The organism is Streptomyces sp. NBC_01450, assembly GCF_036227505.1.
In the GTDB taxonomy this organism is placed as follows: Bacteria; Actinomycetota; Actinomycetes; order Streptomycetales; family Streptomycetaceae; genus Streptomyces.
The window spans coordinates 339,897-397,567 of sequence record NZ_CP109481.1 but is presented as its reverse complement, the minus strand read 5'-3'; the positions used below and the strand labels follow the sequence as shown (position 1 = coordinate 397,567).

Annotated in this window: 36 protein-coding genes, 1 tRNA gene and 9 pseudogenes (2 of these 46 cut by a window edge); 20 read left to right on the top strand and 26 right to left on the bottom strand. The window is 69.8% G+C overall.

What is annotated here, in order from left to right; genetic code table 11:
* From OG568_RS50045 to OG568_RS50030, 4 genes and pseudogenes are all read right to left on the bottom strand, one after another.
* On the bottom strand, positions 1-442 hold the 5' portion of the coding sequence (locus OG568_RS50045; protein ID WP_329536788.1) for a hypothetical protein. Its footprint begins 356 nt before the window's first position; the window shows 442 of its 798 coding nt (coding positions 1-442); it begins with the start codon at positions 440-442; its stop codon lies off the left edge, out of view.
* Between the two features lie 41 nt (positions 443-483).
* Positions 484-1,170, bottom strand: a pseudogene (locus OG568_RS50040) (transposase); the annotation flags it as partial.
* Between the two features lie 90 nt (positions 1,171-1,260).
* Positions 1,261-2,241 carry an RNA polymerase sigma factor SigF gene (locus OG568_RS50035; RefSeq protein ID WP_329536785.1) on the bottom strand — a complete coding sequence of 327 codons (981 nt, stop codon included), beginning with the start codon at positions 2,239-2,241 and terminating at the stop codon, positions 1,261-1,263.
* Positions 2,241-2,792, bottom strand: a complete 552-nt coding sequence (locus tag OG568_RS50030; protein WP_329536784.1) for an RNA polymerase sigma factor — start codon at positions 2,790-2,792, stop codon at positions 2,241-2,243. The genes OG568_RS50035 and OG568_RS50030 overlap by 1 nt, the downstream gene beginning before the upstream one ends.
* Positions 2,793-3,789: 997 nt before the next feature.
* Between OG568_RS50030 and OG568_RS50025 the strand changes: the two genes are divergently transcribed.
* Entirely contained in the window at positions 3,790-4,242 is a 453-nt protein-coding gene (locus tag OG568_RS50025) for a hypothetical protein (RefSeq protein ID WP_329536783.1), read from the top strand.
* Complete coding sequence (locus OG568_RS50020; protein WP_329536782.1) at positions 4,239-4,364, top strand: hypothetical protein; 126 nt, start codon at positions 4,239-4,241, stop codon at positions 4,362-4,364. Before OG568_RS50025 ends, OG568_RS50020 begins: the two co-directional genes overlap by 4 nt.
* A gap of 23 nt (positions 4,365-4,387) precedes the next feature.
* Here OG568_RS50020 and OG568_RS50015 read toward each other — a convergent pair.
* Positions 4,388-5,796, bottom strand: a pseudogene (locus OG568_RS50015) (IS701 family transposase).
* Between the two features lie 511 nt (positions 5,797-6,307).
* On the opposite strand from OG568_RS50015, the gene OG568_RS50010 reads away from it, so the two are divergent.
* Positions 6,308-6,922, top strand: a complete 615-nt coding sequence (locus OG568_RS50010; RefSeq protein ID WP_329536780.1) for a GNAT family N-acetyltransferase — start codon at positions 6,308-6,310, stop codon at positions 6,920-6,922.
* 1,088 nt (positions 6,923-8,010) lie between these two features.
* Entirely contained in the window at positions 8,011-8,244 is a 234-nt protein-coding gene (locus OG568_RS50005; protein WP_329536779.1) for a hypothetical protein, read from the top strand.
* A 144-nt stretch (positions 8,245-8,388) separates the two neighbouring features.
* Here the strand turns inward: OG568_RS50005 and OG568_RS50000 are convergent, their stop codons facing one another.
* Positions 8,389-9,030, bottom strand: a complete 642-nt coding sequence (locus OG568_RS50000; protein WP_329536778.1) for a DUF6417 family protein — start codon at positions 9,028-9,030, stop codon at positions 8,389-8,391.
* Between the two features lie 268 nt (positions 9,031-9,298).
* On the opposite strand from OG568_RS50000, the gene OG568_RS49995 reads away from it, so the two are divergent.
* Positions 9,299-9,372 (top strand) — tRNA-Met (locus tag OG568_RS49995).
* Positions 9,373-9,529: 157 nt separating this feature from the next.
* Here OG568_RS49995 and OG568_RS49990 read toward each other — a convergent pair.
* The gene (locus tag OG568_RS49990; protein ID WP_329536777.1) at positions 9,530-9,781 is read right to left on the bottom strand and encodes a hypothetical protein; all 252 of its coding nucleotides are present in this window, start codon (positions 9,779-9,781) and stop codon (positions 9,530-9,532) included.
* 113 nt (positions 9,782-9,894) lie between these two features.
* Positions 9,895-10,305 carry a winged helix-turn-helix transcriptional regulator gene (locus OG568_RS49985; protein WP_266435441.1) on the bottom strand — a complete coding sequence of 137 codons (411 nt, stop codon included), beginning with the start codon at positions 10,303-10,305 and terminating at the stop codon, positions 9,895-9,897.
* Positions 10,306-10,405: 100 nt separating this feature from the next.
* Here OG568_RS49985 and OG568_RS49980 point away from each other — a divergent pair, with 100 nt between their 5' ends.
* Positions 10,406-11,287 (top strand): alpha/beta fold hydrolase, encoded by an 882-nt coding sequence (locus tag OG568_RS49980; RefSeq protein WP_329536776.1) that lies wholly within the window; start codon positions 10,406-10,408, stop codon positions 11,285-11,287.
* A gap of 19 nt (positions 11,288-11,306) precedes the next feature.
* Here OG568_RS49980 and OG568_RS49975 read toward each other — a convergent pair.
* A pseudogene (locus tag OG568_RS49975) lies at positions 11,307-11,804 on the bottom strand (transposase); the annotation flags it as partial.
* Positions 11,805-11,898: 94 nt separating this feature from the next.
* Here OG568_RS49975 and OG568_RS49970 point away from each other — a divergent pair.
* Positions 11,899-12,981 (top strand): annotated as a pseudogene (locus OG568_RS49970) (integrase core domain-containing protein).
* Between the two features lie 240 nt (positions 12,982-13,221).
* On the opposite strand, the gene OG568_RS49960 reads toward OG568_RS49970, so the two are convergent.
* From OG568_RS49960 to OG568_RS61755, 4 genes and pseudogenes are all read right to left on the bottom strand, one after another.
* On the bottom strand, positions 13,222-15,090 hold the full coding sequence (locus OG568_RS49960) for a DUF2207 domain-containing protein (RefSeq protein WP_329536775.1): 1,869 nt from the start codon (positions 15,088-15,090) through the stop codon (positions 13,222-13,224).
* Between the two features lie 181 nt (positions 15,091-15,271).
* A pseudogene (locus OG568_RS61760) lies at positions 15,272-15,316 on the bottom strand (hypothetical protein); the annotation flags it as partial.
* Positions 15,316-15,543: a hypothetical protein gene (locus tag OG568_RS49955; protein ID WP_329536774.1), complete on the bottom strand. Its 228-nt coding sequence runs from the start codon at positions 15,541-15,543 to the stop codon at positions 15,316-15,318. The pseudogene OG568_RS61760 and the gene OG568_RS49955, both read right to left, overlap by 1 nt.
* A 142-nt stretch (positions 15,544-15,685) precedes the next feature.
* Positions 15,686-16,339, bottom strand: a pseudogene (locus OG568_RS61755) (transposase); the annotation flags it as partial.
* A 467-nt stretch (positions 16,340-16,806) separates the two neighbouring features.
* On the opposite strand from OG568_RS61755, the pseudogene OG568_RS49950 reads away from it, so the two are divergent.
* Positions 16,807-17,281, top strand: a pseudogene (locus tag OG568_RS49950) (hypothetical protein).
* 168 nt (positions 17,282-17,449) lie between these two features.
* Here OG568_RS49950 and OG568_RS49945 read toward each other — a convergent pair.
* A complete protein-coding gene (locus OG568_RS49945) occupies positions 17,450-17,923 on the bottom strand; it encodes a DUF6368 family protein (RefSeq protein ID WP_329538240.1) in 474 nt (157 codons plus the stop codon).
* On the opposite strand from OG568_RS49945, the gene OG568_RS49940 reads away from it, so the two are divergent.
* A complete protein-coding gene (locus OG568_RS49940; protein WP_329538329.1) occupies positions 17,886-18,578 on the top strand; it encodes a hypothetical protein in 693 nt (230 codons plus the stop codon). The two genes, OG568_RS49945 and OG568_RS49940, sit on opposite strands and share 38 nt — an antisense overlap.
* Positions 18,575-19,495, top strand: a complete 921-nt coding sequence (locus OG568_RS49935; protein WP_329536773.1) for a hypothetical protein — start codon at positions 18,575-18,577, stop codon at positions 19,493-19,495. Before OG568_RS49940 ends, OG568_RS49935 begins: the two co-directional genes overlap by 4 nt.
* Here OG568_RS49935 and OG568_RS49930 read toward each other — a convergent pair.
* Positions 19,432-19,959, bottom strand: a complete 528-nt coding sequence (locus tag OG568_RS49930) for an AAA family ATPase (protein ID WP_329536772.1) — start codon at positions 19,957-19,959, stop codon at positions 19,432-19,434. The two genes, OG568_RS49935 and OG568_RS49930, sit on opposite strands and share 64 nt — an antisense overlap.
* Positions 19,960-20,064: 105 nt before the next feature.
* Here OG568_RS49930 and OG568_RS49925 point away from each other — a divergent pair, with 105 nt between their 5' ends.
* Positions 20,065-20,727, top strand: a complete 663-nt coding sequence (locus OG568_RS49925; RefSeq protein ID WP_329536771.1) for an FkbM family methyltransferase — start codon at positions 20,065-20,067, stop codon at positions 20,725-20,727.
* A 110-nt stretch (positions 20,728-20,837) separates the two neighbouring features.
* On the opposite strand, the gene OG568_RS49920 is transcribed toward OG568_RS49925, so the two are convergent.
* A protein-coding gene (locus OG568_RS49920; RefSeq protein WP_329536770.1) for an IS3 family transposase occupies positions 20,838-22,009 on the bottom strand; the annotation gives its coding sequence in 2 pieces (ribosomal slippage) (positions 20,838-21,748 and positions 21,748-22,009; 1,173 coding nt in all).
* A gap of 57 nt (positions 22,010-22,066) precedes the next feature.
* Between OG568_RS49920 and OG568_RS49915 the strand changes: the two are divergent.
* The 3 genes and pseudogenes from OG568_RS49915 to OG568_RS49905 form a co-directional block, all read left to right on the top strand.
* Positions 22,067-22,609, top strand: a pseudogene (locus OG568_RS49915) (DNA polymerase III subunit alpha); the annotation flags it as partial.
* 348 nt (positions 22,610-22,957) lie between these two features.
* On the top strand, positions 22,958-23,788 hold the full coding sequence (locus OG568_RS49910; RefSeq protein ID WP_329529970.1) for an IS5 family transposase: 831 nt from the start codon (positions 22,958-22,960) through the stop codon (positions 23,786-23,788).
* Positions 23,785-24,207, top strand: coding sequence for a hypothetical protein (locus tag OG568_RS49905; RefSeq protein ID WP_329529971.1), 423 nt, complete (start codon positions 23,785-23,787; stop codon positions 24,205-24,207). Before OG568_RS49910 ends, OG568_RS49905 begins: the two co-directional genes overlap by 4 nt.
* Positions 24,208-24,360: 153 nt before the next feature.
* Here the strand turns inward: OG568_RS49905 and OG568_RS49900 are convergent, their stop codons facing one another.
* Positions 24,361-25,683, bottom strand: a complete 1,323-nt coding sequence (locus OG568_RS49900; protein ID WP_329536769.1) for an ATP-binding SpoIIE family protein phosphatase — start codon at positions 25,681-25,683, stop codon at positions 24,361-24,363.
* 632 nt (positions 25,684-26,315) lie between these two features.
* Here OG568_RS49900 and OG568_RS49895 point away from each other — a divergent pair.
* Together OG568_RS49895 and OG568_RS49890 are read left to right on the top strand one after the other, a co-directional pair.
* Positions 26,316-26,741: a lamin tail domain-containing protein gene (locus tag OG568_RS49895; RefSeq protein WP_329538238.1), complete on the top strand. Its 426-nt coding sequence runs from the start codon at positions 26,316-26,318 to the stop codon at positions 26,739-26,741.
* A 408-nt stretch (positions 26,742-27,149) separates the two neighbouring features.
* Positions 27,150-27,632 (top strand): GmrSD restriction endonuclease domain-containing protein, encoded by a 483-nt coding sequence (locus OG568_RS49890; protein ID WP_329536768.1) that lies wholly within the window; start codon positions 27,150-27,152, stop codon positions 27,630-27,632.
* 381 nt (positions 27,633-28,013) lie between these two features.
* On the opposite strand, the gene OG568_RS49885 is transcribed toward OG568_RS49890, so the two are convergent.
* Positions 28,014-29,534: a S8 family serine peptidase gene (locus tag OG568_RS49885; protein WP_329536767.1), complete on the bottom strand. Its 1,521-nt coding sequence runs from the start codon at positions 29,532-29,534 to the stop codon at positions 28,014-28,016.
* Positions 29,535-29,821: 287 nt separating this feature from the next.
* Between OG568_RS49885 and OG568_RS49880 the strand changes: the two are divergent.
* Positions 29,822-29,977 (top strand): annotated as a pseudogene (locus OG568_RS49880) (DUF485 domain-containing protein); the annotation flags it as partial.
* Between the two features lie 130 nt (positions 29,978-30,107).
* Here the strand turns inward: OG568_RS49880 and OG568_RS49875 are convergent.
* The 8 genes from OG568_RS49875 to OG568_RS49840 form a co-directional block, all read right to left on the bottom strand.
* On the bottom strand, positions 30,108-31,091 hold the full coding sequence (locus tag OG568_RS49875; RefSeq protein ID WP_329536766.1) for a TauD/TfdA family dioxygenase: 984 nt from the start codon (positions 31,089-31,091) through the stop codon (positions 30,108-30,110).
* Positions 31,092-31,213: 122 nt separating this feature from the next.
* Positions 31,214-37,675: a non-ribosomal peptide synthetase gene (locus OG568_RS49870; protein ID WP_329536765.1), complete on the bottom strand. Its 6,462-nt coding sequence runs from the start codon at positions 37,673-37,675 to the stop codon at positions 31,214-31,216.
* Positions 37,676-37,680: 5 nt separating this feature from the next.
* On the bottom strand, positions 37,681-39,171 hold the full coding sequence (locus OG568_RS49865; protein WP_329536764.1) for a hypothetical protein: 1,491 nt from the start codon (positions 39,169-39,171) through the stop codon (positions 37,681-37,683).
* Positions 39,168-39,986, bottom strand: a complete 819-nt coding sequence (locus OG568_RS49860) for a thioesterase II family protein (RefSeq protein WP_329536763.1) — start codon at positions 39,984-39,986, stop codon at positions 39,168-39,170. The genes OG568_RS49865 and OG568_RS49860 overlap by 4 nt, the downstream gene beginning before the upstream one ends.
* Entirely contained in the window at positions 39,983-43,144 is a 3,162-nt protein-coding gene (locus tag OG568_RS49855) for an amino acid adenylation domain-containing protein (protein ID WP_329536762.1), read from the bottom strand. The genes OG568_RS49860 and OG568_RS49855 overlap by 4 nt, the downstream gene beginning before the upstream one ends.
* Positions 43,141-44,922, bottom strand: coding sequence for a non-ribosomal peptide synthetase (locus tag OG568_RS49850; protein WP_329536761.1), 1,782 nt, complete (start codon positions 44,920-44,922; stop codon positions 43,141-43,143). The genes OG568_RS49855 and OG568_RS49850 overlap by 4 nt, the downstream gene beginning before the upstream one ends.
* Before the next feature lie 199 nt (positions 44,923-45,121).
* The gene (locus OG568_RS49845; protein ID WP_329536760.1) at positions 45,122-45,892 is read right to left on the bottom strand and encodes a hypothetical protein; all 771 of its coding nucleotides are present in this window, start codon (positions 45,890-45,892) and stop codon (positions 45,122-45,124) included.
* Positions 45,873-51,371 carry a condensation domain-containing protein gene (locus tag OG568_RS49840; RefSeq protein ID WP_329536759.1) on the bottom strand — a complete coding sequence of 1,833 codons (5,499 nt, stop codon included), beginning with the start codon at positions 51,369-51,371 and terminating at the stop codon, positions 45,873-45,875. The genes OG568_RS49845 and OG568_RS49840 overlap by 20 nt, the downstream gene beginning before the upstream one ends.
* Before the next feature lie 741 nt (positions 51,372-52,112).
* Between OG568_RS49840 and OG568_RS49835 the strand changes: the two genes are divergently transcribed.
* The 3 genes in view from OG568_RS49835 to OG568_RS49825 are tightly spaced (at most 49 nt apart) and all read left to right on the top strand, a layout consistent with a single transcriptional unit that may run on beyond the window.
* Positions 52,113-53,348, top strand: a complete 1,236-nt coding sequence (locus tag OG568_RS49835) for an ATP-grasp domain-containing protein (RefSeq protein ID WP_329536758.1) — start codon at positions 52,113-52,115, stop codon at positions 53,346-53,348.
* On the top strand, positions 53,345-54,595 hold the full coding sequence (locus OG568_RS49830; RefSeq protein WP_329536757.1) for an MFS transporter: 1,251 nt from the start codon (positions 53,345-53,347) through the stop codon (positions 54,593-54,595). The genes OG568_RS49835 and OG568_RS49830 overlap by 4 nt, the downstream gene beginning before the upstream one ends.
* Positions 54,596-54,644: 49 nt before the next feature.
* A protein-coding gene (locus tag OG568_RS49825) for an amino acid adenylation domain-containing protein (RefSeq protein WP_329536756.1) crosses the window boundary here: on the top strand, positions 54,645-57,671 show its 5' portion. 168 nt of this gene lie beyond the right edge of the window; only the first 3,027 of its 3,195 coding nucleotides appear in the window; its start codon is at positions 54,645-54,647; the stop codon falls past the right edge of the window.

Genomic DNA, 57,671 nt, shown 5'->3' with positions numbered 1-57,671 from the left:
CGGGGCATGCGTCGAGGAAGCCTTCACCGAAATGGCGTTCGCCCATGGCGACACGCTCGTCGTCGGCGTCGTAGGCAGTGGAACCGAGCCAGTCCAGTAGCGTCTCGCGGGTGGGGTGGCGCAGTTGGAAGTCGGCCTCGTGGGCGTGTTCACCTGCCGCGGTAGCCGGGTGGTTCAGGATGGCCGCCACGTAGAGAGCTACGGGCACGGTGGCTTCGTAGATGGAGTTCTGGTGGGTCACCTCGTTCAGTGCGTCACTGGCGGCCGCCGCTCTGATGGACGGGCTGGGATCGAGGAGACGTGCAAGCGCGGCCGGCAGGGATTCGCCGGTCCCGTACGGAGTGGCGAGCGACGCCCAGCCTGTCCCGTCCAAGAGCTCCTGAAAGTGAGGGAGCTCGGGATGAGGGTTGTTCTCCGTCGTTCGGCTGCCGCTGTTGGTCACAGGCCGAGGCTATAGCGTGGGCGAGCCTGCGCTGCGCGTGGTCATCCATAGAGAAGGACGCGCTTTCGTAGGAGATTGAACCCGGCTCGGCCGAACATCTGGCGCTTGAGCATCTTGATCCGGTTGACATGTCCTCCGACCACTCCGGAGCTCCAGGGCAGGGTGAGGCCGGCGATGACCGCATTGCGGTCACGGTCGATACCTGCGGCGAGGGTATGGAGGCCGGGGAGGTTGTCTTGCCGGACGGCATCGAGCCACTGCGGTAGCTGTTCACCCTGGCGCTCTGTGAGCATCTGGCCGAAAGAGCGGACGTGGCCGGCGAGGGCTTCGAGTTCAGGGCAGTGGACCAGAATAGCCTTGAGCCGAAGGTGCTCCGTCTCGGTGAGGGTCTCCGGCCGGCGGAGGATCCATCCGGCGACGACTCGGGGAGACGGTGGCCGAGCCGTGACGGGGCCCGGCGAGAGCCGCTTCTCCCGGAAATAGGCGCGAACCCGCTGGTAGCTGCCCTGATAGCCGAGCGGCACGATCTCCTCCCACGCCCTCCAGACGTTCGTGCAGCCTTGGTTCCAGCGGTCATCCAGGTAGGGCTTGAAAGCGTCGAGTTTGGATGGTCGGCCCTGCCATTGCCCCTGGAACAGGTCCTCCGGGGTAGCTGCGTCTGCGAGGAGCTTGACGGTGCGGGAGATCATCCGGAGTTGGCGGCCGATCGCCCTCCGACTGAGCCCGGCGGCCGGCACTCAAAAGCGCCCAAGGACACGGCAACTGGTGTGGCCGCCCCTCCATACTCGGATGTGACGGCCCGCGATCTCCTGCGTCGCCTATTCCTCCTCGACGAGGAGTTTCTCTCGCAGTTGAGCCATGGTGCGGGCCAGGAGACGGGAGACGTGCATCTGGGAGATGCCGACCTCCTGGGCGATCTGCGACTGCGTCATGTTGCCGAAGAAACGAAGGAGCATGATCCGCTTCTCCCGCGGCGGAAGGTCCTCCAGCAGCGGCTTCAGCGACTCTCGGTAGTCGACACCCTCCAGGGCCTCGTCCTCGGCGCCGAGCGTGTCGGCGACCACCGGGGACCCATCGTCCACGTCGGGAACATCCAAGGACAGCGTGGAGTACGCATTCGCGGACTCCAGACCCTCCAAGACTTCTTCCTCCGCGATGACCAGCTTCTCGGCGAGCTCATGGACCGTGGGCGAACGGCCGTACTGCTGCGAGAGTTCCGCGGTCGCCGTGGTAAGCGCGAGGCGCAGTTCCTGGAGGCGGCGCGGCACGCGGACCGCCCACCCCTTGTCCCGGAAGTACCGCTTGATCTCGCCGACGACCGTCGGAGTCGCGTACGTCGAGAACTCGACGCCGCGCTCCGGATCGAACCGGTCGACCGACTTGATCAGGCCGATAGTGGCGACCTGGATCAGGTCGTCCAGCGGCTCGCCGCGATTGCGGAAGCGGCGTGCGAGGTGCTCGACGAGCGGGAGGTGCATGCGGACCAGCTGATTGCGCAGCTCCGCGTACTCCGCGCTGCCGTCCTGCAGCTTGCGCAGCTCGATGAACATCGCCCGTGCCCCGCTGCGGTCCTGCGGAGCATGCTGGATGTGTTCAACTGTCATCGAACTGTGCCGGTTTCGCCGGACGCTCGCCGAACGGTGCTCGATCGCAGGCTGCCGCTTCACGCGTTGCTTGAGTCTGGCCAGCGCCGACTCGACGTCCTGCGTCGTGGCCAGTGCCGATCCCACTTCCTCTTCGCAGGCCATCAGGGTCTCGCTGAGTGCGGCAGCGTTGTCCTCGTCCTTGCGGTCGTCCATTACTGCCTCCCCTCGCTCGGGTCGATGACGCCGAGTTCTCGCAGTTGCTCGCGTACGCCTTCCAGGGCCTGGCGTGCCCGGTAAAGGTGCACACGGGCGGTGGCCTCCTGAATGCGCATCTCCTTGGCGGCATCCCCCAGTGACTGTCCAGCAATCGCGCAGCGCCCCATCACTTCGCGCTGTTTGTCGCTGAGCAGGACTATGCGTTCGAGCACCATGCGGTAGGCGCCGCGGGCATCCATCCAGGACGCCAGGTCGATCTCCGGGCCGGCGTGGTCATGCGCGTCGGTGTCGAAGCCGACCGAGCCGACTTCCTTCTGCAGTCGCAGTACTTCGCGGACCACGGTGGTGCGCAGCCAGGCAGGCCAGGCCCGTACCGGTTCCAGGTGCGGGGCGTGCCAGCGCTGCCAGCACTGCAGGAAGGCCTCCTGGACGGCGTCGTCGGCCACGGTGCGGCGCCCGCCGGAGACGAACATGGCCTGTGCCAGCAGTGGCCGGTACCACTGGCGGAACAAGGTGTCGAAGGCGTCCTCGGTGGGTGGTGACGTCATTGAGGCTCCTGAGCATCCAGGCGGACGCTCCAAGTGTTGCCGTCCTCATCACTCACCTCGACCTGGCCCCCTCGCGCGGAGAGCTCACGCACCATGACAGTCATCGTCCGGGAACGGATGTGTTCTCTCAGCAGGTAGGCGGATATCCGCACGAGGACGCCCGCAGCCGCACCTGCCTCTGTGCCTACTATCAGCCAACTCCACGGCGATGTCACGTCGTTGACCTCCTGGGGATTCGGCAGTGCGGTTACCAGGAAGAGGGAATCGGTGCCGAAAACGTGTACACGCCGCCGCACGCCACCGTCGGCGCGAGATACAGCCGGGCGCTTGCGAGACAGGTGTGCTTCCTGTGCAAAGTGAGGCGTCGCCTGTCTGCGTCCCGGTGCCCGAGGCACGCGGACGTGCAAGGGACGGGCCCCGGGAAGAGATCGTGCCTGTTCAGGCTTACGGGAAGCACGCGGTTGCCGTCTCAGCCCTCTCCCGCGGGCAGAGGACGGGGCCACCTGCCTCGGAGGCGCCGCGTGGTGGGAGGCCGCAGTCAGTTGGTCGATTTCGGTCTCGCGCTCACCGGGACAGGCCGGCTGCCGCCATCGGCCATGCCGTGGAGCAGCCGGCCGAGGCCCCGCTCGGGGCAGACATGACTGCCGCTACTGCAGATCTGGGAAGCCGCCAGTCAGAGGTCCGGCGCCAGAACACGCGCCCAGGCGATTTCCCCTGAGCGCTGCGGCGGCGAGCAGCCCCAGGATGAGCTGATGGCTTCGACGATATGCAGTCCTCGGCCCGATTCGCTGAGGCGTTCTGGCTGCTGCGGTTCGGGAGCGCAAGGACTCGGATCCGCCACGGCGCATATGACGGCCTACTGTCTGCGGACAAGCCCCAGCCAGGCGGTGGCGGCACTGCCGTCGCGGTTTTCTGGTTCGAGGGCGTGCCTGGCGGCGTTGGCGATCAGTTCACCGACCACGATCATCAGAGATGACCTCACACCAGGAGATGCCCAGTGACGTATATAGACCCCGAGAGTCGAGCCAAGGCTAAGGCGCACGGTCACCCGTATGCTTCGGAGGAAATCATCGCCGCTGGGTACGACCTGGCAGGCCGGGTCTGCCAAGAACTCCAACTCGCCGGTCTCCCCGCTTATGTCGAGCGTCCGGGAGTGCCGAAACAGCCCGGCGTCTGGGTGGAAGTCGACAGCCAGGGTGAGTACGCCGGAGGCCTCTACGTCCGCTGGAACGCCCCAGAACTGGGAGAGGCCGGTATGCGGGCAGTGGCAGAACGGCAGGACCCGGCGGCGCCGGAGTGGAAGCGCTACGCCGAGGTCGTTCTACTCATGCAGACAGCATTGATCGGGATCCTGCGACTGGCCGGCTTCTCCGTCGTGCAGGCCGAGGAGGTCGACGACCTCGCCGAGGGTGATGCGTACGTTCACGCCGATACGCCCTCGCCTTCGTGAGCACCCTCATGATCCAGGACATGCTCGCCGACCCCGAATGGGCCGACATCCTTACCGACGAGGACAAACGCGCCCTTAACCCCACCGACAAGCCCGCCAAGCCCCCGGGCCGCTACCGGTAGTTCGTTAAATCCGGCGGTAGAGGTCAATGCCGTGTCCGGTGGTGACCGCGTCGATCAGGGCCTGAAGGTCGGGGGGTGGCTCTGTGTCCGTCCAGGCTCGCCACCATCGGTTGAGGGTGACGGCGGGGATGAGCCAGGAACGGATGGCGGGTAAGGCCGCGGGCCAGCAAGGCAGTTGGGGCCGGTGGGACAAGGTCGGTCCCCCTCTCTGGCGCCTCGTCGGGGCAGGGGTCCGGCGCGGTGGCATCCAGGGGTCCGGGTGGGGCGAACCACTGGTCCCAGCAGAAGGAGAAGGCGCAGTTGACCAGGGTCTGGTGGCGGCGGATGGCGCGGTCGGAGCGGACTTGGAAGTCGGCCCAGCCGAGTTCGTCCTTGACCTGCTTGTAGCTCTGCTCGATCCACGGCCGCAGTCCGTAGAGGCGCACGATCTCGGCGAGGTCGGCCGGCGGGTGCGGGCTGGTGAGGGCGTGGGGGGCGTCGGGGTGGGGCAGGTTGGTGGCCAGGTACCAGGTGGCCTTCCCCGGCAGGCCGGCCGGGTCGGTGGTGGCCACGACCAGCCGGCAGGGTGAGTCGGGTCCGTAGCCGCCCAGGCGGGCATCAGCGGCCCACCAGGTTTCGGTGTGCCCGTCGCGGAAGTGACGCTCCACGGGTGTCCAGCCGCCCGGACGCTTGGCATCCTTCCAGGTCAGGACGTGGGCAGCTTCGATAGGGGTGTGTGGCTGGTGGGCCGGAGCCCAGGTGCCGCGGTGCGGCTTGAGCGCGACCACGTAGGCCAGGCCGGCCTCGCGCAGTGCGAGGTACCAGTCGTCACTGACGGAGTAGGCGCAGTCGGTGACCACCGCCCGGCAGTCGAAGCCCGCCTCCTTCCCGCGGGCCGCGAGGGCTGCGGCCAGCTGCGGTTTCGTGCGGAAGGCCGGATCGGACCGGCCGCGGGCGAAGTGACGGGCAGGGGTGTAGGGAGTCGCGTGCAGCGGGTAGTACACGCGGCCGTCGGTCCACACCGTGGTCACCGTGACGATGCCGTTGTCCGTCTTGCCCAGCCGGCCCAGCCACTGCCTGCCCACATGCGCGGTCGCCGTGCCGTCCTTGCGGTCCCCGGAATCGTCGATCACGAGGACCCCACCGTGGTGCGGAGCCGTCGCCGACTGCTCGCGCAACAGCTCGAGCCGCCGGTCGTTGACCTGCTCGGCCTCCCAGGGGGACTCGGACAGGAAGAACTGCAGCCGCTGCACCCCTGGCATCCCCGCACCCGTCACCGGCTCCGCCCCTGCCAGACAGGTGATCGTCTTGTTCCGCTCCCGCGGCGCCAGCAACCCGGTCAGGTACTCACGAAACCCCGCCGCTGTGCCAGGCTGAAGAAGAGGTCGTCGAACCGGGCCGCATACTCCTCCAACGGCCCCGGCACAGGCGGACACGGACGGCGAGCGGCCATCTTCCGCCCCCAGAAAGGCAGTTGACTCCTACCACCGGCCTACGACCAACCCGACCTGCCGTCAACCCGTGCGACCTCCGGATTTAACGAACTACCAGTAACCCCCTGGTTCGTCATCAATCCAGACCTTCGCACAACCCAATTGGCTCCCGCAGCCGCTCTCGACGACTCCGCTCTGCGATGCGACGACGAGACACTGGAAGCTGGCTGCGCCGGTTGCGCTCTCTCACTCGACCCAGCCCTTCACGATCGAACATCGACGTGACGCTCTGCGACGACTCCCCAAGATCTGCGCCAGAACCGACTTTTGATGTCACTCGGATGCTGCGGGGCCGCCCGCTTGATCATGATGAGGGCAGGAATATCCCGTCAAGGGCGCTTCCATCTCTTGGCTGGGCTGATCACTCGATCACCGCAGGGCGCTACGTGGGGCATTGCTTCGCTGCAGGCATGATTGCACTAGAGCAAAATTAAGTTGTTCCTAGCGCGACACCCCTATATCTTCCGGTCCATGCCTGCTCAGACCCCGCTGCCCATTACGCTCACCGGCCGCCAAGTACGCCTGGAGCCGCTCGCGGTGAAGCATCTCGGCGAACTCTTCGAGGCGGGAGGCGGTGACGAGGAGTTGTGGCGGTGGCAGGGTGGGCCGGCGCCGAAGACACAGGCGGAACTGGGTGGCAAGCTTGCCACGCTGCTTAAGGCCGCCGAGCAGGGCGTATACGTTCCCTTTGCGGTCATCCACCGTGCCACCGACCAGGCCATCGGCTGGACCACGTACATGGACATCAACGTGGCCGACGAATGGTTGGAGATCGGCTGGACGTGGTACGGGCGCGCGTACTGGCGCACCGCCGTCAATGCCGAGGCGAAGCTGCTCCTGCTCAGCCACGCCTTCGAAGACCTGGGCATGGGACGCGTGCAATTGAAGACCGATCATCTCAATCACCGCTCACAGGCTGCGATCGCACGTATTGGGGCGCGCCGCGAAGGCGTACTCCGACGCCACCGCCGACGCCCGGACGGTACCTGGCGGGACACGGTGTACTTCTCGATCCTCGCCGACGAGTGGCCTGCGGCCAAGGAACGCCTGGCTGCTCGCCTGGGAGAAATCGGCCATGCAGGATAGAGCCTGGCCCTCGACCAGACAGTCATAGATCCGCTGGGCGGTGTGCCGCTGCTTGGGCGGAGCATCCAGGTCAGCCAGCAGCATCCCGTCGATCAGCGGCTTGTAGGGATCGAGCCGGGACTCCTTGCGTCGCTGCTTTTTCCGCGGCTCGGACCACTGACCATCCAGAGCCCGCCGGACCGTCCTCCAGGTCACGTTGTGCGTGCGCTGAAGCCCCCGCAACGACATGCCCATCCGGTGATCCCGGCGGATCGCCGCGTACAACTCGATCTTCGACTGCGAGTTACCCATGAGGCCCCCAGCGGGAAAAGCACACCTCACAGTCCCACCGCAAGCCCCCAAGTGACGTCAAAGCAAACTGACATCGCAAACTCGGTCAGATGATGACTCCCACAGTCACATCGAAACGGCTCCCGCAGTCACGCACATAACCAGCAGGGATCGGCCGATCCCGAACACGAGCGAGTCGGCCCTCTCCCTCACCTACTTGTCGAACTTCGTCTGCGCCATGCCGTCCAACGCCCTCGTGCCAAGTGTGCGTGGGCGCCACGGTGCCGCCAGAAGCCAACCCGCACACCGGGCGAAGAAGGCTGTTGAGTCCTTCGCCGCGGCCACGCTCTTCGGCTCAAGTCCCAAGCGAAACTGCGGCCTTGAGCAAGGCTCACCCACGCCCTGGTATAGAGAAGGTGCAGGTCACCAGATGTTCACCACCTGCGTCTACCCGCATAGACCCGGCGGGTGCTGTCATACCGTCAGCCGCCTGGAACACGATCTCCAGGCCGAGACGGGAGACCCCACATGCGACCTCTGCACCGCGTCACCGCCACCACCACCGCCCTCGGCATAGCCGCCGCAGGCCTCATCATCACGGTGAGCGGCACCGCGCACGCCTCCGCCTGTTCCCAGTCCTACCTGCCGCTGCCCGACTCGTCCTGCACACCCGGCTCCTACAACCCCGACGTCACCCAGTCGAACATTGGCAGCACCATCTGCGTGTCCGGCTGGACCGCCACCGTCCGGCCCCCCACCTCTACACCAACCCCCTCAAGGCGCAGGGCATCACCGACTACGGATACTCCGACACCAACATGTCGGACTACGAGGAGGACCACCTCGTACCACTGGAACTCGGCGGTGCACCCCGCGACCCCGGCAACCTGTGGCCCGAACCGCACTACGGCACAAAGACCGCCTACACCAAAGACGGCACCGAAACGAAACTGAAGAACGCCGTCTGCAACGGCACCATCACCCTGTCCGCCGCGCGCAGCGCCTTCAAGAACAACTGGACCACCGCACTCCAGGTCACCGGCATCGGCTGACCTCCAGCGAGGCCGTAGACCGCGCCACGCAATGGGATCCAGAGGAGACCGGCCCCGCCCATGCGGCGCGGGAGCCCCGCAGTTCTGCCCCACAAGCGCGGCGCGAACGGCCAGAGTCTGCAGAAAGCCGCGCGCCCATCACCGTCACCCTCGCCCGCTGCCCCCCGTACCGCCCCGCGCGGCCCCTCCGGCAGCCGACGGATTATCCGAGGCCCGTGCCGGGCTGTACACGACGCCGTACTCACGGCCGAAGCGGTTCGCTTCCGCCGCGGAGCCCGTCATCCGGTGCAGCCACAACCCGTACGCCACCGAAACCATCTGCTCCTGTGTCAGATACAGCCGCCACGGCTTGATCCCGTGATCACACGAAGCCATACGGACCTGCTCCCCCAGCCCGTCGGCCGGCGGCACACGGAGCTGGCCGGTGAGGCCCACGAACACCCGCAGCGCCGTCATCTGCGAGGGAATCAGTTCCACTGGCTGCCGGTCCGGGGGTGCCTCGCCGGGCGGGGGCTCGGCGCGGGGGCGGGACTGGCCGTAGGCGAGGGTGTCGTGGCCGTACGAGGTCAGGCGGGCCGCCCACCGCACGGGCCGACTCTCCAGAACCGACAGCTCCGCACGGACCTCCCGGCCAGCAAGCTCCACCAGCCCCTGACTCTCCAGCACGTTCACCTGCTGCTGATGCGACAGGAGGAGCTCCGTGTCCAGAGTCCAGCCATGCCCGGCCGCCTGCCCGCGCTCGCACAGCGTCTCCAGCACCGACAGCGCCCTCTCCCAACCCCTCATCCCACTCCCCTGCGTTGTGTACCGCGCCCGTACGCGTTCGCCGACCGTAGACGCCAACACTGGTCCGGACGCGCCAAGGCGGGGAAGGCCAGCCCATCAGGGGAATCCGTCCTCCGCTCGGCGCGCTCTCGGCAAGGCGACGGAATCACGGCCTGGCCCAGTGTGGGGGCCGGAGGAAGTGGCAGCCGCGACCGCCGACACACCTCGCGGCAGGCAGGCAATCATGGTCTCCGGGGCGGCATAGTTGGCGTACGGTGGAGCAATCCGACGCGGGGTGGAGCAGCTCGGTAGCTCGCTGGGCTCATAACCCAGAGGTCGCAGGTTCAAATCCTGTCCCCTCTACTGACGATTGAGGGGACAGCCACAGGGCGTGCGGCGTTGCGGCACGCGCGCCGGACAGCCGAACTGCGCCGTGGGCACGACGGGACGCCGGCAAATAGGGCGTCGCGCAGAACAAGTCGGCACACGAGTACCCACCGGGGCCAACGGCGTACGGGCCTTAGATCAACCGCGGATAGGTGCCCTCGACGGCCGACTTCAGGATCTTGGCGCAATTCGGGCAGAACCGGGAGATGCCCTCTTCGAACACCATCTCCCCGTCGTCCTTCACCAGCTCCTTCGTCGCCAGCCACTGCGGCGACGATTTCCCTTCCATCTCCTGCTCGCCCAGCAGCCCGCAGTACCGCTTCATCGCGTCCGCGGCCGTCGCCGTGCCCTGCCCGTCGAAGTGGAACGACGTGCCCAACACCATCGCGTCGAAGTCCTCCTCCGGCGTCGACCTGACAAAGCGACGTGGTATCAGGGCGGCGACGCCGGCTACATCGAGTACCCCAGCCACCAGTACTGAGCGCGGAATCGGCCTGCCTACCCCTCATCGGCCTCCTGGTCGGCGGCTTCATTGGCGCGGTCGATCTCGGCCATGTGCTCCTCCGCCCAGGTCCGCAGCCCCGCAAGCGCGGCTTCCAGGGACAGCCCGAGTCCGGTGAGTCGGTAGAAGACCCGCGGCGGCACGGTCGGTTCGACCCGGCGCGACACCAGCCCGTCGCGGGTCAGGCTTCGCAGCGTCACAGACAGCATCTTCTGTGAGACGCCAGGCATCCGGCGTCTCAGCTCCGCGAAGCGCACCTCGTCCGGTGCGGCATCGGCGAGCGTCTTGACGGCCATGGACGTCCACTTCGTACCGATGCGGTCCAGCAACTGCCGCGTCGGGCAATGGGGATCGAACAGATCGCCGCGTACCCCGCGACCGGCGGCCCGGGCTCCTCGGGTGGTCACCTGTGGCTCACCACCTTCCCTGAAAGTGCCGTCTAGGAAGCGGCCGGACAGTTACCTATCGTTCTGTGGTCACCAATGGTAACCAGCCGGAGGAGCCGTCATGCCCGTCACCACCGCACACCACCTGCGCCGCATCGCGACGAACGGCGTCCAACTCAATGTCGCAATCGCCGGGGACGGACCTGCGATTCTCCTGCTGCACGGCTTCCCGCACACCTGGCAACTCTGGAGCGGCATCATGGGCCGACTGGCCGGGCAGTACCGGGTCATCGCCCCGGACCTTCGAGGCTTCGGTGCCAGTGCACGTGCCATCGAGGGTTACGACGCAGGCACCCTCGCCGCCGACGCCGAAGGGCTGCTCGACGCACTCGGCGAGCCCTCGGCAGCGGTGGTCGGCATCGACGCGGGCACCGCCCCCGCCGTCCTGCTCGCGCTGCGCCAACCTGGCCTCGTCCGGCGCCTTGTCGTGATGGAGGCACTGCTCGGCCGCCTGCCCGGAGCAGAGCACGTCGTCGCGGGCGGTGCCCCGTGGTGGTTCGGCTTCCACGCCGTCCCCGGCCTCGCCGAGACCGTCCTGGCCGGCAACGAGGCCCCGTACATCGACTGGTTCCTCAACTCGGGGACGCACGGGCGAGGAGTACCCGACGACATCCGTGCCGCCTTCGTCCACGCGTACACCGGGAGTGAGGCCCTGCGCTGCGCGTTCTCCTATTACCGGGCCCTGCCCACCAGCGCGCAGCAGATACAGGACGCCGTCGCGACGGCTCGGCTGACCATGCCCACCATGGCCGTCGGCTCTCACCCCGTCGGCACCGGGCTCGAACGCCAACTCCGTCCCATCGCGGATGACCTGGTCGGACACCATCTCCAGGACTGCGGCCACATCATCCCCCTCGACCGCCCCGACGCGTTGTTCGCGCTCCTTGCTCCCTTCCTCTCCGCCGATCTGCCGATCTGCCGATCTGCCGATCTGCCGAAGTGACTGAAGCGGGGCCGAAGAATCACGGTCGGCGGCTCGGGCGTTCGTCCCAGCGGTGAGTTGTCCAGGACCGCCGGATCAGGCTGCGCACGGTGATGATTGTGTCGGCGAGGTCGAAAAAGGCATCAATGACAGTGACGCGACGCTCGTAGCACCGGCCGAGACGGTGAAACGCGTTCTGCCACGCGTGAGTGCGTTCGACGTGCCAACGCCGACTGGCCTGAATGGGCGCCTTCTCCCCCTTGTGTGCGATGCGTCCGCGCGGGCCGCGTTCGCTGAGCAGAGCGCGGGTGGTGTCCGAGTCGTAGCCGGCGTCCAGGTGCACGGTGATGATGTCGGGCAACGGGCCGAGGCCCTCCAGACGGTCCAGAGTCGGGGCGTGCAGCGGAGAGTCGTGGCGGTTGGCACCGGCCAGGAAACGGCCCAGCGGAATGCCGTATCCATCCGTCATGCCCGAGCGCTTCAGTCCCTGTTTGCCGCGGTCGACCGGTGAACGTCCGGTGGCCTCCCCTCCTCCAGGTTGTGGGTGCCGAAAACGCCATCCATAGTGTGTGACGTGCAGGTTCTTCCGAACGGCCGTTGATCGCCAGGCGGGCGTGTCAGGCTGGTTGACCGTGCCGCTGCGACTGCCCTACCTCGCCGTGTCGAGCGTGTACGCCTTCATCCGGCCGCTGCCGATGAGCGACGTGGACAAGAACATCGAGATATTGACGCCACGTCACCAGTTGGCGGTCCTGCAGCGGCAGAGCGACAGGCCGCGCGTCACTTCAGCAGACCGCGCTTTCCTTGCTGCACTCCTCCACAGGCTGCCTCCCGCCCGACTACGGCAGCTGCACCTGATCGTCCCACCGGACACCGTCCTGCGGTGGCACCACGACCCCATGAGCCGCCGCCACACCCACAACTCCCACCGCAAGCAGCCCGGCCGTCCACCGACCCGCCGCGCCATCCAGACCCTGATCCTGCGCCTGGCCCGCGAGAACCCAGGCTGCGGCTACCGGCGCATTCATGGCGAACTCGCCGTACTGGGCATCAAGGTCGCACCCTCCACCGTATGGGAGATCCTCCGAGCACACGGAATCGACCCCGCTCCCGAACGCGACCGCCACACCTGAGCCGCGTTCCTGCGCGGCCAGGCCCACGCGACCCTCGCCCGCGACTTCTTCACCGCCAACGCCCTGAACGGCGCGACGCTGTACGTCTTCGCCGCCATCGAGCACACCAACCGCCGCATCCGCATCCAGGGCGCGACCGCCCATCCCACCTCCGACCGGATCACCAAGGCCGCAAGGAACCTCGCCATGGACCTGCAGGACACCGGCGCCACCGTCCGATACCTGATCAGGGACCGCGACAGCAAATCCACCCACGCGTACGACGCCGTCTCCGAGACCGAAGGCATCAAGGTCGTCACCACCAGCATCCGCGTGCCCCGCATGAACCCGGTCATGGAACGGTGGGCGCAGACCTGCAGACACGAGCTCCTCGACCGCACCTTGATCTGGAACCAGGCCCACCTGCTCCACGCACTCACCCAGTTCGAAGCCTTCTACAACCAGCACCGGCCCCACCGCACCCTGCACAGCGCGACACCCCTGCGACCCGTCCCCGAACCGATCACCGACCCCGACCCACTGGACATCCACCGGCGTGACCACCTCGGCGGCATCCTCCACGCATACACATACGCGGCCTGACCTGCCAGGACGTAATAGTCGGCACCCGCAGGCGGTATTAGCCGAGGTGCCGGGCGAAGAACCGCAGCGTGCTGTCAGCTCGCATGTCGGGATCTCCGCATGCTTGCCGGGGTTGGCGTGCGGCATCTTCTCGGCTGAGGCCAGGGCGTCGAGCAGTGCCAAGTCCTGGGCCCGCGGCAGCCGCTCATCGTCGCGGCGGCGGCGTAGAAGCCTGCGCCAGGCCCCTACAAGTTCCAGAGGTCACCAGGACCCACCGCCACCGCCGCCGTCACCCCCACCGACGTCTCCGCCGCCACCGGATCCTCCGCCGCCACCTCCGCCACCGCTGCCGCTGGAGGTAGGGGCGGCGCTGGACGTCGAGGCGGCGGTGATCAGGCCGAGGGCGAAGCCTGGGGCGAACCCGGCCACGAGGGTCGAGCGGTGCACGGGAGCGGCCGCCGAGTCGACGATCGCTCCTTCCCATGCGTAGGCCACGTCCAGGGCCACCGCCCACGCGGTGTACAGCTTCAGTCGTATCTCGTCGGGGCGCTCGTCGTGCTGAGGGGAGAAGGGGTCCATGAGATAGCGCCGGAACGCCTCCGTTTGGAGCCAGAGGGCGGTGCCGCGCGGGGTGCGGGTGTGCAGCTCCCAGGAGCGCAGCCGCAGCGCGAAGCCGGCACCCACGGCGATCAGGCCCACCACGAGGACCGGCCAGCCGGCCGCGTTCCGGTGGCCGCTGAGCCAGGCCCCGACGGCCGTCGTGACGAAGCCGAGCAGGGTGGCGGCGGTGCCGATGGTGCGTCCGATGCGGGCGCGACGCGCGGCGGCCGCGTCCCACAGATCGCTGTCGGCCTGCCACTGTGTCAGCCCGCGGTTGAGGCTCTCCCATGCCGACCGGAATTGCGGGTCGCGCAGGCCCAGGGTGACCGAGTCGCGTCCCGAGAAAATGCTGCCGAAGACGACCCTGGCGAGCGGGTCCGCGGGTGCGTCGGCCGGATCGCGGCGCGTGAGGGTGGGATGCCGGTCGGTCCCCTCGATGCCGACGTGTCCGTCGATCGCCGCGCCGAGGAGCCAGGCCACCTGGTGGTGGTTCTCGACCCGTTCATCGAGCAGGATCCCGCCCTGTGCCGGGGTCAATTCCGCTGGGGGCACGGGCGACGGCGTGAGCGAGGCGGCGAGCCGATCGAGGGCGACGCGCCGCGTCCGGCCGGGCGTGCCGTCGGGTCCTTCCTCGACGATCCGGTCACGGCCGAGGAAACGCAGCAGCAAGAGCGTCAGGGCGGCGCAGACCAGCGTGAAACCGAACGCGAGCAGACCCACCCGCAGCGGGCTTTCCACGGTCGTGCCGACGGCCTTTCCGGAGGGCGGCGCGGGCAGGGCCACCTTCGCTCCGGTCAGCTTCTGCCCGCGGGAGGCGTAGAGGGTGACACCCTCGTGCCCCTTCAGCTTGTCGAGGGTGACGTCCAGCCGCCCAGGACCGCTCCCGCGGGCGGTGCAGGCGTCCTCGGAACCGTTGGTGCCGTGCACACAGCGTGCGCCGGTGAGTTCGTACGGGGCCACGACGTGGATCTCCACGTCCGAGCGGTCGACCCGCCAACCGGTGCCGACAGCGTCCCAGGCGATCTTGCCCTTCTTCACAACGTCCGTGAGCGTGTACCGGATGCGGTACCGGTGCACGCCGGTGACCGAGCCGCCGGGGTCGCCCACCTTGATCCGAGTGGCTATCTCCCGCTGGCCGTTCGGCTTCTCGTAGTAGTCCCCGGCGGTGAGTTCCCACGGGACCCGGGCGCCGTCCAAGCTGGCGCTGACCTTGGCGTAGTCCTCGTCATACATCAGGTCCGGCAGGTCGCGGTAGATGCCGTGCCGGGTACTGTCGGGCTCCCCGAAGTCGTAGTCGATGACCTCGGTGACGCGGATGCTGCCGTCGGCGGCGACCTCGGCGCCCACCCACATCGTGTTGACGCGCTCCACGTTCCCGCCCATCCGAAAGAGCACGACGAGACCGCTGAGCAGCAGGACGAGGAAGAAGATCTTGATCGAGGCGCCGCCCCTGCGTCGCCGGTTCAGGGTCCCCGCCGCTCTCGGTCTCTTGTCCTTCGCGGTGTTCAAGGAGATACCCCCTGTTGTCACGGGGGCCTCCCCAGCCCCCATGAAGGTCGCAACGGTATCCCGGCGGCGGGCCGACAACAAGGGTCTTCGAATTTAGGGGTGGGGCCTCCCGTTGGCTTCGCCGAGTGGTTGCACAGCGTGAGCGCAGGCTTTGGTTCTCTCGGTTCCTGAAGCCGAAGGTGTTACGCGCTTCGAGCTTGATGAGGCGGTTGTTGCCTTCGGAGGCGGCGTTGGTGATCCCGGTGGTCAGGTAGGTCTCGATGCCGTCCCACCCCTGCTCGACGGTCTCGGCGAGGGGGACGAGTTCGGGCGGGTGGCGTGGTCGGCGACGCAGGCGAAGAAGCGGTGGCGGGCGGCGGAGATCGTGGAGCGGTCGGGGTGACGTGGGTACGGCTGACGGCCCAGGCCGAGGAGGTCTCGCAGCAGTTCCTTGGCCTTCCACGCCGCGAAGATCTGTGGGCCGTAGGTGCCCATGTGATCCAACTCGACCTTGAGGAGGGTGCGTTGATCCTCGGTGAGGTCTTCCTTGTTGCGGCGCAGGAGTTTGCGGACGGTGTAGATGCTTGTCGCCCTTGCCGGCCCGGCGGCCGTGCTGCTTCCAGGTGAGACGGCGGCGCAGGTCGGCGAGGTGGCGCTGGGCGAGCTGCACGATATGAAAGCAGTCCACGACCACGGCCGCGTGGGACAGCGCGCGGTGGACGGCGGCGCGGAAGGTGGCGCACAGGTCGATGGCAACGTAGCGGACCTGCTCACGCCAGGAGGCGGGCTGGGAGGTGAGCCAGTCAGCGACCGACGCCGCATTGCGGCCCTCGACCTGGCCGAACAGGCCACATCCGCCGATCGCGTCGACGAAGCCGATGTGCCAGGCGTCCGCGACGAGTTCCCACTTGCCGGTGGAGGGGTTCTGCTTCCACACCGGCTGCCCCCGCCGGGTCTCGTCGATCCCGATCGCCGAGGTCGCGGGCGGGTCCTCGGACAGGACCTTCGCTGCGTAGTCTTCGAGGCAGCGCTGCACGATCGGCCAGGACAGGCCCAGATCCCGGCCGGCCTGCACCACCGTGCGCCCACCGCCACAGACCGCGGCCCCCGCCGCCTGGCGCAGGGCCTTGGTGGTACGCATCCGTGGCGGCACCTTGCCTATCGCCTCGGTGAACGAGCCACGAGGGCGAGCGGGTTCGGTGCAGTACCAGCGTGCCTTGCGCCACTGGATGCTCACGGGACGTCCGCCGCAGGACAGGTGCCGCGGCCGGGTGGTGCGGTAGTCCTTCAGCCGAGTAGAGAAGACCCCGCAGCCGGGGCAGGGCCCGGGCGGAGTCCTCGCTTGTCACCACGTACACCGACGGGCCGCCCGTCCCGTCGTCCTTGACCTGCGTCACACTCACCCCCTCCAGCCCCACAAGCCGCGTTGCCGCCTCACTGATCCCGGTATCGTCGATTCGTCGATGTTCAAGCCCCTGGAGTTTCATGATCAGTTGCCTAGAGAACAACCATGATCACGAAGGTCCGCGGGCTAACTTGCGCCCGGGCACCCGCACCCCAACCACCTCACACGGCGTCACCGGCGAGCCCGCCCCCACCGCCGCAGCCCCATCAAGTTCGAACACCCGGTAAAGGAGCCTTGCAAAGTCGCTGTTCAGGAAGCTGCGGACGCGTCCGAAAGGCGGCTGAGGTTCATCCTCTGTCCAGTTGGAGGTAAGTCGCTGTCCTGTTGGAGTGGTGCATCCGTAGGATCACGTCATGACTGCCGATGCCCCGCTCACCCGAGAGACGTTCCGGCGCCTCCAGCCGATCAACGCGCCCAGGCTGGTGACTCAGTTGCCCGATCGTGTCTGGACTGACGAGGACTGGGACCGGATCCGGCGCGGATATCGGGCCCGGGACATGGACGAGAAGTGGAACGTCTTCGTCGAAGTCGATGTCGTTTTCATGCACCGGAGTTGGACCGGTCACGGCGTCTATGAGGCGTCCTTTGCCCCCGTGGCTGGTGGTGGGAGGAGGATAGCCTCTGCTGTGGTGGAGGCCGATGGGGAGCGCTATCGGAGCATGGGCGACGAGTACGACCGTCTGATGATGGAGCTGGTCATCAGCGCGATCGTCCTTGGTGAGGCAGCCGCCGACCTCCGGGCCGGACTCGGCTCGGGCTTCGGGGAAGAGTGATCTTCCCTCGGGTGTGGTGGAGCACAGTGCTCTGGGATTGCGTTCTGGATCGTGAGCTCTGGAGCCAGGCGAGTGCTGTCACGGTCTCGCGTTATGTGATTGGACCACGCGTTGCAAGCGCAGGATCTCGCCGTGTGCCGCGGCCAGTCGTTGTCGGCCGCGCCAGCTTCAAGTTGCTGCGCAAGCGGGTACTGCTCGCGTGAGCCGACTGGATGAGTTCCGGTTACTTCAGGAGTCGGAAACCGGGCTGTTCGGTCCACGCTCCGAGGAACTCCACAGAGCCGTACGCGGCGGGCCACGGATTGGTCGTCGTGGCGACGACGCCCGGAAGACCAGCAGCGATTGACACCTGATCCTCCCGCAGTTCGGCGTTGGCGACGCCGCCTATCAGGTCCATGATGGCGGCGGTCAACAAGGCTGTGGCGATGTGGTCGACTGGACTGTTGCAGAACGCGATGACGTCAACCGCGCGGGTCGGAGCGAAGCCGATGAGAGGTCTCTGATCGCCTCCGTCGCCGTGTTCGGCGACACCGTCCTCCCGAGCCCCGGAGACAGCGAACTGCGCGAACTCGCCCTCCCCGCCTCCGGTCCAGGCGGCGTCGTGGTGCGGCTGCTGGGCCGTCTGGCCGCTGGAGGCGGGCGGCGGGCGGCGGGTCGTCGTGCTGGCGCCTACGGGCGCCGTACGGGACGAGGTGATTGGCCGGTTCCCCGGTCTGAGGGTGCGGGTGCGGCCCTTCGCCGTCGCCGACCCGGGGGAGCGGCTTACTGACGCGGAGCGCCGCCAGGCCCTGGACGCCTTCGGGATTCCGTCCACGGAGGCGGCCGTGTGCCTGGTTGGCGGCTGGTGGCCGTACAAGGACATCGCCGTCGTCGACAACGCTCTCGCCTGGCTGGACAGACCGCTTCATCTGCTGGTCGCCGGAGCCCCACTCGACCAAGAGGTCCTGGACCGCTGGGCGGCCCTGCCTGTTGTCCGGCTGCACGTCGTGCCGGGCCCGGCGAGCCAGGAGCACGTGCGTGCCGTGTACGCGGCGGCGGATGCAGCGCTGGTGGCCCGCCGGCCGGGGGTGGGCAAGGAGTCCGGGCTCGTGGTCGATGCCGTCCGTCTCGGCGTTCCTCTGCTGCTGTCGGACCACGACCCGGCCCTGACGGTGCGCCTGACCGGACAGGACTGGGTGCAGATCTTCCCCGCCGGTGACGGCGCCCGTCTTGCCGCCCTGCTGTGCGATCTCGCCTGGGCATCACCGCCCAGACCCGCCCCGGGAAGAGCCGCAGCGCTGGGCGTGCCCACGGCCGCAGGGCAGGCCGGCTTCCTCACCCGCATCGTCACCGAATCGAAGGAGCCGCAATGATGGCTGCCCCTGCACTGATCGCCGTGATCGGCCCCGTGGAGCCCGCGCTGCTGACTGCGTGGGTCGGCCACTACCGGGCCCTGGATATCGAGCGGTTCCACGTCGCCTTCCACTTTCCCGAGCATGTCCACGACGAGCAACGCGGCGGGCTTGAGGCGGCGTGCTGCGATCTCGGGATCGTGCCGGGTTCGGTCACTCGGGGGCCGTGGCACGAGGACACCAACCCTCGGCTGCGCGACGCCCTGCGTGAGCGCGCCGGCGACGGCTGGCATCTTCTGGCGGACTCCGACGAGTTCCACACCTACACAGCGCCGCTGGGGGAGGTGCTAGACGAGGCGGAGCAGTCAGGCCCTGGCACGGTGGGCGGGCTGATGCTCGACCGTGTCACCTGCGACGGCACCCTGACCGGCTGGGATCCGGGCGAGGGATTGGACGAGGCGTATCCGCTCGGCGGGTTCCTCACCCACCTCGTGCTGCGCGGCGATCCGCGCAAGATCGTGCTCGCGCACTCCGGTGTCGCCGTGGCCTCCGGGAACCACCGCGCTCCGGAGCACCGGCCGGTGAACCGGCCGCCGGTCATCGTCCACCACTTCAAGTGGCGCGCTGGCGTACAGCAGGACGTGGAGCGGCGGGCAGCCCACTCTGCGGATGGCACATGGAAGACGGCTTCCCTGGCCCGGCCGGCCGAGGCCCGGCGCCTGCTGGACCATCTACGGCGGCACGACAGCAAGATCGGCGTCGACTCGGCGGACCTGCTCTTCCGGCCGGTGACGCTCGATACGGTCCCCGACTGGTGGGCGCAGGAGGCCACCCGGCTGATCGACACGTGGCGGCCCCCAGTAACAGGGGCGGGTCAGAACGAGCCAGGCTCGATGATCTCCTCCCCCTCATCCCGAGGCGGCTCGAACCGGGCGTAGAAATCGTTCAGCGCCGCCTGCGTCACGGCAAGAGCGTTGGCATCCTCGCGTCCGTTCCGCTCGTCGAGGCGGCGCAGCAACTCGGCCCGCTCGACGGGGAAGTACAGCAGCCGCCACCGGCCGCCAGCGGACTGCACGAGCTTCTTCCACTCCTCGCGGTCGGAGCGCAACCACAGGCCGTGATCGAGGACCACATCCCGGCCGGCCGCCACGAGCTCGGCCAGGCGCTCGTGGACCTCGGCGACCACCTGGGCCTCCAGCTCGAAGTACTGGCGTTCCGGGTAGTCGACACCGTACCGGCCGTGCCGCTCGTACACCAGCTCATCGACGGACAGCCGAACCGCCCCGGCCGGCTCCAGCCGCCGCTTCGCGTATGTCGTCTTGCCCGACCCGGTCAGCCCGACCAGCAGATACACCACGGGCTCTGTCTCCTGGCCGGTTGTCAGGCTCGGCGCGGCCTTCACCTGCACTGTCCTCCTTCGCCGCGGAGATGCTCCTGCGACCCAGCCTGCCACCTTTCATGCAGCCCGTGCGGCGCAACGGCCGCACCTCACCCATGGGGAACCATCGTGATCCCTCCGCTCGCGCTCCGCGTACTGCGCGCGTACGTCCGGCACGCTCCTGGCCATCTCGGGAAGCCGTGGCTGGCCGGTCACCTGAACACCCTGCTCAAGGAGCACCCGCTCACAACGACCGCCCGCACCGGCTCCGGCATGGTCTTCCCGGTGGTGACCAGTGACGTCATTCAGCGCTACCTGTACCTCTTCGGCGTGTGGGAACCACACCTGACCGCGTTCATCTCCGGCCGACTCACGCCCGGGGACACCTTCGTCGACGTCGGCGCGAACATCGGCTACTACAGCGTGCTCGCCTCCCAGCTCGTCGGCCCGGCCGGCCACGTAGTCGCTGTCGAACCCTCCCCCGACTTCCACCAAACGCTGGTCGCGAACGCGCAGGACAACGGCTGTGGCAACGTCCGTACGGTCAACGCCGCCGTCTCCGACAGCCCTGGGCGGATGACGTTCTACCTGGAGCGCTCCACGAACCTCGGAGGCACCACCGCCGTCCGCCCTCGCACCGTGGAGTCGTCATTCGAAGCCGACGCGGCGCCGTTTCCCCAGCTCGTACGCGAGGAGGAACTGGCACCGCCCGCCTGCTCAAAATCGACGTCGAGGGCGGTGAGGCCGGGGCGGTACGCGGGCTGCTCCCGGCACTCCCCGGCTCCGGAATGACGCTGAGATCCTCGTCGAGGTCACTCCACGCCTCCTGGCCAAGCAGGGCCAGACCGTGGACGACGTCCTGGGGCCTCTGGGCCTTGACCCTTGACCGTGGACACCGGTTGTCATGCGGCAGCGGCCAGCGTAGTTGATCGTTGCTCGAAGGCGATCGGGCTGATCTGGCCGAGGCGGGAGTGCCTTCGCCGGGTGTTGTAGCGGGTCGCCCAGCGGAAGACCGCGAGCCGGGCCTCCCGCGCCCCGGTCCACCGCTTCTTCCCCTGCAGCGTCTCCCGTTTCAGGGAGGCGTTCAGCGATTCCGCGGCGGCGTTGTCCGCGCTGGTGCCCACCGCACCGCGCGACCTGACCACACCGAGGTCCTCACAGACCTGGGCGAACTCCTTGGAGGCGTATTGCGCCCCGTTGTCGCTGTGGAAGATCGCCCCGCGCAGGCCGCCGACGCCCCGGGCCGCGGCCGCAGCCCTGAGTGCGTCGATGACCAGCGAGGTCCGCATGTGGTCAGCGATCGACCAGCCCGCCAGTCGCTTCGAGTACAGGTCCAACACCGTCGCGAGGTAAAGGAATTGGCCATCGCCGATGGGCAGGTAGGTTATGTCGCCCACGTACCGGCTATTCGGTGCGATCGCGGTGAAGTCGCGCCGCAGCAGGTCCGGCACCGGCGTCGCCGCCGGCTCGGGGATGGTGGTGCGGACCTTCTTGCACAGGTGCAGCCCGACAATGCTGAACTTCCGCATGACGCGTGCCACCCGCTTGTGATTGACCCGCTCGCCCTCGTCACGGAGCTTGGCCGTCACGCGTGGAGCCCCGTAGGTGCCGTCGGACTCGGCGTGGATATCGGTGATACGCCCGGCGAGCTCGGCATCGGCCCGGGCCCGCTCGGCCCGCGCGTCCGCGCCGGCCAGCCACCGGTAGAACCCGGACCGGGAGACAGTCAGGATCCGGCACAGCCGCTTGACACCGAAGGCGCCACGATGATCGTCAACGAACTGGAAACGGCTCACCAGCTGGTCTCGCCCGCAAAGTACTTCGCGGCCCTCCGCAGGATCTCCCGCTCGAGCTCCTTCACCCGCGCCCGCAGCTGCCGGTTCTCCTTCTCCATCGCGGTGGCCTCCACCGCCCCGGGCCGGACGGCCTGCCCGGCATCCCGCACCCACGTGCGGAGCGTCTCGTGATTGACGCCCACGTCCTTGGCCACCGACGCATACGTCCCACCCGGACTTGCGTGGTACAGCGCGACGGCATCCGCCCGGAACTCAGGCGAGTACTTCGACGTCCCCAACGGGAACTCCTGTCCTTCGGATCCTCACGATCCAATGATCAAGGTGTCCACGATCAAGGGGCAACGTCCACCTACCGGGCCCGCCACGCCCTGCGCGACACCGGCCTCGCCCTTGGACTGGCCCCGCAGGTCGTGGACGAGATCGCCAAGTAGTTCCCGCACATCCGCGCGCGGGACATCCGCGGAGCCCTGGCCGAGCTGCCGGAACTGCGCGGACTTGCCGCTAGGGCGGGGGAGTTCGGGCCTCTGTGGGAACTGGCCGAGGGACTGGACGCGCTGCCCCGCGGCTACGCCATGCACCCCTGCGGCGTCATCCTGCCCGACGCGGATCTGCTGGAGCGGCTCCCGGTGCAGCCCACCCCGGGCGGCTACCCGATGGTCCAGGCCGACAAGGAGGACGTCGAAGACCTCGGACTGCTCAAGCTCGACGTCCTGGGCGTGCGAATGCAGTCGGCGATGGCGCACGCCGTCACCGAGATCCGCCGCACCACCGGCCGCCAGATCGACCTCGACAACCCCGACCACGTCGACCTCAACGACCGGCTCGCCTTCGAACTCATCCAGGCCTCCGACACCGTGGGCCTGTTCCAGCTCGATTCTGGGGAGAGTTCTAGCGTGTTGCCTCACCTGATATCGGGAGCCTAGCAACAACAGGGCGATCATGCAGACGAGTTCAGTCGGCCGCCGCTAGGCCTTTTCGGTTGGACCAGGCGGTGGGCTCCGAAGGGATGGATAGTGAGGGCGCATCTGGCCGCAGGATGATCTCTCCCCAGTCCCCCTGGACCTGATAGGTGCCCTGGATCCTGCTTGGCCCTGCGCGACCGGTCGCGGTGCCCGGCAGACCTCAGAGTGCGGGATGTGGCGTTCCGTCGGTCTTGTCATCGCTCGATGGTGTGACGTTGGGGCATCGCTGCCGGTCAGGCGTTCGGGGTTCGCTTGAGTTGTGGCATGAGCATGCGCAAGCCGTACCCGAGTGATCTCACCGATGAGCAGTGGGAGCTCGTCGAACCCGTGATCACGGCATGGAAGGCCCGGCATCCGTCGGTCAGCGGGCATCAGGGGAAGTACGCGATGCGGGAGATCGTGAACGCCATCCTCTACCAGAACCGCACGGGTTGTCAGTGGGAGTTCCTGCCCCATGACATGCCCCCGCCCGGAGCGGTGAAGTACTACTTCTACCTCTGGCGCGACGAGGGCACCGACCAGGACATTCACGACCTGCTGCGCTGGCAGCTGCGGGAGAAGCGGAAACGATTAGCCGACCCGAGCCTGGTGGTCCTGGACACGCAGAGCATCCACGTGGCCGTCGGCGTCCCGGCCACGACGACGGGCCGGGACGCCGCGAAAAGGGTGCCGGGCAGGAAGAGATGCCTGGCCGTGGACGTGCTGGGCCTCGTCATTGACTGCGTCGTCCTGCCCGCCTCCGCGCACGAGAACACCGCCGGCATCGCCCTGCTGGACGCTGTCACCGAGCAGTGCGACACGGTGAAAAAGGCCCTGGTCGACCAGGGCTTCAAGAAGAAGGTCGTCGAGCACGGCAGACACGTGGGTATCGACGTCGAGATCGTCGAGCGCAACCCGGACGACAAAGGCTTCGTTCCACAGGCCAAACGGTGGATCGTGGAGCAGACGAACGGGATCCTGATGTTCTACCGCCGTCTCGTACGCGACTACGAACACCGCCCCGCCTCCTCCCGCTCCCGCGTCCTGTGGGCGATGACCTCCGTCATGAGCCGCCGCCTCACCGGAGCCACCATCGCCTCCTGGAGGACCGCATGAGCGAAAACCCACAGGTCAAAGCCATCCTGGAACACATCGAAACCCGCGAACGCGAACTGGACGACCAAGCCGAGCAGTTCCGGGACCGCATCGAAGAACTCACCCGGCAGCTCGGCGAACTCGACGCGGAGAGCGAGAACCTGCGCATCACCCGCAAGACCCTCCTCACGCTCCCGCTACCCTCACCCGCCACCGGGCCGGACCGCCCCGACATCCCCGACCACCCCGCCTACCAGCAGATCCTCTCCGCCCTGGCCGACGCGGACCGGCCGATGCGCGCCCGCGATCTCTGCCAGGCCCTCGACCTGCCGATCCTCCCGAAGAACACCGAAGGCATCCGCTGCAAACTGAAACGCCTGGTCAGCCGGGGCATCCTCATCGAACCCGAACCCGGCTTGTTCGCCCGCCCCGACGCCTGAGGGCCACCCCACACCCGCGACCAGCGATCCTTCCCCAACCTCAACCACGAAACGGACAAGAACTCACGTTCCGCACTCTCAGTGACCGCCGTGCCCATAGTCCGCTTCGAGGGGGCCAGGACGTTGATAACAGGACCATCCCCGCCGCTTCCATTACGCACACGCAGGCAGGGTCTGCTCGGCCCAGATCGTCTTGCCTGTCGGCGAATTGCGGCTATCCCATCGTTGCGTCAGCTGAGCGACGATCATCAGGCCGCGGCCTCCTTCGTCAAAGGTGCGGGCACGCCGCAGATGAGGAGCGGTGTTGCTGGCGTCGGAGACTTCGCAGATGAGGGTGTCCTCTCGTATCAGTTGCAGCCGAATGGGCGGGGCGCCGTAACGGATGGCGTTGGTGACCGGCTCGCTGACGACGAGTTCGGTCGTGAACACGAGGTCTTGGAGTCCCCACGCTTCCATCTGGGTGCCGACAAGTTCGGGGGTTCGGGAAACGATGGCCGGGTCATCGGGCAGATCCCAGGCCACGACCTGGTCAGCGCCCAGGATGCGCGTTCGAGCGAGGAGGATCGCGGCGTCGTCGGTAGGGGTGGCAGACAGCAGGCGGCTAACCACCTGTTCTCGCTTGATATCGAGTGACTGCTCGGGGCCGGCTAGAACCTCGCGCAGGAGGGTGTAGCCGGTGTCTGGGTCTCGTCTGCCTGCCTTGATGAGCCCGTCGGTACACAGTGCGAGGACACTGCCCTCCGGCAGGTCGAATTCGGCGACCTCGAAGGGTAGGCCACCGAGGCCGAGTGGTGGTCCTGCTGGCACGTCAAGGACTTCGACCTTGCCGTTCGGGATTGCCAGCACTGGCGGAGGGTGACCCGCCCCGGCTACAGAGCACCTGCCGGACACAGGGTCATAGATGGCATACATGCATGTGGCGCCTATTTCGCCGACAAGAGCCATTTCTGATTTACCAACAGCGACGGGATCGCTGTCCTGGCCCAGGTGCAGGACGAGATCGTCGAGATGTGTCAGCAATTCATCCGGCGGCCGATCGACATCCGCGAGACTGCGCACAGCCGTGCGAAGCCTGCCCATGGCGGCCGAGGCACTGATGCCGTGGCCGACGACGTCACCCACGACCAAGGCCACGCGGGCACCGGAGAGCGGGATGGCATCGAACCAGTCGCCGCCGATACCGATGCGGACATCGGCGGGCATGTAGTGCGTGACCACTTCCACGGCGGCCTGGCGAGGTGCCCGCTGGGGTAGGAGGCTGCGCTGCAGGGCGAGTGCGACGGTACGTTCCCGGGTGTAGCGGCGGGCGTTGTCGAGGCACAGGGCTGCGCGGGATGCCAACTCCTCGGCCAGGACGACGTCGCGGTCGTCGAAAGGGGACGCCGTGCGGTGCCGTGCGAGGACCACCAATCCACCGAACAGCTCAGGAGCAACGGCGTCGAGGTCGAACAGGTCACAGCCCTCGGGGTACTGCATGGACACCTTGATGTACCAGGCTTCGACGCTGCTTACCTGACCTTAGATCAGATGGCCGCAAGGCTCCTTTTCTCAGCCGACCTGGGCCGAAGCGTCGGGCAATCCACTCTGCGCGGCACGTGATCATCCGTAGGCACAACTGAGACTGCGGTTCGATCACGGAGCCTCGGCTGGGCTCACCAGCCCGGCCGGTCTGAGCGCGACGTTTGGGTCCCTACCAGCGCTCCTTGTGCCAGGCGCAGTCCTCGATGAAGGTACGGACGACCCTGGCCTGGCCTCGTCTGTTACTCACTTTCGGGTGATGGACCGGCTGTCCAGCAGGGAGGCCCCCTGGCTGTCAGTACTCAATGGCCAGGCGGGCCCGGATGCTCAGTTCGGTTTGCGTCAACCTCACGCAAGAGTGAAGTGGATGGCACTTGCAGCCAAGTGTCACGGTGGCGCGGTTGATCGGTAACGGCCCGCGAATCGCGTTCACACTCTGACGATCCGGCGGGCAGGGTGTGAACGCGCGGTCGGTTGGAAGACACCCGCCGAAGCCCTCAACGACCATCTACTATCGATCAAATAAGCCGGTGTTGCATCCACTGGTTGAACCTGGTCTGTGACCGTATCCATGTCTGACCGCCGCCGCGCTGACCGCTGCCGCCATCACCGCCGCGATCGCGGTCCCGGCATCCGCCGCCGACCCCCGCCCGCACCGCCAGGCGGTGGAGATCAGCCGCGTCCAGTACGACTCCCCGGGCCCGGACGACCGCTCCAACCGTTCCCTGAACCAGGAATGGGCGGACATCACCAACTACAGCCGCCGCAGCGTGAACTTGGACGGCTGGACCCTCTCCGACACGGACGGCCACACCTACACCTTCGACCACTACCGCCTGGGCGGCCGCGCCACCGTCCGCGTCCACACCGGTCTCGGCCGCGACACCCGCACCGACCTGTTCCAGGACCGTCGCGCCTACGTGTGGAACAACGACCGCGACAGGGCCACCCTGCGCAACGACCACGGCCGATTCATCGACGACGCCTCTTGGGGCCGCCGCCACTTCCACCACTGACCCAACCTGAACCCCCGCTGCTCGCCCGGCCCGCTCCTCGGTCGGGCGAGCAGCGGTCAATCCAGGACGGTCCGGGCCGATCACCTGCGGCCCGGACCGCGTCTCTGCCCGCCTTCGCTCGAGCCACGCATGGCTACAAGGTGAAGGCGGCGTGGAGGGGTTGAAACGCCCGCTCAACGCGCGTAGCCCGGCCCGTGGGCGGTGCGCTTACCTCAAGAACACACATCTCCAACCCTTCACATTCTTTGGAGAGTTCATGTTCCGCCGCGCCGCGTTGGCCTGCCCACCGCCTCGCTCGTTATTCTCGGCCTCTGCGCCGGCCCGGCTCTGTCGGAACCTCCCGCGCCGCCGTCGACCACGACCGCACGCAGCGAACTTGCCGCCCTGACCGTCGCCGCTCCGCACTCCATGGACGGCTACTCCCGCGACAAGTTCGACATCTGGTCCACCCAGCCCGACGGCTGCACCACCCGCCAGGACGTCCTCGCCCGCGACGGCAAGAACATTCAAGACCAGCTGAACCACTGCCAGCCCGCCGGCGGCTCCTGGTACTCCGCCTACGACGACACCACCGTCACCGTCGTCGCCCAGGCCACCATCGACCACATGGTCCCCCTCGCCGAAGCCTGGCGCTCCGGCGCCGACGCCTGGAACCCCGGTCAGCGCAAAGCCTTTGGCAACGACCTCAAAGACCCTCAGCTCCTCATCGCCTCGGAGTCCTCCAACTCCTCCAAGTCCGACAGCGGCCCCGCCGACTGGAAACCGTCCAACCACGCCTTCTGGTGCACCTACGCCAAGGACTACACCCACATCAAATCGCTCTGGAAGCTGACCACCACCGACGCCGAGAAGAGCGCTCTGTCCTCAATGATTGATACCTGCGCCAGCTGAAAACAGCGGGCGCTCGACGAGGACTGTGGCTGACTCGGCGGCAGCGTCGACGGCGTGGTCATGGCTCGCGGCGTCAGGTGAGGTGGCTCTCGCTCCCCGCGCGGTGTTGGTCGTTCCCGTTCGGGATCAACAAGCAGGATGCCCTGGTGGACCTACGCCGGGCGCCGCTCCCACCCCCGACCAACCCGAGATCATCTCACCCACCGGTCAACGTGACAGCACCTCGACAACATTGCGGGGTCCCCGCCCAGCGCCGCCCACGCCCCGGCGACACCCATGTCCCTTGAACACACCGTGCGCTGTGCGGCGCGTCACCATGGCGCGGGGTCCGGCACCGACGGCACCGGACCCCGCGCATGCCCTACGCGTGCAGCCGCACGGTCACCAGGACACGGCCTTCAGCGCGTTCACGGTGCCCCACCCGTAGAACCCGTTGTGGTTCTTCGAGCCCTTGCACACCGCGTCGATCTTTCCGTCCGCGTCGATGTCATACGGATCGGTGCACGCCGTCCCGTCCGCCTCGGCGTACAGCAGGGCCTTCACCATGGCGGCGGAGGCGTCCGGATGCGTCGACTTGATGAGGGCCGCCACGCCGACGACATGCGGGGTGGCCATCGAGGTGCCCGACATGTATCCCCACTTGCCGCCGGGCAACGGGCCGAGGATCTTACCGCTGGTGGCGGGCGGGGCGGGGGCCTGGTAGGCGGTCGAGTCACCGCCGGGGGCGGCGACGTCGATGACACCGAGGCCGTAGTTGGAGAACGACGACTTGAGGCCCTTCGCCCCGGTCGAGGCGACGGTCACCACGCCCGGCAGCTGAGTCGGGATGGCGAAGCACTGGTGCGGGTCGATCACCCGGTCACTGGGCGTGCCGTCGTTGGGGGAGACCGGGTCGGTGATGGAGGCGGCGTCCAGGTCGTAGCCATCGTTGCCGCCCGCCGCGACATTGACTGTGCCCTTGCGCTCCGCGTACTGCGACGCCCGGGTGATGGCCTCCGCGAGAGCCTTCTGGTCCGGGTCGCTCGCGCAGTTGAAGTACCAGGGGTCAGTGTAATAGCTGTTGTTGGTGACATCGACGTGGTGGTCGGCCGCCCACATGAAGCCGCAGACCACGGCCTCGGTGTAGATGTAGCCGGCCGTGGTGGCCACCTTGATGCCCGCGACCCGCACGCCGGGCGCCACACCGGTGATACCGACGCCGTTCTTGGCGCCCGCGATCTCACCCGCCACATGGGTGCCGTGCGGGCTCTCCTCGGCGGTCGGCCGCCAGGAGCCCTCGGTGGTGTCCGGCTTGCCCGACACGCAGTTGGCGGACGCGTCGCGGTTGAAGTTCGGCGCGATGTCCGGGTGGGTGTCGTCCACACCGGTGTCGATGACGGCCACGGTGACACGGCGGCTGCCGAGCGTCCGCTCGTGTGCCTTGTCCGCCTTGATGGCGGGCAGGTCCCACTGCAGCGGCTCCAACGGGTCCTGCCCGTCAGCGGCCTTGGCGTGCGCGACCTCGTCGGCGGTGAGCGCCTTCGGCGTACCGACGTCCGTCGTGGACTGCGCCGGGAGCGGCGCGTGACGTGTGGCGCCCGCCGACTGCACTCCGGGTACCGCGCGCAGGGCGGTGGCGAAGCCAGGGTTCGTGGAGTGGACGACGATCACACCGATCTTGTCGTACGTCACGACGATCGTGCCGCCCGCCGCGGATATGGCTCGCTGGACCGCTGAGAGGGTGTGACGGTCCGTCCTGGTGTTGACCACGTACGACAGTTCGGGTCCCTCGGCGGCCTGTGCGGCGGGCGCGGTGCCCGCGGCGGCCGAAGCCGCGCCGGGCAGGAAGCCCAGGGAGGCGGTGATCGACAGTACGACTGGTACGGCGAGGGCGAGGCGTCGTTTGGAAGTCAGCTGAGCCACAAGGTCTCCATATCATTCGAAAAAGTGAACAAGCTGGTGCTCGGTAGCGCCCAGCAGGTGCATGACATGTGGTGGGAGGAGCTATCCACCGTCCCCTTTAGGGCGGCAATGACTTGCTCGTGATGACCTACGGAAAAAAAGTAAAGAGGAGGGTTGAATGGGCTCCGGGCGCCGCAGGAATGCTCTTGTGCGGGAGAGGCATGCGCTTCCCCGTACCCGTCCCCGCCGGTGAGCTACACCTCTCCGACAGCCATCGCCGTCACGCATCCGCAGCACGAGGAGATCCCGTGACCACCGACGCGCCTTCCCCCATCACGACCGCGGGCGGCCTGCCGTCCGCCGAGGTCCAGGCGAGCGCCGAGTTCGGCGAACTGCGCCGCTCCCACCGCTCGTTCGCCTTCCCGCTGACCGTGGCGTTCATCGCCTGGTACCTACTCTACGTGACCGGCGTCGACGTGCTGCGTCCGGGCGCCGCGGGCAGCGTGGTGGCGTTCGGCGGCTCCCTCACCGACGGTACGGGATCCACCGCGGACACGGTGCCTGGCACGAGTGCGGCCGGGGGACTCGCGGGTGTCAGATCCCGAGCGCGGTCTCGGGGAGCCGGGCGCGCAGCGGGTCCGCGAAGGCCAGCAGGACGCGCCGGTCGCCCTCGAAGGCCTCCCGGCTGTGCGCCATCCGGACGTTGTCCACCATCAGCAGGTCGCCCGCCTGCCAGGGTTCGCGGCGGGTCGCTCGCACATAGGCCTCGTTGATCACCTGGATGAGGTCGGCGGTGAAGGGTTCGCCGTTCCCCCACCCGGTGTTGAAGGAGAGGCCGTCGGGCCCGAGCACCGAGACGAGGTAGTCGCGGACGTCCTCATCGAGGCTCCACTCGGAGAAGAAGGCGATCTGGTTGAACCAGGACCGCCGTCCCGTGACCGGGTGGGTGATCAGGGCGGGTCGACGGTGCCAGGTCCGCAGGTCGTCGCCTCGCCACTCGAACTCGATGCCCCCCTCGCGGCAGTACCGTTCCACCTCGTCCCGGGAGGAGGTGCCGAAGGCCTCCGCCCAGGGCAGCCCGACCGTGTCGCTGTAGTTGCGGGTGAGCAGCCAGCCCTCGGTCTCCAGGCGGTCCACCACCTCGGCGGGGAGCGCGTCGACCACGGCGCTGGAGTCGGCCACGGCGGTGCAGCCGCCCTGGTCCGGGGCGGTCAGGCAGCCCATGATGAGCATGGCGGGGAACTCGCGGGCGTAGCTCAGCTCGTGGTGCATACACATGGTCTGGTCGTCGGCCCAGCTGGCGGTGGAGTAGACCGGTCCGGGGGCCTCGTCGCGGTGGGCGAACCCCTCGTGTTCCACCATCAGTTCGTCGGTGTCGGCGAGCGCCTTGCTGACCGCGGCGAAGGTCTCCGGGTCGCCCAGCCCGAGGCCCCGCACCAGCACGGCGCCGTGCTCCGTGACGGCCGACCTCAACTCCCCCCTGTTGCGCCGGGCCCAGTCGAGGGCTCCATCACGTGCGTCATCAAGTGCCTCCACATGCCATACAACCAACGGGGAGCCGTTGCTGACCGCTGTCATCATCCGTCCTTCATCCATCACGCCGGCCGTGCCGGTGCTGTTCGATTCGCCGATGTCCGGGCCGTGCGGGACGGGAGCCCGTCCCGCACGGCCGGAACTTTCCGTGGTTCCAGGAAGAGGGGCTAGAAATCCAGCACGATGACCCCTTCACCGAGGAGGCTCTCCTCGTGGCGGACCTGGCGCGGGGCAACCAGCTCGGCCTGACCGGCGACGGTCGCGTGGGTGAACAGCTGTGCCACCCGGACCGCGCTGGAGAAGTGCTCGTTCAGCAGCGCGTGCAGGCGCAGCACCTTCAACGAGGAGCCGCCGAGTTCGAAGAAGTTCTGGTCGATCCCGGCGACCGGGCCGCCGAGGACGTCCTGCCAGATCGCGCAGATCTGCTCCTCGGTCGCGGAGCGCGGTGGCGTGGCGGAGACGGCCTGGTCGGACAGGAAGCGCGGGAGCGGCAGGGCGGCCCGGTCCTGCTTGCCGTTCGCCGTCGTCGGAATCGCGTCGATCACGATGAACTCGGCGGGGACGAGGGCCGACGGCAACTGCTCGGCCAGGTGCGAGCGCAGCTGCGACGGCAGACGGTCCGTATCGGCGCCCGCACGAGGGACGGCGTACGCCACCAGGTGGTACTCCTCCGTGCTGCGGCGGTGCGCCACGACGACGCACGCGGACACCGACGGGTGCGCCAGTGCGACGCTCTCGATCTCGGCGGGGTGCAGGCGCACTCCGTTGATCTTGAGCTGGTCGTCGATCCGGCCGCGGACCTCCAGCAGCCCGTCGGGGCGCAGCCGGCCCAGGTCACCGGTCCGGTAGAGCAGGTCCGACGCGTCGGCGCGCTGCGGGTTCGGCAGGAAGGCCGCCTCGTTCGCCTCGGGGTTCTCGAAGTAGCCGAAGGTCCGGAACGGCGTGCGGATGAGGATCTCCCCCAGCTCGCCCACACCGCACAGCTCACTGTCGCGCATCAGGACGGCCTGGCACTGCGGCAGCGGCGAGCCCACCGGCAGCAGCTGCGGCAGCGCGGCGTTCCGCGGGACGCGGTAGGCGAACTTCGCCATCGTCGTCTCGGTCGGGCCGTAGAGGTTCACCACCTCGGCGGAGTCGGAGAGGACCTCCCGGAACCGCTCGACGAGCGCCGCCTTGAGCGGCTCGCCGGCCAGGAAGGCCAGCCGCAGCTCGCCCAGGCCGGTACCGGCCGACGCGTCCAGCAGCCATGACTGGAGCACCGTCGGTGCCGCGTGCAGCACCGTGATCCGCTCCCTCACCAGCCAGGAGAACACCGCCTTCCCGCCCAGCACGTCCTCGGGCCCGGGCAGCACCGTGGTGCCGCCGCTGACCAGGCCGACGAGCGTGTCACGGAGCATCACATCGAAGGAGGAGCTGGTCAGCTGAGCGCACCGGTCCTGCGACGTCACACCGAACTCCTGGCTCTGCCAGCGCAGGAAGTGGGTCAACGAGGCGTGCCGGCCCAGGACTCCGCGGGGCGTGCCCGTGGTTCCCGAGGTGAAGAACAGGTACGCGGGGGAATCGGGGTCCACCGCCGGGAGCGCCACCTCAGGGGCCGCCGGGAGCGACGCCTCGCGGCCCGCCAGCTGCGACAGCCCGGTACCGGCGTCCACGGTGGTCTGCGGCATGCCCTCGATGACGGCGGGCTGCGGCTCGTCGGCCTCCTCGACCCGGACGCAGAACACCGGAGCGCCGACGTCGACCAGGTGCCGACGCCGCCCTGCTGGCAGCGCCGGGTCCACGGGGAAGAACACGGCGCCGCTGCGCAGCACCGCCAGCATCGCCACGACGAACCCCGGACTCCGCGGCCCCGTCACCGCGACCACCTGTCCCCGCCCGCACCCCGCCGCGACCAGGTGCCGGGCGAGCTCCTCGGAGCGGTCGACCAGCTGCCGGTAGGTCAGGGCGGAGCCGCCGTGGCTGACGGCCGTGGCGTCCGGTGCGATCGCGGCCCGGGCCGCGATCAGTTCGGTCACCGGCGGCTGCGCGGGCGCGTCCATCGGCGTCGCCAGGGCCGCACCGGCATGGGCGTCACCGGGCAGGACCAGGGAGTACGCGTCCAGCGGGCGGTTCGGTGCGGCGACGACCTGGGTCAGCAGTGCGCTGAACTGCCCCAGCATGGCCGCCGCGCGGGCCGCCGAGCAGGAGTCGGTGCGGTAGACGAGCTCGATGTGCAGGGCGGCGTCGTCCCGCTCCGAGACGTAGAACGTGAACGGCAGCTTGGCCTCGGGCTCCCAGAGGGTGTCGTCGAACAACGTCTCCACGCCGTCGATCACCGCCTCCTCGTGGAGCCGGCCGAGGTAGTTGAGCAGCACGTCGAACACGGGACTGCGGTCGAGGCGCCGCACCGGGTTGAGTCGCTCCACCAGCAGCTCGAACGGCGCGGCCTCGTGCGCGTAGCCCTCGTGGAGCCCGGCACTGACCCGGGAGAGCAGGTCGAGGAAGGTCGAGTCGCCGGCCAACTCGGTCCGCAGCACGAGCGTGTTGAGGAACAGGCCGACGATGCTCTCCGTCTCGACGGCGTCACGGTTGGCCACCGGGTAGCCGACCACCACGTCCGACTGGCCGCTGAGCCGGGACAGGAGCAGGTTGAGCGCGGCCATGGCGATCTCGAACGGGGTCGTCGAGGTCTGCGCCGCGAGCCTGTGCAGTGCCGCGCCGGTCTCCACGGGCACGCTCCGCGCGAGGCGGCCGTCGGCCCGGCCGCTGCCCTGGGGCTCCGGCACGTCCGTCGGCAGTTCGAGCTGGGGCGCGCCCGCGAGCTTGGCGAGCCAGTACTGCAGATCGGGCTCGACCGCCCCGCTCGCCACCCGTTCCCGGACGGCCGCGGCGTAGTCGATGTACTGGACCTGCGACGGCGCCGGCACGGACTGCGCCTGCGACGGATCCGCCCGCCGGCCGTAGAGGGCCGCGAGATCGCGCATCAGCAGCCGCATGGACCAGCCGTCACCCGCGATGTGGTGGAGCGTGAGCAGGAACCGGTGCTCGGACGGGCCCGTCCGGAACAGGGCGAACCGGACCGGTGCCTCCTCGGTGAGCCGGAAGGGCACCATGTCGTCGGTCTGCACCAGCCGTGCGACGGCCTCGTCCAGCTCCGCGGGATCGCACGCGGTCAGGTCGTGCTCGGCGTAGGCCAGGGGCAGCCCTTCCCGGACCCGCTGGGTCGGTGTCCCGCCGGCCGCGTCGTAGGTGACGCGGAGCAGCTCGTGCCGGGCGACGAGGTCCTCCAGCGCGAGGCGCAGGGCGGGGACGTCCAGCGGGCCGCGGAAGGTCGCCAGCGTACGGATGTGGTAGGCGGTGCTGTCGGAGTCGAGCTGGGACAGGAACCACATCCGCTCCTGCGCGAAGGACAGCGGGTGGCCGTCCGTGCGGGCGACCACCGGTATACCGGTGTGGGTCCGCGGGGCCGTCTCGTCCACCAGGCGGGCCTGGGCGGCGATGGTGCGGTGGGCGAAGTAGGCGGCCGACGGCAGGTCGAGGCCGAAGTGCTCGTTGACCCGGCTGGCCAGTTGCAGGGCCAGCAGGGAGTGGCCCCCGATCACGAAGAAGTCGTCCGTGCTTCCGAAAGCGTCGCTGCCGAGCAGTGCGGACCAGATCCCGGCCACCGCCCGCTCGGTCTCGGTGGCGGCCGCCACCCGCTCCGCGATCGCCAGCTCCCCGTCGCCGAGCCGGGACAGCGCCCGGCGGTCCACCTTGCCGTTGGCGGTGAGCGGCAGGGTGTCGACGCGCAGGAAGTGGGAGGGCACCATGTGGGTCGGCAGGCGGCGCAGCAGCGCCGCGCGCAGGGCCTCGTTGGAGGGCGCCGAACCGGTGGCCTCCAGGTAGGCGTAGAGCAGCCCGGTCTCCCCGCCGGTCGCGCGGGGGAGGACCACGGCGCGCTCGATCCCGGGTTCGTCCCGCAGCGCCTGCTCGATCTCGCCCAGCTCGACGCGCTGGCCGCGGATCTTGACCTGGTTGTCGCGCCGCCCCAGGTAACGCAGCTGTCCGTCGGGCGACCAGCAGGCCAGGTCACCGGTGCGGTACATCCGGCCGGTGCCGTCCCCCTCCGCGACGAACGGGCCGGTGCCGAACGGGTCCGCGACGAACCGCTCCGCCGTCAGCTCCGGGCGGTTCAGGTAGCCGCGGGCCACCTGGGCCCCGCCGATGCAGAGTTCACCGGTGACGCCGATCGGGCACGGCCGGCCGCTGTCGTCGAGGACGTAGAGGCGGTTGTTGGGCGCCGGACGGCCGAGGGTGACCGGCCGGTCGCGTTCCACGTGCAGCGTGGTGACGTCCACGGCCGCCTCGGTCGGGCCGTAGTAGTTGATCAGTCGCGCACCGTCGTCCCCGACGGCGCCGAAGAAGCTCCGCGCGAGGCTGCTGTCGAGCTCCTCGCCGCTGCAGACGCAGAACCGCACTCCCGGGAAGCCGTCCTGACAGGAGTTCAGGTACTGGCTGAGCATGGACGGGACGAAGTGCACCACGGTCACCGCGTGGCGGCGGATGGTCGACCGGATCAGCTCGGGGTCGGACTCTCCCCCGGGCGGGAGCATGACCTGCCGGGCGCCGATCGTCCCGGGCAGCAGCAGTTCCCAGACGGAGACATCGAAGGTGTACGGCGTCTTCTGCAGGATGACGTCGTCCTCGCCGAGGCCCAGGTCCTCGACCATCCAGTGCAGCCGGTTGACCAGGGAGCGGTGCTCGACCAGGGCGCCCTTGGGGAGCCCGGTGGACCCTGAGGTATAGATGCAGTAGGCGAGGTCGTCCGGCCCCGCGGCGGGCGGCGGGTCGTCGGTGCGCTCCGACAGCGGCCCGGCCAGGTCCAGCAGCGTCCGGCCGGTGAGGGGGGGGTCCGCGGCGTCCGCGGGGTCCACGGCGTCCCCGACCCGCAGCACGACGGCGCATCCGCTGTCGTCCAGGACGTGGCGGACCCGGTCGTCGGGGTCGGTCGTGCTCAGCGGCAGGTACGCGCCACCGGCTTTCAGGACGCCGAGGACCGCCGCCGTCAGGTCGGCGGACCGGGCCAGCCGCAGCGCCACCAGGGAGCCGGTCGCCACGCCGTACTTGTCGCGCAGCGTCCACGCCAGTCGGTTGGCCTGCGCGTTGAGCTCGGCGAACGTCCAGGACCGTTGCTCGTCGACGACCGCGACGGCGTCCGGGGTGCGCCGGACCTGCTCCTCGAACAGCCGCACGACGGTGGTGTCGAGGTCGTACGGTGCGTCGGTGCGGTTGAAGCCGTGCATGACGAGCTCGCGCTCGGCGGCGTCGAGCAGTTCGAGGGCCTCCACCGGCTCGTCCGGCCTGGCCACCGCGTCCGCCAGCAGGACCTCGAAGTGGCGCAGCAGCCGTTCGATGCGGTTGGCGTCGAACAGTTCGACGGCGTACTCGACGGTGGCGAGCAGCCCTTCGGGCGTCTCCGCGAAGAACAGCGTCAGGTCCATCTTGCTGTGGCCGTTGCCGACGCGGACCGCCTGCACTCCGAGGCCGGGCACCTGTTTGCCGGGCTCGCCGAAGCCCTCATCGGACATGATCATGATGTCGAAGAGCGCGTTGCGCCCCGCTTCGGTGTCGGCGCCCGCGTCACGGACCACCCGGTCGAACGGGTACTCGGCGTGGCCGAGGGCGCCGCGCACGGTCCGGTGGCTGCTGAGCAGCAGCTCGCGGAAGCTCGCGCCGGGCGCCACCGGATCGCGCAGCGCCACGCTGTTGACGTAGCAGCCGACCTGGTCGAACAGCTCGGGCAGCGGCCGGTTGACGGCGGAGGTGCCCAGGGCGATGTCCCGCTGCCCGCTGTAGCGGTACACCAGCACCCGCAGTGCGGCGCTGAGCGCGGCGAACGCCGTGGTCCGCTCCAGCCGGCAGAGGTCCTTGAGGGCGGCCACCGTCTCCTGCCGCAGGACGCGGGTGGCGTTCGCGCCGAGGTGGCTGCGCACTGTCGGGCGGGGGCGGTCGGCGGGCAGGTCCACCCGCTCGACCGGCTCCTGGAAACGCTGCCGCCAGTACTCCCGGGAGGCGTCCAGGGCGCCGCTGTCGAGCACGGTCTGCTGCCAGACCGCGTAGTCCCTGTACTGGAGCCGGGCACCGTCCTCGGCCTCCTGCGAGGCGCCCTGCACACCTCGCCGGTAGGCGTCCAGCGCCTGGTCGAGGAGCACGGTCAACGACCATCCGTCGACCGCGATGTGGTGCGCCGCGAGGACCAGGACGTGGTGGTCGGCGGCCTCCTGCACCAGCATCACGTGCAGCAGGCGCCCGGCGGCCAGGTCGAACGGGCGCGACACGAAGTGCTCGATCAGCCGGTCGGTCCCCTGGGCGGCGACCCGGTACGTCCAGTCCAGCTCCGCGTCGGCGGCCGACCGCTGCCGAGGCACGCCGTCCACGCTGCCGAACACGGTGCGCAGCGCCTCATGGCGCCGCAGCAGCTCGGTGAACGCCTCCTTGAGCGCCTTGACGTCCAGCTCGCCGTCCAGCCGGTAGACGGCGGGAACCGTGTACGCGGCGTGGGCGTCGCCGGACTGGACAGCCAGCCACATCGTCAGCTGCGCCGACGACAGCGGGTACCACTCCGCGTCCGGGGCGGACGCGATCTCGCTGATGCTCTGCGGTGCGGTCATCGCGTTCACCTCGCGACTCGGGACTCGGCCAGTTCGGCGCGGCCGATCAGGACACCACCGCAACTGGTGCGGCACACCAGCTCCAGTGCCTCGTACTTCTCCCAGGTCGGCAGCGCCGCGCGGAACAGCGGGGCGACCTGCCGCAGGAACGCGGCGGCCGGGTAGACCTGGTCCTCGGCATGCTCCGGGCTGTTCGGCGGCTTCGCGAGGACGTCCTCGATGGCGAGCTCGCGGACCACCTTGGCGTACTGCGACCAGCGGACGAAGGTCGAAGTGCCCTCCTCCATCAGCAGGTGGAACATGCGCTGCGGCTCGGCGTCGGGGTCCACCGGACGGGCCCAGATGTCCTCCAGGTACTCCTCGTCGACCCAGGCGCGGCCCCAGGCGGTGTGCCGCCCGTGGGCCGCCCGGGTGGCGCGCTCATGGAGTTCGGCACGGCCCGGCAGCGGGATCAGGTCCGCCTCGGCGGTGCCGTTGGAGTACATCGGCACGCTGGTGAACGGCCACTGCTCCGAGCTGACGACCAGGACATAGAGGAGCGCGGCGGTCAGCGCGCAGCCCACGACGGCCATGGTCGTGGCGACCGGCCCGTCGGAGGTGAAGACGTGCGTCGCCGGGCGGTCGCCGGTGACCTGCTCGATCAGCCAGGGCCAGTCGAACAGCAGCAGGTAGCACCACATCTGGATGTAGTAGGCCGGGAACATGACCCAGAGGATGACGATGTGCATGGCGATCCACGCCAGGACCATGGGCATGCGCAGCTGCCAGCTGAAAATGGCGGCCACCGCGCCGAGTTCGACGACCAGCGTGCCCCAGGCGGCCAGCCGGCACAGCCACGGCTTGGAGATCATCAACCGCGACAGCCACAGCCAGCGTGCCGCCGGCTGGGAGATCCGGAGGTAGAAGTTCAGCGCGGTGCCGTCGAACCAGCCCTGCCGGCCGAAGCGCAGCTTCGCGACGCCGGCGGCGAACAGGGTGTAGGCGAGTGCCACCAGCAGCAGGCAGGGGGCGAATCCCGACGTGAACGCGGAGTCGCGGGCCACCAGCAGGGGCCAGGCGGTGTGGTCGGCGAGCAGCCCGTCGAGCGAGAAGTCGTAGGACACCGAGAAGCACATGGCGAACAGGGTGTAGAGGGCTGCGTGGCTGGAGTGGTTGGCGCCCAGCGCACCGGCGTTCACCGCGTGCAGGAACGCGAAGCCCAGGAAGGTGAGGATCCCGGCGACCGGTTGCAGCAGGCCCGCCGTCGCGGCGATCCAGGCGACGATGGTCAGATTCCTGACCACCACGAGCACCGCCGGGCGGACCCATCGGATCCCTAGGACGCGCAGCGCGAGGACGGGAGTGTAGAAGGCCGACTCGGTCTTCGCCATGATCTTCGGCGCGAACAGCGGCGTGGGCTGCTGGTTCATACAAAGTACGAGCAGCCCCGCGTAGAGGACCGCCCTGAGGACGCCGGAAACCGGGGGCAGCTGATGGAGCCACCAATGGGTGATCATAGTGCTTCTTCCTCACCGTGAGAGATGTGAGTGGTCGATGGACCCGGTCCGGTCAACCGGTCGCGCAGGAGTTTGACCACCTCGCCGAACGTCCCCGGCGCCACGAGGAAGAAGTGGTCTCCGTGGAAGATCCGCAGTTCGTACGATCCAAGCGTGAGCTCGGACCAGGCCTCTGCGGTGCCCGGCCGCACCCGGGGGTCCATATCACCGATCAGCGCGGTCACCGGGACGCGCAAGGGTTGCCGGGGCCGGTGGCTGTACGTCTCCACGGCACGGAAGTCGGCGCGCAGTGGCGGTAGGACCATCTGGCGGATGTCCGGGTGGCTGAGCAGCTCGACGTCGGTTCCCCCCATCGCCGCCAACTCGGCCATCAGGGCGTCGTCGTCGGCGGCGTGCAACCGCCGCGGATCGTCGGGCACGGCCGCGCCACGGCACCCGGAGACGAACAGTCGCGCGACCGGCACACCGCGTTCTTCGAGGAGCCCGGCCATCTCGTACGCGACAAGAGCGCCCATGCTGTGTCCGAACAGCGCCAGCGGCACATCATCGAGTCCGTCCGCCGTCAGCGCGGCGAGCACCGCGACCGCCAGCTCCCGGATGTCGGTGATCGACGGCTCCCTGTGGCGTTCCTGCCGACCTGGATACTGCGCCACCAGCACGTCCACGTCGCCGGACAACGCCTCCGAGAACGGGAAGTAGAAACTGGCGGAGCCGCCGGCGTGCGGCAGCATCAACAGGCGCGAGGTCGGACGCCTCGGTGCCGGGTGGAACCCGCACAGCCATCGCCCGGCGCGGGACCCGGTGTCGGTGGTCATGCCTGACCCGCCATCTCGGCCAGGCAGCGACGCAGCTCCACGTCCACACGGGCGACAGCGTCGGCGCTGACGCCGTCCTCCCGCCACTGCGTGACGACCGTCCAGGAGCCGTCTGCGCCGGGAATCGCCTCGATCACGAGCTCCATCGCGGTGCGCGGCGGCCGGATCCGTATGGGCGTCAGCTCGACACCGGCGCCCAGAGCGTCGGCCGGCGGTGGCAGTTGGAGGACGACGAAGGTCTGGAAGAAGGGGTGGCGCCCTCGGGCGGGTGCCAGTGCGCCCACCACGTCGTCGAACGGCGTGCGCGCGTGGTCGAGGCCGTCCACGACCAGCCGCACCGCACGGGCGAGTACGGTGCTCGCGTCCTCTTCCGGCTTCGCCGTCAGGCGGACGACGAACGGGTTGACGAAGTAGCCGACGGTCGACTCCGGGACGGGGTCGAACCGGCCGGCCGTCACGGTTCCGAGCGCCGGGTCGGCGATCCCGAAGGTCCGTGCCAGGGCGAGCCCGGCCGCGGCCATGAGTCCGGTCAGGACCGGTCCGCCCAGACCCGCGCAGACCGCCGCCAGGGCTGTCACCGTTTCGGCGTCCACGCGGGTGGCGAGCTCCCGTCGGGCCGCCTCGGCGGCACCACCGGTGGGCGCCGGCAGGAACGGCTCGGGAGCCGGCCGCAGTTGGTCGGACCAGTAGGGGAGGTCCCGGTCGGCCCAGTCGGCGAGCTGGTGCGCCTCCCAGGCGGCGTAGCGCCGGTAGCTCAGCCGCCCTTCGTGCGCGGGGACGGGCCGTCCGGCGCAGCGGGCTTCGTAGGCGGCCCGCAGGTTGGCCACGAAGGCGTGCTCCGAGCTTCCGTCGAAGGATATGTGGTGCACCTGGAGGCAGAGCAGGTGCCGTTCGTCACCGATGCGGCAGAGCCTGAACCGCACCGGGATCTCCGAGTCCAGCGCGAACGGGCGGTCCCACCAGTCGGCGACGAGCGCCTCGGCGAGTTCCTGCGGTTCGCGCCCGACGGCGTCGGACGGCGGCTCGACCTCTTCCAGGAATCTGCCAGTCGGCTCGGGCGGCAGGATCCGCTGCACCGGGCCCTCGTCGCCCCAGAGGTAGACCGTCCGCAGTGCCGCGTGCGACCGCAGGCACTCGGCGAGTGCCTCGGCGAGGATGTCCCGCCGGAGCGGACCGGCGAGCAGGTAGGCCAGCACGATGGTGCTGTCCGCCGCTCCCGGCGAGGCCATCTCGGCGAGCCAGAAGCGCTGTTGGGCGTGGGAGAGCGGGCCGTCGCTCTCCTCGTCGACTGCTTCCGGCAGTTCGTCGGCCCGCGCCGCACCGGCGCAGTAGGCGGTGATCGCCTCGACCGAACGGAGCCGGTAGACGTCGGCGGCGGTCAACCGGGCGTCGAGCCGTCGGCCCAGCCGGGCCGCCAGCCGGATGACGTCCAGGGAGTTCGCCCCGGCTTCGAGGAGGTCGTCGGCGGCGGTCAGCCGGGCCGTGCCCAGGAGTGAGCGCACCTCCGCCAGCGGACCGCCGGGGGCCTCGCCCACCGCCCCGACGCCTGCGGCCCGGTCGTCTCCGCCGGGGTCGGCTGCGGCCAGGTGCTCCTGGATCAGCGCGGCCACCGCCCGGCGGTCGGTCTTGCCGTTGGCGTTGCGGGGCATCCGGTCGACGTGGTGGAGGAGCGTGGGGACCATGGCGTCCAGCAGCCGGGTCGCCGCGAAGGCCCTGAGCTCCGGCGGGTCCAGGGGGCGCCGGTCGGCGGTGGTGTACCCGGCCACCAGGTGCCGACGGCTCCCCGACGGCGAGTCGACCACCACGGCGCAGGCCTTCGTGATCGAGGGGTGCGTCTCGAGGACGGCCTCCACCTCGCCGGGCTCGATGCGGATCCCGCGGACCTTGATCTGGTCGTCGATGCGTCCGCGGTAGCGGAGCAGCCCGTCCGCGTCCCGCTGGGCGAGGTCGCCGGTGCGGTAGTAGCGCTCGCCCTCGAGGTCGAAGAAGCGCCGCCGGGTCTCCTCCGGGTCTCCGGCGTAGCCGAGGGCGACGCCGTCGCCGCCGACCGCGATCTCGCCCTCGTACTCGCCCGTGGCGGCGCCGGGACGGCCGTCCGGGTCCAGCAGCCGGACCACGGTCCTGGGCAGGGGCGTGCCGATGGGGATCTCGGTGCTGCCCTCGGCCACGTCGCCCGGCCGGACGACGTGGTGGGTGGCGAAGATCGTCGACTCCGCCGGACCGTAGCCGTTGACCAGGTGCAGCTCCGGGAAGCCGGCGAGGACCTGCCGTGCGGCGGCCACCGGGACCCGCTCGCCGCCGGTCAGCACCAGGCGCAGCCCCTCGAAGACATCGGGCCGGTCCTCGGCCAGCGCGGCGAACAGCGAACTCGTCAGCCAGACGCTGTTGACGCCACGGCGGACGGCGGCCTTCAGGAGCTCCGCGTCCAGGGCGGCGGCACCGCGGTCCAGCAGCACGCTCCGGCCGCCGTTGAGCAGCGGCGCCCACAGCTCCAGCGAGAACGCGTCCCACGGCAGCGGTGACGCCTGGAGGAACACGGTGTCGGCGCCGACCGAGATCGCGGGACAGTCGACGACCGTCCGGAGGGTGCCGCGGTGGGGCGACAGCGCGCCCTTGGGCCGGCCGGTGGAGCCCGAGGTGTAGAAGACGCTCGCCGTGCGCGTGCCGTCGGTCTCCGCGGGGGGTGCGGCGGCGGGGTCGCCGGCGAACAGCTCGCCCGGCGTGACGGCGGGGACGCCCGTCCCGGCACACACATCCCCGGCGAGCTCGCCGTCGTCGGTGACGAGGAGACAGGTGTCCGTTCCGCGCACCGCGTCCGCGATCCGGAGCCGGGGCCACTGCGGGTCGACGGCCACGTAGGCGGCACCGGCCCGCAGGACGCCCAGCAGCGTGGCCACCAGGTCGATCGAGCGGTCCATCGCCACCGCGACCTGGGCGCCGACGGGCACGCCCCGGCGGCGCAGCTGCGCGGCGACGGCCTCGGCCCGTTCGACGAGCGAGCCGTAGCTGATCGTCTCCTCGGCCTGCTGGACCGCGACGGCGTCGGGACGGAGCCGGGCGTGGTGGGCGACCACGAGTTCTATCCGCTCGCCGTGGGCGTACGGATCGGGCGGGGCCGCGCCCCGGCGGGCGCGGTGGACGTCGGCTGCCGTGCTCACTTGCCCGCCGCCGGCGTCCGTACCAGGTCGAGCTGCTCGGCCAGGCCCTGCACGGTGGTGTGGTCCAGCACGACCGAGAAGGCGAGCCGGGTGCCGAGTTCGCGGTTGATCCGGTGGCTCATCCGGAAGGCGAGCATGGAGTGCCCGCCCAGGGCGAAGAAGTCCTGGTCGCGGCCCACCCGTTCGACGCCGAGCAGGTCCGCCCAGAGGGCGGCCACGTAGTGCTCGGTCTCGCCGAGCGGTTCCGCGAAGTCTTCCGCGGCGTGGGCGTCGTGCCCTGCCAGCGCCTCCCGCAGGGCCGCGTTGTCTCGCTTGCCGTGCTGGGTGTACGGGATCTCGCTCTGGACGATGAAGCTGCTCGGCACCATGTAGTCGGGCAGGTTCCGCTCCACCCGGGCGCGCAGCTCCGCGATGTCCAGTTCCTCGCCGAGCACGACGAAGGCGACCAGTCGGCGGTCGTCGCCCTCGCCCTCGGCGAGCACGACGGCGTCCTGCACCTCGGGGTGGTGCCGGAGCGACTGCTCGACCTCGCCGGGCTCCACCCGGTAGCCGTGGATCTTCACCTGGTCGTCGGCGCGGCCGATGAACAGCAGCGCCCCGTCCGCACGCAGCTGTGCCAGGTCGCCGGCCCGGTACATCGGCATCGGGGCGCCGTCGACGGTGACCGTCACGAAGCGCTCGGCGGTGAGGTCCGCGCGGTCGAGGTAGCCGCGGGCCAGGCCCGGGCCGCCGACGAAGATCTCCCCGCGCTCGCCCGCGGGTACCTCCCGCAGGTCCGCGTCGAGCAGCCGGACCGTCACTCCGGCGAGCGCGGTCCCGATCGGCACCGTGCCGGACCGCACATCCGACTCGGTCACCAGGTGCGCGGTACAGGCGGTGGTGGTCTCGGCTGGCCCGTACAGGTTGTAGAGCTGTCCTTGGAAGCAGCCCGTGAGCAGGTCGCGACAGGCGGAGGGCTGGAGGACGTCACCGCCGGCGCAGAGCACCCGCAGCGACGCGAACGCGTCCCGGTCCTCCCGCACGACGTGGTTGACCACCATGGTGGGCACGAGCATCGCCGAGACGCCGTACTCCTCCATCTGCCGCCGGAAGCCCGCGGCGAGCAGTTCCGGTGCCGGCGGCAGGACGACCATCTGGGCACCGGCCGCGAGGGTGGTCCACATCTCGAAGTGGAAGGCGTCGAAGGAGACGTTGGAGATCTGCCCCGTCCGGTCCTCGGGGTGGAGCTGCGGCAGGCCGGGGTTGGTCGCGAACGACACGATGTTCCGGTGCTCCAGCACGATCGCCTTCGGCCGGCCCGAGGAGCCCGAGGTGAACAGGACGCTCGCCGCGTTCTCCGGCAGCGGTGCCGCGCCCGCGCCCTGGCCATCGAACCCGGCCCAGTCACCGATCGGCACGACCTCAGCGGGTACCGCCGTCAGCGAGCCGGCCGACGCCTGGTCGCTGAGGACGACCTTCGCGCCGCTGTCCTGCAGCATCCGGTCCCGGCGGGCGTCGGGGTAGCGCTGGTCCACCGCGACGTAGGCCGCTCCGGCCTTGAGGACGCCGAGCACCGCGACGGCGAAGTCGACGGAGCGGGGCAGGTAGACCCCGACCCGGTCCTCGACGCCCACCCCGTGGCTGCTGAGCAGCGCGCCCACGGCGTCCGACCTGCGGTCCAGCTCCTCGTAGGTGAGCGTCGTCGTGCCGTCTCCGACAGCCGACCGTCCCCCGTGGCGCCGCACCGAGTCGGCGAAGAGCTCGACCAGGGTGGCGGCGCGTTCGTTCGTTGTCTTCACAGCTTCCTCCCGCACGCGTGCTCAGCGGCGGCGTGCGATCTCATCGTGGAATTCAGGCGATCCGGCGAACCGGCGGTGTGAACGACCCGGCCGTGCCGACCCGGACCACGTCATCGCCGCGGGCTGCGCGGCCCCGATCGGTGCGCGTCGGCTGGTCGATCGGGGCCGCGGTCAGGGGCGAGGACGGCTGCCCGGTGGGTCAGGACGACGGCGTGTAGACGAACGGCTGCGTCCCGACCACGGTCCGGAATCCACGCTTGGCGAGGATCGGCTCCGAGGTGGGCAGGGCGTCGGTGAAGACGAGGTCGAGTCCCCGGGCGGAGACCTCCGCCAGCCGGGAGCCCACGACCGCGGTGAACATGCCGCGCAGCCGGTGCGTCGTCTTCGTCCGGCCGCCGGCCAGTTCGGCGTAGCCGGCGCGCTCGGGGTAGTGCACCCGCCCGCCGGCCACGGGCTCCGAGCCCACGTAGGCCACGTGGACGCTCATCACGTCCGGCGTCTCCTGCAGGCAGGCCCACAGCCGGCGCCGCTCCGAGTCGGCGTTCTTGCGGCCGATCTCCCGGGCGATCACGGCGTAGTCGGCGAGGCCCTCCTCGTCGACCACACGGCGCACGTCGAAGGCGCTGGTGTCGAAGACCGCCATCGTCTCCGCGTCCAGCGGCAGGGCCAGCACCTGCTCCCGGTCGTCGGCGACGAAGCCGGCGGCCTCCAGGCGCGCGGCCAGGTCGGAGGGCGCGTCGTGGGTGTAGAGCTTCCACTCCAGCTCGTAGCCGCCCTTGTCCGCGAGGGCCTTCTCGGCCTCGATCACGGCGTCGGCGTCGTCCGCCGAGAGCCGGGAGAACCGGATCTGGCAGGACGAGCGGTCCTCCGAGAACTCGCGCACCACGCCGCCGTGTTCGGCCCGCTCACCGGTGGCGGCACGCCCGTGGTCCAGGGCGGTCAGGAAGTTCTTATCGGGGAGACCGGTCATGGGGGAATTCCTCCTGGGTCAGGATGTCGCTGATGGGTCGTGCGGTGGTCATGCCGTCGAGCACCGCCTGCAGGCGCCGCAGGATCAGCTGCGCCAAGTCCGGCGAGAAGACCTCCGTGTTGTAGCTCATCGCCAGGACCAGGCCGTCGGCGTAGCGCTGGAAGACGAACTGCAGGTCGGCCTGCTTGGCGCGCCGGTGGATGTCCTTCGGAACGAAGGCGACGGTCGCCCCGATCGGTGCCGCGTCCCAGCCGGACTCCATCTGGTCCAGGTTGACCACGACGTCGAAGAGCGGGCTGCGCTCGGGGCCCCGCTGCCAGCCCAGGTCGCGCATGATCTCGCCGTACGGGTACTCGTCGTGCTCGAACGCCCGCAGGATCGTCTGCTGGGCCCGGGCGAGCAGCGCCGGCACCTCGTCGTCCGCGGCCACCTTGAGGCGCAGCGGGACGGTGCCGATGAAGGTGCCGATCTGGTCCTCGAACTCCTGGCGGTCCCGGCCGAGGGAGTACGTCCCGATCAGGGAGTCGGTGACCCCTGTGGTGGCGAGGAGCAGCCCGACCGCGCACCAGCCGACGGTGAACTCGGTGACCGAGTGCTGCCGGGCGAGCGCCCCGAACCGCTCGGCGAGGTCGGTCGGGAGGGTCAGGTACAGCCGGTCGCCGGCGAGCGCGCTGACCTCGGGCCGCGGCAGGTCGGCCGGAAGCGGTACCGGCACGGCCAGCCCGCTCAGCTCCCGGCGCCAGAACTCCCGGTGCTCGCTGCGGACTTCGGGCGTCAGCCGGTCGTTGCGCCAGGCCGCGGCGTCCTTGTACTGGATCGGGAGTTCCGGCAGGTCGGCGGCGCGTCCGGCCACCAGTGCCTCGTACAGCTCGTGCCAATCGCGGAAGAGCACCCGCGCGGACGAACCGTCGGCGAACACCTGGTGGATCGACGTGAGCAGCAGGTGGGTGTCGGTGTCGAGGCGGATCAGGTCGGCCCGCACCAGCGGCTCCCGCGCCGTCTCGAACGGCTCGTCCTTGCGGGCGACCACGAACTCGTGGACCTGCTCCGCGGAGCTGCCGGTCATGTCGTGGAAGCGGTAGTTGAGGGGGAGGGCACCCGGCGCGTGCACGGTCTGCACCGTCCGACCGTCGACGAGGTCGCAGGTCGTCCGCATGCTCTCGTGCCGCTCGACCAGCAGCTCGAAGCCGCGCCGCAGCAGCGACGGGTCGAGCGGGCCGCGCAGTTCCTGCAGGTCGTTGCGGTGGAAGGCACCGGGGTAGGCGCTCCCGCGGTCGATCTCCATCAGCAGGTCCTGCGTGCGGGCGCCCTCGTACTCCCCCGGGCCGCCCAGGCTCGGGATCGGTGCGACCACCTGCCGCTGGGCCTCGGCCAGGGCCTCGGCGAGGCCGGCGATCGTGGGGCTGACGAAGAACGTTTTCAGGTCGAGCGTGACGCCCAGTCGGCTCTGGACCCGTGCCAGCAGCTTGATGGCGCGCAGCGAGTTGCCGCCGACATCGAAGAACCGGTCCTCCTCTGTGACGTCGGAGACGCCCAGCACCTCGCACCAGATCCCCGCGAGGTCCTGGGTGACGGCGTCGGAGGGCCCCTGTGCTCCGGCCGGAGCGAGGGCGGGGGCGGGGGCGGGGGCGGCTGCAGTGGCCGGCTCGGCCGTCGCGCCGTCGGCCGGGCTCGCGGCGAGGCGCATCGGGGCCGAGGGGTCGTCGAGCGCCCGGTCGAGCAGGCGGCTGATGTCCGCCCAGAGCCGGTCGATCATCTCCGCGGTGAACCGGCCGCTGTCGAAGCGGATGGCCGAGCGGACCGTGCCCTCCTCCTCCGCCATCATGATGTTGATCGGGACGTCCCTGGTGTCCAGGTTCACCTCGACCGGCCGGACGGTGAGGCCGGAGCCCGCGAGAGCGCTGTGCGGCGCCTCGCCGTCCTCGCCGAACTGCTGGAACGCCACGATGACGTCGAACAGGCCCGAGGCCTGGAGCAGGCCGCGCTGCTGCAGCTCCTCCACCAGTTCCTCGTACGGGTAGTCGCTGTTGCGCAGGGCGTCGACGAACGTGGTGCGGACCGTCTCCGACAGCTGCTCGAAGCTGCCGTCAGCGTCGACCCTCAGTCGGAGCGGCAGGGACCGGATCAGCATCGCCACCAGCTGCTCCAGCGACTCGCTGTTGCGCCCCGCGATCAGGGTGCCGATGACCAGGTCGCCGTCCCGGCTGTACCCGTGGAGCGCGGCGGCGACGGCGCTCAGCATCGAGGTGAACACCGTCACCCCGCCGGCCTGGCAGAACGACTTGAGCCGCTGCCACAGCGGCACGGGGAGCTCGTAGTGCCGGTAGGCGCCGCGGTAGGAGGGGAGGCCCTCCGAGGCGACGGGGGCGGCCGGCAGGTCGAGGGCCGCCACCGGGGTGCCGAACCGGTCGAGCCAGTAGGCGGCGGCATCGTCGTGGCGGCCGCCGGCCTGCTGTGCCAGCTTGCGGTAGTGCTCGCCGTAGCCGATGCCGATCTCCGGCAGGTCCAGGGCCGCGCCGCGGTCGAAGTGGGCGTAGTAGGCGCCCAGGTCCCGGACCAGCAGCCCCAGCGACCACCCGTCGACGACGACGTGGTGGGTGCAGAGCGTCAGCAGGTGGCGGTCGGCGCCGATGGACGCCAACTGGGCCCGCAGCAGGGGGCCCTTCGCTAGGTCGAACGGACGGGAGGCGAAGGCCTTGGCCAGCGCGACGCTGTCCACGGCGCCGTGCGCGTCCCCGTCCAGCGGCGCTTCCAGCAGCTCCAGCGGCACGGTGAATCCGGCCGCCGGGGTGATCCGCTGGGTCAACTCCTCGTCCGCGTAGGAGAAGACGGCCCGCAGCGCGTCGTGCCGTGCGGCCAGTGCGTCCAGGGCGCGCCGCAGCGCCTCGGTGTTGACCGTCCCGGTCAGCTCGAAGCTGCGGATCAGGTTGAAGGCCACCGAGCCGCCCGCGAACTCGGCCGCGAGCCATACGTTCAGCTGCTCCGCGGAAGTCGGCGCGGCGTCGAGGTCCGGCGGCGCGCCCTGGACAGCAGGCGTCGTAGTGGCGAAGGTGGTGATGTCCGCCAACTTCTCCAGGTGGGCGGCGAGTTCGGCCGGGGTCTCGTAGTCGTAGATCGCGTAGGGGTCGAGCTCCACGCCGTACACCGTCTGGAGCCGGTTGAGCACCTGGATGGCGCCGATCGAGTCGCCGCCGAGGTTGAAGAAGGACTCGTCGGGAGCGATGGTCTCGATGCCTAGCACGCCCTGCCAGGCCGCCAGGACCGACCCGAGCACATCGGCGGGCTGAACGGCCTGGGCCGGGTCGGCGGCGACCGCTCCGCCGGCCTGCGGGGCGGGCGCCACTGTGTTGGCGGGGTCCAGCCAGCAGCGGGTGCGGTCGAACTGATAGGAGGGCAGCTCGATCCTGCGGCCGTCGCCGGCGGTCTCCGCCCACCTCCAGCGGGCCCCTGTCAGATACATGTCACACAGAAAGGCCTCGAAGGCATCGGGGCGTTCGGCGAGTGCCACGACGGAGCGTGCGGCGCCACCGCGGCCCGCGACCGCCGAGGAGACCGTCGACATGGGGCCGGCCTCGACGAACAGCACCCGCTGGTCGCCCAGCGCAGCGAGCAGACGGTCGACGCGGGCGTCCAGGTCACCGGCGTCGGCGTCCTCGGCGTTCACCGCCTGCCGTACCGCTTCGGCGAGTTCGACCCGGCCGAGGCTCGCGTCGATCACCAGCTTGCCGACGCCCTCCCCGACGACGTGGCGCGACTCGACGCCCATCCGCCCCAGCAGGCCGTACATCGCGTACTGGAAGGCGAACCGGCCCGCCTTCGGGTCTCCGGCGTGCGCACCGGCGGCCTGCTCGGCCTGTACGTACAGCCGGTCGAACTCGGGGTGCGCGCGACGCAGGGAGGCGGTCAGCGAGGCCGACGCCGTGCACCGTCCGGAGACCAGGATGACGGTGACCGCGGCGCTGCTCTCCGGGCCGGTCGTCGCGGGGTCGACGAGCGCGGCGGTGAGCCCGGCCGTATCGGCCGCGGTGACGCAGGCCCGGTACGGGAAGTGCTGCCGGCCCGTGACCAGGGTGCGCTGGACGTCCTCGATGCACAGGTCCGGGTGCTCGACGAGCCAGGACCGCAGGGCCTCGACATTGGCGGCGAGCGCCGTGGCGGTCTTCGCCGAAACGGGGATCCAGTTGCCGGTGTTCGAGGAGGGGCCCGGCTCCTCGCGGGCGGGCGCCTCCTCCAGGACGGCGTGCACGTTGGTCCCCATGACGCCGAACGCGCTGACGCCGGCCCGGCGGACGCCGACGGCCGGCTCCCACGGCGTCAGTTCCCTGGTCACGGTGACCGCCGAGTTCGCGAAGTCGATCAGCGGGCTCATCGTCTGCGCGTGGAGGCTGGGGAAGAGCTGCCGGTTCCGCAGTGCGAGCACCGCCTTGACCAGGCCGGCCAGGCCCGACGCACTCCAGGTGTGCCCGATGTTGCTCTTCACCGAGGAGAGCGCGCAGAACTGCTTGCGGTCCGTCACACGGCTGAACGCCAGGTCGATGGCCTCGATCTCGATCGGATCGCCAAGCCGCGTGGCGGTCCCGTGCGCCTCGATGTAGGAGATCGTGGTGGGGTCGACGGCGGCCTTCGCCCACGCCTGCTCGATCACCTCGGCCTGCGCCGAGCTGTCCGGCGCGGTGAGGCTGCCGGAGCGGCCCGCCACGTTGTTGGCCGCGGTGCCCTTGATGACGGCATGGACGACGTCCCCGTCGCGCAGCGCCCGGTCCAGCGGCTTGAGTAGGACGCTGACGACGGCCTCGCCGGAGCCGGTGCCGTCCGCATCCGCCGAGAACGCCCGGGTCTTGCCGTCCGCGGACCGGATACCGAGGTCCAGCTCGTCCTCGTCGTCCTTCGGGTCGCCGAAGAGGTTCAGGTTGACGCCGCAGACCAGGGCCAGCTCGGCGTCGCCGAGCAGCAGGTCGTTCACGCCGTGGTGGACGGCGAGCAGGGCCGACGAACAGGACGAGTCGACCATGGCGGCCGGCCCGCGGAGCCCGAAGAACCGTGCGATCCGGCCCGCGGTGGCCGCGGCGTGGGTGCCCATCACCATGGTCGGCTCGACCTGGCGGGCGAGCTGCTGGTAGACCAGCCGGGTGTCGCCGACGTAGACCGAGGTCCGGGTGCCGTCGAGCGAGGTCGGATCGTATCCGGCGTTCTCCAGCGCCTGGTACGCGCTCTGCAGGAGCAGCCGGTGTTCCGGCGCCATGTTCCGCGCCTCGCCCGGGGAGATCCCGAAGACCGCGTCGTCGAACGAGTCGATGTCCTCGATGTAGCCGTTGAGCTGGTATCGCGCGTCGATCGACAGTGACGTACGGCTACGGCGCTCGGCGGACAGCTCCCGGACGCTGTCGCGGCCGTCTTGGAGATTCGCCAGGAACTGCGACAGATCGTCGGCCTCCGGCATCCGGACGGCCATCCCGATGACCGCTACATCGCGTGCCATGACCGGGATCTCCCCGGCAATCGCGGTGCCCCCGTCCGCAGACATAGTCCACCCCTTCTAGATCGCATTCACAATACGGCCGGCTGGGAATCCTCCCGGACGCCCTCCGTCAGACAGGGTGAAAACCCCGGTTTCGAAATCGATCCACCCAGTACATCGGCCCGCGCCACTCCCGCACGAGCAAGTGGGCTTCGTTCCAATCGGAGTGGGGCTCGATGCACATGCTTGCTGTCATGCCCATGCCGCACTGGAAAAACAGTAAGCGCACGATCGCAGGTTGTCAGGGCCGACTCAGGGATTTTGCGACCGAGGCAAGGCCCGAATGGGCGTTCAATGACGTTTTGTGCTGATCGTTTCGCCCTGTTCTGCCACGTAAGCACCCGCATGGGCGGCTCGAAGTCTTCAAGATCTTTTTACTATCGAGACGCTCGGCCACCCCTCGAAGGGGGGTCGCAAAAGCCCCCTTCGAGGGAGATCGAAGGAATTTGTCCCGGCATTTTTTATCCTTTGACGTGATCACCAGCAGGCTGATAGAAGATTCCCCGAATGGAATGCCTGTCGGGGATGAAGCGGCGACGGCCGGCGTCGAAACCGAAGACCTGCCGCAGTACCGGGGGCGCACATTCCCCAGCAAATTCTGTGTTCGCCGTCCCGCCCCGATTGAGCCAGCGAACAAACCGATCGCCCTTGCCCTCGGCGGCGCGGGCAACCGGTCAACGACCTATGGATAGGCGTGCACAAATGTCCACCACCGTTTCTCCCCGAGTTCTGATGATCGGCTGGAACACCCCGGCGTTCCTGGCGCTCAAGGAGCACCATGCCGATGTGGTGTCCGTGATCGCTCCCCGGCACGTGCGCAGGGCCAAGTCCCACGCCCCCGACGCGACCCACGTGGTCGTGCCGAACGACGGCGATGTGGAGCAGATCCTGGCCGGCCTGGCCAGGGCCGAGATCGCAATCGACGAGTTCGACTTCGTGTGCACGATCGGCGAGTGGCCGATCGTCGCCGCGGCGCTGCTCGCCGAGCACGGAAAGGCGGTCGGCATGAAGCTCTCCGCCGCGATCGCCCTGCGTGACAAGTTCGTTCAGAAGCGCCTCGTCCGCGAGGCGGGACTTCCCGTGGCCGGTGCGCAGATGCCGGACCTCCTGTCCGACCTGGACGGCGAGCAGCTGACCTATCCGATCGTCATCAAGCCGCTCACCGGCGCCGGTTCGCAGGACACCCACGTCGTCTCCGACGCCGCCGAGCTGGCCTCCCTCGTCGAGACCTACCAGCAGCCTCCCCGCGGCCCCTGGCTGGTGGAGGAGTTCATGGAGGGGGAGGAACTCCACCTCGACGGGGTCGTGCGGGCCGGAGTCGTCCGGGCGCTCTCGGTCTCGCGCTACTTCCAGAACGTGATCGCCATCAAGTCCGGCGGACTGGTCGGATCGGTCCTGCTCGACCCGAACGAGAACCCGGACCTCTACTCGAAGGCCCAGTCCCTGCTGACCGGGGTCCTCGACGCCGTCGGCCACGAGGACGGGATCTTCCACGCCGAGGCCTTCGAGAAGGACGGCGAGCTCACGTTCAGCGAGGTCGGTGGCCGCCTGGGCGGCGGCGTCGTCCAGGACATCGTGCTGCGCCGCTTCGGCGTCGACCTGTCCGACGAGTGGGCCCGCGCGGCGCTGGGCCTGCCCCCGGGGGAGCCGGCCGAGCCCAGCAAGGAGCAGTGTGGCTGGGTCCACCTCCAGGCACCGGCCGGCGTGGCGGAGCACGTGCCCGACGAGTCGGAGCTCCTGGCGCAGCCCGGCTGCGTGGAGGCCGCCATCAGCATCGGCCCCGGTTCGCAGGTCCCGTCGTTCAGCGCGGCATCGAACATGAAGGCCGGCGCCGTGATCATCGTCGGCGACAGCGAGGAGCAGGTCCGCGAGCGCACCCTTGCCGCGGCCGCGTGGTTCTCGCAGGCCGTGACCGTACAAGCCCCGGAAACGGTGTGACGCAGACAGCCACTACGCCCCGGGCCGCGATCCGCCGCGCACTGACGTCCGTGCTGCCGGAGCCCGGCCCGGGGCGCAACCTCTACTGGTCCACGCTGATCAACTCCGCCGGCAACGGCCTGTTCCTGACCACGAGTTCGCTCTACTTCGTGCGCTGCGTCGGCCTGACGCCGGCCGAGGTCGGGCTCTGGCTCACGGTCTCGGGCCTGATCGGCATGCTGGCCGGCGTCCCCGTGGGCCGCATCGCCGACCGCCGCGGACCGCGCGAGACCTATGTCGTGTCGCTGGTCGCGGAGGCACTCGCGACGAGCGCCATGCTGCTCACCCGCTCACTGGTCTCGTTCGTGGCCGTCACCACCATCGCCTTCCTGGCGGCCTCGGCGAGCAGTTCCTCGCGCGGGCCGCTGGTCCGCGCCGCCGGAGGCGAGCGGGCGGCCCAGCTGCGCTCCCGCCTGCGCACCGCGATGAACCTGGGCGTCACCCTGGTCGGCCCGGTGGCGGCGGTCGCCATCAACGTGGACAGCCCGCTCGCCTACCAGTCGATGATCGCCTGCGACGCCCTGTCGTTCGCCGTGTGCGCGCTGATGACGCTCAGGATGCCGCGCGTGCCGGGCACCAAGGCCACCGGCACCGCGAGCAGGCGGTGGCGAGTCTTCGCCGACCGCCCGTACCTGACGCTGATCGGGATCAACGCGGTGATCATGCAGCAGTTCCCGGTCCTCACCCTGGTCCTGCCGCTGTGGATCTCGCTGCATACCCAGGTGCCGCGCTGGGTCGTGGGGCTGGTGGTCCCGCTCAACACCGTCCTGGTGGTGCTCCTGCAGGTACGGCTGTCCCAGGGGATGGAGTCTCCGCTCTCGGCAGCCCGGGTCATGGTCAGAGCGGGGCTCGCCTTCCTGGCCTCGCTCGCGCTGATCGGCTTCCTGGGGCACATGTCGGCGGCCCCTGCCACGGTCGCCCTCATCGTCGCCATCGTCGTGTACACCCTCGGGGAGATCTGGTCGACCGCATCGGTCTACGAGCTGAGCTTCGGCCTGGCCCCCGCGGAGGCACAGGGCGAGTACCTCGGGCTGCTCTCCAACGGCACGGCGATAGGACGCCTCACCTCCCAGGCCCTGGTCACCACGCTGTGCCTGACCGTCGGCACGGCGGGCTGGATCGTCCTGGGGCTCCTGCTGCTGGGAGCGGGGCTGGTGGCTGTGCCGACCACCAAGTGGGCCGGGCGAAAGCAGGCCGCCCACGCGTAAGTGGGCCAGGCGAAACAGGCCGCCCCCGCGTAACTCCGAAAGGTCAGTCATGATCCTCACCAGCTACGACCCCGAACCGGGCGGCGCCGGCAACGTCTACCACGAGATCGAGGGGCACTGGGACGTGGCGCGGCTGGAGGCGGCGCTGCGCACTGTGGTGGCGCGGCATCCGGCGCTGCGCACCACGTTCGCCTCCGACGGGTGCCAGGTGGTGCACGACGACGTACCGGTGCACGTCCGGGTCCGGGACCTGCGGCAACTGCCGCGCCGGGCACGCGACCAGGCGCGGGCCGCCTACCGGGAGCGCGCCTCGCACCGGGTCGCCCCACCGGACCGGGCGCCGTCGGTGCACGTCGAGGTGAGCGTCCTGGCCGACGACCGGATGGTGCTGCACGTCAACCATGACCGGCTGACCATGGACGCTGGCAGCATGTTCCTGTTCTTCCGGGAATGGTGGCGGGCCTACCAGGGCGACGCCCCCACGGAGGCGGAGACCGCGTTCTCCGGCGAGGTCGCGGAACCGAAGGGCCCCCGGGACGACGCCGAGGCCCAGCGCTCCCTGGCCTTCTGGCGCGAACGGCTCGACGACCTCGCGCTCGCCCCCGACCTGCCGCTGGCCCCCAATCCCCCGGTGGCCCGGCCGCGGTTCACGCAGCGTCATGTACGGCTGACCGCCGGGCGCTGGGCCGCGTTCCAGGCGCACGCGCTCCGCCTGGGCATCACGCCGAGTGCGGCGCTGCTGACCGCCTACGGCCAGGTGCTGGCGTACTGGGGCGGCGGCGAGCGGTTCACGATCGCCACGACGGTGGAGCGCACCGCCGGGAGTCTCCTGCCGCCCCGCGGCGCGATCGGCGGCTTCTCGGACGTCCTGCCCGTCGAGGTCGCTATCGACCCGGCGGCCACGTTCGCGCAGCGCTGTGCGCCGGTGCAGCAGCGGATGCGCGCCGCCGCGGAGCACGGGCACGCCTTCGGCGCCGCGTCGCGCCAGGCGGCCGGGTCCGCGGCCGGCACCGCGTACCCGCAGGCGCCGTACGCGTTCACCTCCGCCATCGGGCACGAGCGCTCCGGCCTCGACGGAGCCGCGCTCGAGCTGTTCGGCCGGGAGGTCTTCTCGGTCGGCCAGGCTCCGCGGACCCACCTCGACGTCTTCGCGATGGAGCAGGCGGGCGACTTGGTCGTGCGGGTCGACTCGGCGGACCGGCTGTTCCCGGCCGGGCTTCCGGCCGCCCTGGTCGCCGGCTTCCAGCAGCTGCTGAACCAGCTCTGCGACGCGGCGGGCTGGACGGAGACCACGCACGACCTGCTGCCCGAGGACCAGCGGCGGCGGCGGGCCGAGACCAACGACACCGCGGCGCCGCTGGCCACGCGCATGCTGTGGGAGGACGCCGTCGCACAGGCCGCGGCGCGTCCCGACGCCCCGGCGGTGATCACCACGGGCGGCGTCGTGAGTTACGGCGGACTGCTCCACCGCGCGCAGGGCGCCGCCGCGTGGCTGCGGGAGCGCGGGGTCGGCCGCGGCGACCTGGTCGGGCTGGTCATGCGGCGCGGGCCGGAGCAGATCATCGGCATCCTGGCCTCGTTGCTCGCCGGGGCCGCGTATCTGCCGGTCGACGCGGACCTGCCCGACGAGCGACGCGCGTACCTGCTCCGCGACGGCGGGGCGCGGTGCGTGCTCACCAACGTGCCCGCCAACGTGCCCGGCAGCGGCGCGCGCGGTACGGAGCCGGACACGCTGCTGCTCGACTCGGCGCGGCCGGTGGTGCCCATCGAGCCGGTGGAGCCGGCCGCCGGGGCGACCACCGACGACCTCGCGTACGTGCTCTACACCTCCGGTACCACCGGACAGCCCAAGGGCGTGATGGTCAGTCACCGCAACGCCGCGAACGTGGTCGCCGACTGCACGGCCCGGTTCGGCGTCGACGCCACGGACCGCTTCTTCGGCATCAGCGCGTTCAATTTCGACCTGTCCGTGTACGACGTGTTCGGCGCGCTGTCGGTCGGCGCGGCAATCGTGCTGCCGGACGCGGACCGGGCGGCGGATCCCGCCCACTGGCTGGACCTCTGCGCGGAGCACCGCGTGACGGTGTGGAACTCGGTGCCGGCGATCATGGCGATGCTGAGCGAGGAGGCCGAGTCGGCGCCGGGCCGGATCGGCGCGCTGCGGCTGGTCATGATGAGCGGCGACCGGATCCCGCCGGAGTTCCCCGCAGCGCTCCTCCGGCTCAAGCCCGACCTCGAGGTCGTCTCGCTGGGCGGCCCGACCGAGACGACGATCTGGAACATCCTCCACCCGGTGGACGCCGAGGACGACGGCAGTCGGCCGGTGCCGTACGGGCGGCCGAACCGCAACAACACCGCCCACGTCCGCGGCCCCGAGGGCTGGGACCGACCGGACTGGGTGGCCGGAGAGATCTGGGCCGGTGGCACCGGCGTGGCCCAGGGCTACCACGGCGACCCCGCGCGCACCGCGGACCGCTTCGCGGACGGGCTGTACCGCACCGGTGACCTGGGCCGGTTCCTGCCGGACGGGTCGATCGAGATTCTCGGCCGCAGCGACTTCCAGATCAAGGTCAACGGCTACCGGATCGAGGCGGGCGAGGTCGAGACGCGGCTGACGGCCCTGCCCGAGATCCAGCAGGCCGTCGTGGTCCGACAGGCCGGGACGTACGGCGACCGCCTGGCGGCCCACCTGGTCCCGGCCGGTGCGAACCGCCCCGGACTGGACGAGCTGCGCGGGCGGCTGGCCGTGCACCTGCCCGGCTACATGATCCCGACCCTGGTGGTCTGGCACGACGCGCTGCCGCTCACCCGCAACGGCAAGGTCGACCGCGGCCGGCTCACCGCGATCCAGCCGGAGCCGCCGACACCCGCCGCTCCGGCCGCTCCGGCCGCTCCGGCCGCTCCGGCCGCTCCGGCCGCTCCGGCCGCTCCGGCCGCTCCGGCCGCTCCGGCCACTCCGGCCGCCCCGGTGGTCCCGGTGGTCCCGGCGGAGCCGACGCCAGCGGATGGGCTCCCGGCGGGCGGGTCCGTGGAGGCCGAGCTGGCGGACGTGTGGTCCCGCATCCTGCGCGTGCCC

Excerpts from the sequence above, each read along its gene's own strand:
- OG568_RS50035 (WP_329536785.1), bottom strand. The coding sequence starts at position 2,241 with ATGGACGACCGCAAGGACGAGGACAACGCTGCCGCACTCAGCGAGACC.
- OG568_RS50030 (WP_329536784.1), bottom strand. The coding sequence starts at position 2,792 with ATGACGTCACCACCCACCGAGGACGCCTTCGACACCTTGTTCCGCCAG.
- OG568_RS50010 (WP_329536780.1), top strand. The coding sequence starts at position 6,308 with ATGCCTGCTCAGACCCCGCTGCCCATTACGCTCACCGGCCGCCAAGTA.
- OG568_RS50005 (WP_329536779.1), top strand. The coding sequence starts at position 8,011 with ATGTCGGACTACGAGGAGGACCACCTCGTACCACTGGAACTCGGCGGT.
- OG568_RS50000 (WP_329536778.1), bottom strand. The coding sequence starts at position 9,030 with ATGAGGGGTTGGGAGAGGGCGCTGTCGGTGCTGGAGACGCTGTGCGAG.
- OG568_RS49990 (WP_329536777.1), bottom strand. The coding sequence starts at position 9,781 with ATGGTGTTGGGCACGTCGTTCCACTTCGACGGGCAGGGCACGGCGACG.
- OG568_RS49980 (WP_329536776.1), top strand. The coding sequence starts at position 10,406 with ATGCCCGTCACCACCGCACACCACCTGCGCCGCATCGCGACGAACGGC.
- OG568_RS49955 (WP_329536774.1), bottom strand. The coding sequence starts at position 15,543 with ATGGGCACCTACGGCCCACAGATCTTCGCGGCGTGGAAGGCCAAGGAA.
- OG568_RS49935 (WP_329536773.1), top strand. The coding sequence starts at position 18,575 with ATGATGGCTGCCCCTGCACTGATCGCCGTGATCGGCCCCGTGGAGCCC.
- OG568_RS49910 (WP_329529970.1), top strand. The coding sequence starts at position 22,958 with ATGAGCATGCGCAAGCCGTACCCGAGTGATCTCACCGATGAGCAGTGG.
- OG568_RS49905 (WP_329529971.1), top strand. The coding sequence starts at position 23,785 with ATGAGCGAAAACCCACAGGTCAAAGCCATCCTGGAACACATCGAAACC.
- OG568_RS49900 (WP_329536769.1), bottom strand. The coding sequence starts at position 25,683 with ATGCAGTACCCCGAGGGCTGTGACCTGTTCGACCTCGACGCCGTTGCT.
- OG568_RS49890 (WP_329536768.1), top strand. The coding sequence starts at position 27,150 with ATGGACGGCTACTCCCGCGACAAGTTCGACATCTGGTCCACCCAGCCC.
- OG568_RS49875 (WP_329536766.1), bottom strand. The coding sequence starts at position 31,091 with ATGACAGCGGTCAGCAACGGCTCCCCGTTGGTTGTATGGCATGTGGAG.
- OG568_RS49870 (WP_329536765.1), bottom strand. The coding sequence starts at position 37,675 with ATGACCGCACCGCAGAGCATCAGCGAGATCGCGTCCGCCCCGGACGCG.
- OG568_RS49865 (WP_329536764.1), bottom strand. The coding sequence starts at position 39,171 with ATGATCACCCATTGGTGGCTCCATCAGCTGCCCCCGGTTTCCGGCGTC.
- OG568_RS49860 (WP_329536763.1), bottom strand. The coding sequence starts at position 39,986 with ATGACCACCGACACCGGGTCCCGCGCCGGGCGATGGCTGTGCGGGTTC.
- OG568_RS49845 (WP_329536760.1), bottom strand. The coding sequence starts at position 45,892 with ATGACCGGTCTCCCCGATAAGAACTTCCTGACCGCCCTGGACCACGGG.
- OG568_RS49840 (WP_329536759.1), bottom strand. The coding sequence starts at position 51,371 with ATGGCACGCGATGTAGCGGTCATCGGGATGGCCGTCCGGATGCCGGAG.
- OG568_RS49835 (WP_329536758.1), top strand. The coding sequence starts at position 52,113 with ATGTCCACCACCGTTTCTCCCCGAGTTCTGATGATCGGCTGGAACACC.